Origin of the sequence: Paenarthrobacter sp. YIM B13468, from assembly GCF_042788025.1 — a bacterium.
In the GTDB taxonomy this organism is placed as follows: Bacteria; Actinomycetota; Actinomycetes; order Actinomycetales; family Micrococcaceae; genus Arthrobacter; species Arthrobacter aromaticivorans.
In genome coordinates this window covers 1-57,671 of record NZ_JBHZPI010000011.1, presented here as the reverse complement: position 1 = coordinate 57,671, position 57,671 = coordinate 1, and the positions used below count along the sequence as shown (strand labels likewise).

Sequence of the window (57,671 nt, the reverse complement as noted above, 5' to 3'; positions counted from 1 at the left end):
CTTCAGCGATGTGGAGACAATCCATGCGACGGGAGGCAGAACCACAGCGGCGGAGAGAAGGATGTATGCCCAAGCAGGGACTGCCCGCATGAAACTGCCCAAGCGTCGCTGGCGGCGGGGGGTTGTGATGCTCACAGGCTTTCCTTCCGTCGGAAGCGAATGGCGACGAGAGTCAGGACGATGTTTACAGCGAAAAGCAGGATTGCCGTTGCTGAAGCTCCGGATAGATCAAACTTGTCGAACATCTGGTTGTAGACGCGCATGGACAACGTTTCCGTAGACCCGATGGGGCCTCCTCGTGTGGTGACCAGGATGATGGTGACCATCTGCACATAGAGCATGAGGAGAACTACCACGACGGAGACGATGGTGTTGCGCAAGTAGGGGAGCGTGATGTTCACAAATCCGTGCCAGGCTCCGCCACCGTCGACTTTGAGGCTTTCGCGGAGCTCTTCAGGAATCGTTTGAAGGGCGCCCAGGAAGAGGAGCATGGCTTGCGGGTACGACCACCAGGCCGTCATCAGAGTTACTGCAACAAGCGCACTGGCAGGTGATGAGAAGACATCGGTGGGACCGAACCCGAGGGACTTGGTGATGGCGGAGGCTGGACCGTAGTTGGGGTTGAGGAACCAAAGCCAGATTGTTCCGGCTGTGGCCTGTGACATCAGCCATGGCAGCAGGAAGAGGCTCCGGACGGAGCGCTTGAAGCGGTGGAGGTTGTTCAGCACGATCGCCGACAGAAGCCCGGCCGGCAAGGCAATGGCCAAGGCACCGAGCGAAAATACCAGGGTCGTCCAAATGCGGCTCGGCAGGTCGGAGTCTGAGAACAGCCGGACGAAGGAATTCAGGCCGGAGAATTTGCCGATCTGGTAATAAGTCGTCTCGTGGAGGGCCGTCCATGCTGTGTAGATGAGTGGCCCCACAAAAACAAAGAGGAAGACGGCGCTGACCGGGACCACGTAAAGCCATACCATGCGGTCCCTACGGATGCGGCGAACAGTTGGGGTGCCTGAGGGGGAAGCCGCGGTCTTGCGTGGGCTGCGGGTGGGGCTTTCTGTTGACATTATCTGTTCCTTCCCAGGGGAGCCTGATTTCTCAGGCTCCCCTGATATCGGGCGGCTATTTCTTGTTGGCCGCATCCTGCGCGGAACGGATAAAGTCGTTGCCTGATGAGCCGTTGAGAGTCAGTTTCTGCCCGGCTTGGGAGAGGCCCGTGGCAAGGGCGGTCCACGTGTTGGAATATGTGCGTGGCTCACTGTTGGTCTTGACGTAGGCTGCGATGTCGTTGACGGTCTTTGCCTCAGGGGTGGAGAAGAACGGTTGCTGGTAGGTGGCTGCGCGGGTGGGTACCTCACCACCCGTTGCCATGAGGGCACCGGCTTCCGGCCCGGTCATGTACTCGATAAACTTCCAGGCGGCCTCGGTGTTCTTGCTGCCATTGCCTATGCCCAGGGTCCACCCGATGGTGGTGCCCGTCGTGTCTCCGGTGCTTGCTTTCGGCAAGGCCGTCCACTTGAGGTCCTTGTTCTGCGTGCCGAAGGAAACCGCTCGTTCCGTGCCCAAAACCGCCATGGCGACCGTGCCGCTCGCCATACCGTCAGCTACGGTGCCGTACGTGTCTGAGACGACGTTGCTACCCAGCGCCTTTGCGTCCCTGAGCTTGGCCAGGAAGTTGCCAAACTCGTTGCCTTTGGCCGTGGCGAAATCAGCTTGTCCATCTTTGTTCCAGATTTCCTGGTCAACCTGCGACATGAAGCAATTGAAGAAAGTGCTGATGATGGCTGAGTTGTCCGTGTCCGAGAAACCGGTCCCGAAGCCGGTGTATCCAGCGGCAGCAGCCTTTTGGGCAACCTGGACAACCTGGTCGTACGTGGTGGGAACGGTCGCACCGATCTGGTCAAGGATCTTTTGGTTGTAGTAGAGGGCGCAGGTTCGGTATTCGTACGGCACCGCAACAGTCTTGCCGTCCGGACCAGCGAGAGTGTCCGTTGGACGCAGCCAGTCGGTGACCTTTGAAGCAGCATCAGGCAGCGGGGAGTAGACGCCGGCGGAGGCCATCTGGGGAACGACTGGAGTGAACATCTTGAAGACGTCAGGAGCCTGACCGGCTGCCGCAGCTTGCGGGAGCCGGTTCAACATATCGCCCAGCGAAACAACGGAGAGGTTGATCTTGATGTCCGGATTGGCCGCCTCAAACTTGGCAATGTTTTCCTTGAGAGCCTTTGAGCGTGGGTTATTTTGGCTGGGATCAAGGAAGTCCCAATAGTTCAGCGTCACGGGCCCTTTGGGCTCCGATGCTGAGGGGGAGCAGCCACTGAGGGCAAGGCCGGCTACGACGGCTGTGACGAGTGCCAAGCCCCATCGCTTGTTGATCATGAATTTCTCCTGTGGACTGAGTTGCTAATGCGGGAGCGAGCCGTGCTCAAACGACGCCTACTGGACGCGGGCCACCGTCGGTAGGGAGGAACCGGTTGGTCATCGAGTCTCTCCTCTGAGATCGGTTGCATTTATGAAAATCTATAGTGAGATCGGTTGCTGAGATCGGTTGCAACAAACTTAGAGCCGAAGGAAGGCTCTGTCAAGGAAACAAGTGCTATGGATTTTAAACGTCCAAATGTCACGGAGAACCGGGCCGTGGCAGGTGGTCGGCTGAGGAGGGTCTGGATGTAATGCTCGACGGCGGCAGCATGCTCTGTTGGGCAGGTGACGGGGGAGGGCGATCAGGTTTGGTGGTGTCGCGTCGGTCCCGGCTGCTTAGGTGCCGTGGCGTTTGGGCCTTCGTTTCCTGGCAGGAGCGATGGATTCACGCCGTATGATCTGGGTGTCCAACGCGGCGGCTAATGGCGCTTTGGGTGGGTTCCGGGTTTGTCGGATGAGGCCCATCATGCTTCTGGCACCCACGGCTGCCTGATCCATACGAACCGTGGAAAGTGACGGGACGAGGAAGGAAGACTCTTCCATGTCATCCCAGCCGACAACGCTGATGTCCTCGGGGACTTTGAAACCACTGTCATGGAGTGCCCGGATCACGCCGATTGCCATCTGGTCATTGGCGGCGACAACGGCTGTGACCTGCTCAAGGGCGGCGATGCGTTTGCCGGCCGCGTAGCCGGAACCCAGGGTCCAGTCGCCGGACTCGATGCCATGGGAGGTTGCGCCAACTTCGATGATGGCCTCGGAGTAGGCGGCGGCGCGTCTACGGGCCGCGGTCCAATCGTATGGGCCAGCAACATGGAAGAAGTCGCTATGACCCAGCGAGGCAAGGTGCCGCACGATGGCTCCGATAGGTGAGCCATCGGCAAGGGTGCCTCGTGCGGGCAGTACGTCGTCATCGTCGCCGGCTACAACCAGTGGTGGTTGGCTAACTAACGGGTCGGAGACAGACCTTGGCGATGGCGCGAAGGAAAGGACTCCGGCGACGTCCCCACCGGAGAGCAACCGGCGGAATTGCGAGTCTGCAGCCTCAGGATGTCGGTCCAGGATGACAGTCTCCACGCGGTATCCATGGGCCTGCGCGGCAGCTTTTGCGCCGGAGATCATTTTGGGTGGGACATGAATCGAGTGTTCCGGAACAACGACAAATATCTTGTCGGGCTCTCCTGACCGGAGCGCACGGGCGGCGAGATTTGGAGTGTAGTGGAGCTCCGCCAATGCTTTTGCGACTCGCTCTGCAGTGGCCGGCCGGAGGGCGCTGCCGCCCTTGATGTATCGGGAAACCGTCTGGTGTGACACGCCTGCAACTGAGGCCACGTCGTATAGGGTCGGTCGCCGTTGCTTCGAATCGTGTAAGGAGGCCGGCATGGGTGACAAAATCCGTTCAGTGCTGAACCGAAATCGGCGTGGCTTGATCCACGAGTCCGGGCGCCGCGCTCGTTTTGCGGGGTACCAATTGGGGTGCAATCACGTAGTGCGCCGGTTGGGTCCTGCCTCCGATGCGCTCGAGGAGGAGCCTGGTGCTGTTGGCTCCCGTGAGCTGCCCGGATTGATCCACGGTAGTTAGCGAGATCCGACCGATGGCGGAAACGTAGATGTTGTCGTACCCGGCAACAGTGAGATCCTCCGGGACCCGAAGTCCCCGCTCTTCGGCGGCGCGCAGGACACCGAGCGCCGCGATGTCGGCTCCGGCGAAAATTGCGGTGGGGCGGTCATCTCCAGAGAACGCCTGGATCGCTGCCTCGTAGCCGCCGATTTCCGAGTAGGTGGTTTCCACGACCTTCGGGACAAGTCCGTGGCGCGTCATGGCTTGTTCGTAGCCATGCCTACGGGCAGTATGCGACAAAACGAAGGGCTCCAGCCCACCAGAAGGCATGCTCGTATGGACGATTCTTTCATGGCCGAGGGAGACTAAATGGTCAACCATCAGCCGGGCCCCCTGGTACTCGTCGTCAACGACGGTGTCAAAATTGGCGGCAGTGCCATGCCGTGCCACAACCACTGTCGGGATTTTGGCGCCCAGCTCCTCAAGCCAGTCTGCCTCCATCCAGGGGGCGACAATAATGAGACCGTCCACCTGCCGGTCCATCAGTGCTTCTATACTTCGCTTCTGCCGGGCGGGGGAGAGCCCGCCCGCGATGAGTACCTCTTGGTAGGGCGTACCCTCAAGGGCGTCGGTAATTCCCTGAACCACTTCAGGCTGGAACGGCGAACTCATTTCCACGATCATGACCCCGATCGTGTACGACTTTCCACGCATTGCCCTGGCGCCGGCGTGCGGCCGATAACCCAGCTTGTCGATGGCAGCCGTGACGCGCTCCCGCATTTGCGGACTAACCCCGGAGGCGCCCCGGATGACTTTTGACACCGCGGAGAACGACACGCCTGCTTCGCTGGCAACGTCTTGAAGAGTTGCCCGGCGTGGTTTTTCCGGGGATGTGGTTTGTTTGGGTGTCACCCTCGACCCCTCCTGTCTGAGTTCATAGCTAGGCCAGTGTATCGCGTCGGACAACGTTGCACTATAGGCAGACAAGCTTGGCAGTCGATGGTCGGTGCATCAGGAGGCAAAAAATCAAAAATCGGCGCCCCCAAAGGCTTCTGAAGGTATTGCTGTGAGTTGAACAATAAAAGTCTCTTGACGGTCTCAGGAGTCTGGCTTACTGTTCTTACGGACAACGTTGCACGCTTTGGGTTCCATGTCACCGACTAGAGAATTTGGCGGCCGTTGCTGGCAGCGTTCCTGCCCTCAACAACAAAGGAGTTATTCATGCGACGCACACGACGACGTGCCCTAGTCGCCCTTGCGGCACCCTTGGCCGTGGGGCTTGTAGCCTTGACAGGCTGCACGAGCGGTGGCCAGGCGGGCGGTACGAATGGAAGTTCGACCAGCAAAGACATCCTGACCCTCGGTATGACCGCTGACATTCAGGGCTGGGACCCGCATGTTCAGCCCAGCTATCAGGGGTGGAGCGCAGACGCCGTATGGGATTCCCTGCTGCGATGCGACAAGAACGGCAAGCCGGAGGCATCTCTGGCCGACAAATGGGAATTCAGCGCCGATCAGAAGACGGCTACGCTCCACGTCCGCGACGGTGTGAAATTCTCGGACGGAACCGCCGTTGATGCTGCCGCGGTGAAGGCTAACGCTGAGTACTATGCCACGGCCGGTGGAGCCTCTAGCCGCTGGGCCGGAATCACCGTCACGACCCCCGACACGCAGACTGTAGCCATCTCCTGGCCTGCCCCGAATCCGCTTCTGGCCCTGCGCATGTGCGAGTCCAAGATCGCTACCCCTGCATCCATCCAAAGCAAGAAGTTTGATGCGCCAGTCGGTTCCGGTCCCTACACCCTGGATGTTGCCAACACCACCCGCGGCTCCGTCTACACCTTCACCAAGAACGACTCGTTCTGGGACAGCAGCCGTTTCCCGTACAAGAAGCTTGTCCTGAAGGTCCTGGAAGATGAGACAGCGGCGGTCAACGCCCTGAAGACCGAGCAGATCGATGGCACTATCGTTTCCTCAGCAACGCTTGAGGAAGCAAAGGGTGCTGGTGAGAACATTCAGACGCTGAAGGGCAGCAGCACCACGCGCCTGCTGATCACCGACCACCTCGGCGAGAAGATCCCGGCACTGGGAAACCTGGATGTCCGCAAGGCCATGAACATGGTCTTCGACCGTGACGCGATCTCCCAGAAGCTTTACTTGGGGCATGCATCGCCGGCCTACCAGATCTTCCGTGAAGGAAGCGACGCGTACATCCCTGACATGAAGGACCCGTACCCTTTCAACGTTGACGAAGCCAAGAAGCTGATGGCCAAGGCCGGATACGCCGACGGGTTCACGTTGCAGATCCCAACCATGACCGGTCAGGGCCACGAGACCCTGATGCCGTACATCACCCAGCAGCTGGCACAGATCAACATCAAGGTCGAACAGGTTGCGCTGTCCGGACCGAACGCCATCTCGGAGCTTCTCAGCGGCAAGTTCCCAGTACCGCTGTGGCAGCTGGGCAACTATGGCGAATCCCTTCAGGACATCAGCGACTACATCCTTAAGGACGGCATCTGGAACGTTTCGCACCAGCCGGATGCCAAGGTTGACGCGCTTTGGAACACGGTCTTGACCGGCTCCGAAACCGAACGCAAGCAGGCTGAGCAGGACCTGAACAAGTACGTCACCGAGCAGGCCTGGTTCGTTCCTATGGCCTTCATGGACCGCTTCTACGCGTCCAATCCCAAGGTTGACGTCCAGGAGTCAAGCGACTTCTCCGGTCTGCACCCGCTCCTGCGCGACTTCAAGTAACCGAACATAAGAGACCCAGCGACCACGATGATGTTATCTCTACTCAAACGCCTTCTCCGCTCCGCGGCGATCCTCTTCCTTGTCAGCTTTGCAGCGTTCTGTCTCATGTTTGGCAACGGCACGGGCACTGCCAGGGCTATCCTGGGCTACCAGGCAACAGAGGCTGATGTTCAACGCAAAGTGGTCGATCTTGGCCTCGATCGCCCATTGCTTGTGCAGTTCGGCGACTGGCTGGTCCATGCGGTCACCGGCAACCTCGGCGAATCGTTCTTCACGGGACAAACTGTGACGTCCGCTCTTTCGACGAGGGTGCCGGTGACGCTAACCCTGATCATTCTTACCCTGATCTTCACCTTGATTCTTAGTGTCCTTTTGGGCGTGGCAGCAGCCGTCTACGGCGGCTGGCTGGATAAGGTATTACAGTTCATCTCTGTTCTGGGTGCGGCAGTGCCGCCGTTCATCATTGCCATTGCCCTGGTTTTCACGTTCGCAATATCCGTCCGCATGTTCCCGGCGACGGGTTATGTTTCCCCTGACCGTAGCTTCACCGGGTGGATACTCTCCATAACACTCCCGGTTGTAGCCCTGCTGATAGGGTCGGTAGCCAGCGCCGCCAGCCAGTTCCGTGGCGCTGTCCTGGATGCCCTCTCCAAGGACTTCGTCCGAACGCTGCGGGCACGGGGACTCAAAGAGTCGCACGTGGTTTTCAGGCACGTTCTTAGAAACGCCGGAGGGCCGGGCCTGACCGTCCTGAGCCTTCAAACACTGGGGCTCCTCGGCGGAGCAATCTTCGTCGAACAGGTCATGGCTCTTCCCGGTATGGGGCAGATGACTGTTCAGTCCGCTCAGCAAGCTGACGTGCCCATGGTGATGGGATCTGTCGTGGTGACCATCATCATCGTGTTGTGCGTGAACTTCCTCGGCGATCTCGCCAACTCCGTGTTGAACCCGAAAGCGAGGACGCGATGAGCGCCGACGCGACCATGATAGATACTGCCGCAGCGGTTCCAGCTAAGGGCCGCTCCGTCCTGCGAAGACTGCTGACCAACCCGCAGGGCATGATCTGCATCGTCTTTCTGCTGCTGGTCATCCTGTTCGGAGTACTCAGCCCCCTGCTGGCTCCTTACCAGCCTAACCAAGCAGACCTGAACGCCGTGAACGCCGCGCCCTTCTCGGAAGGACACCTGCTCGGTGCCGACCGCGCCGGCCGTGACATCCTCTCCCAGCTCATGTGGGGGACCAATGGGACACTGCTGGGATCGGTGCTGGTCTTGGTGATATCCGTTCTACTGGGCGTTACCACCGGCCTCCTTTCCGGCTTCTACCGGGGCAGGTTCGAAGCCGTCGCCGGCTTCATCACGGACCTCATCATGTCGCTGCCCAGCATCGTCCTGCTGATTGCCCTGTTTACGCTTACCGGGCCCAACGTCATGGTTGCCATGGCAGTCTTCGGTGTCCTGGTCGCCCCGACGTATTACCGCCTGGTCCGCTCGGTCGTTCTCGGCGTCCGGACGGAGCTATACATCGATGCGGCCAAAGTTGTCGGACTCTCTGATCAACGCATCATTGGGCGTCACGTGCTGTGGGCCGTCAGGGCCCCGGTCGTCATCCAGAGTTCCTTCGTCGCAGCGGCAGGCATCGCCATACAGGCCGGGTTGGAATTCCTCGGGCTCGGCGATCCGGAACAGCCGTCCTGGGGTGGCATTCTGGATAACGCGAACAGCAACATCTACAACAACAGGTTTGGTGTGCTGTGGCCGGCTCTGCTGATCAGCCTCACCATTCTTGCCCTCGTTCTTTTGGGGAATGTGCTGCGCGATGTCCTACAATCCTCGGCCCACAATAAAACCTTGAAGAGGTCCCGCCGACGTGCACTGCTAAACGGAGCCCAGACGGCGCGCACAACGTCCTCCCCGGCCAAATCTGAAGAAGCACTCCTATCCATCCGTGGGTTGAAGGTGGGCTACCCGGACGGCCCGGACCGCGTCCGCACAGTCGTACACGGGGTCGACCTGGACGTTCGCCGCGGTGAAATCCACGGACTCGTTGGCGAGTCAGGATCCGGGAAATCCCAGATGGCCTTCTCAACGCTCGGCATCCTCCCCAAGGAAGCCCTCGTCCTCGGCGGCAGCATCTATCTGGAGGGCGAAGACCTACTGGCGGATGACAAAGCACTCAAGAACGCGCGCGGCCGGCGCATCGGTTATATCCCGCAGGAGCCCATGTCCAATCTGGACCCCTCATTCACTATCGGCGCCCAGCTCGTCTACGGTCTCCGGGCCGTCAAGAAGATCAGCGACAAGCAAGCCAAAGCACAGCTGATCGCACTTTTGACACGCGTTGGCATCCGCAACCCCGAAAACGTCATGCGCCTCTACCCGCACGAAATATCCGGAGGGATGGCACAGCGAGTCCTGATCTGCGGTGCCGTTGCCGGGGACCCCGACCTGATCGTGGCCGATGAACCAACCACAGCCCTCGATGTCACCGTGCAGGCGGAGGTCCTTGAACTCCTCCGCGAGCTCAGCACCGAACGCGGCCTGGCCATGATCCTTGTCACCCACAACCTGGGTGTGGTCGCAGATCTTTGCGACACCGTAAGTGTCATGAAGAACGGGCGGATCGTAGAACGAAACGACGTCGAATCCTTGTTCAGCGACCCCAAACAGGATTACACAAAAGTGCTGCTGGAATCCTCGCGCAGCGTAGAACTGATGGAGGCGTAAAGCATGACTACTCCCATACTTCAGGTCGAAAATCTCGTGGTGACCTATACGGGGCGGGGCGGGCTTTCCAAGAAGGTCATCGATAATGTGAGCCTGGAACTGAACGCCGGCGAAACTTTGAGCCTGGTAGGTGAATCCGGATCAGGCAAGACAACCATTGGCCGCGCCATTCTCGGGCTCGCACCCGTCACTGAAGGTTCCATCAAGTTCCGTGGCGACACCATCAGCAACATCTCCCGCTCCCAGCGGCGGAAGGTGGCCCTCGGTATCCAAGTGGTCTTCCAAGACCCTTACTCGTCGTTGAACCCGTCCATGACGGTCGAGGACATCCTGGTGGAGCCCATGGCCGCCGCCGGTGCCGCCGGTGGCCGCCAGCGGGTGAGGGAGCTGCTCGATTCTGTTGGCTTGCCCAGCGACTCGGGCAGCCGTTACCCGAAAGAGTTCTCCGGTGGGCAGCGCCAGCGTATTGCCATCGCACGGGCACTGGCTCTGGATCCTTCTGTCATCATCTGCGACGAACCCACTAGCGCACTGGACGTTACCACTCAGGCCCGTGTTCTTACCCTGTTCAAGGAATTGCAGGAAAAGACCGGGGTTGCGTACTTGTTCATCAGCCACGACCTGGGAGTCGTGAACTCCATCAGCGACCGAATCGCCGTGCTGTATCAGGGATCGGTGGTTGAAATCGGCGAAGCTGATCAGGTTGCCCGTGCACCACGCCACGAGTACACCCGCAGCCTGCAAATGGCAGCGCCAGTGGCAGACCCGAAAAAGCAACGCGAACGCCGAGCCGCCCGCCTCCAGTTCCTTGCAGCTGAAAAAGCCGCGGAATTTCCCAGAGGCGCGCCTGCACAGCTCTGACCCTCTCGCTTAATCAGCTGACCCTTCGTCATAGGGACCAGCGCCCGATACAACACCGTCTGGAGACACTGATGGCATACGCTGCCGCTCCCCAAGGCCTTCGCTTTGAACAACGAACTGAAACCTCACCCGTTATTGGACTGGGTACAGGAACCCCGCGACTGTCTTGGTTTGTGCCTGTCGCCGATGCCGGATACACACAGTCCGCCTACGAAGTCGAGGTCACCCGCGGTGAAGGAGCAGAGGTCTACCGTGTCCAGAGCAACGACCAGGTGCTGGTCCCATGGCCTGCGCCGGAGCTGAGGTCCAGGGAGTCCGCAGTCGTTCGGGTACGCGTCAGCGATGGCGAGGATTGGAGTGACTGGAGCGAAGCCTCAACGGCCGAAACCGGTCTGCTCAATCCATCGGACTGGCGGGCTAACTTCGTCAGCCCCGTTGAAATAGGCGCGAACGGGATGCCCGCACCCATCCTCTCGGGCGTCGTGAACCTGCCTGCAGATATCACCAGGGCACGTCTGTACGCCACGGCCCACGGTATCTACATCCCCACCGTGAACGGTCAGCGTATCGACGACACTGTGCTGGCGCCGGGCTGGACCTCGTACGAGAACCGTCTTCGCTACCAGACTTATGACGTCACGTCGCTGCTGCGCAAAGGCTCGAACAACCTGGACATGCTGCTGGGCAACGGCTGGTACCGTGGGCGGCTGGGCTTCGAAAACAAGAGCGCCATCTATGGCGAGCGCCTCGCCGTCCTGGCACAACTGGAAGTCTCCACAGCGGACGGCGGCGTCCACGTCCTGCTGTCCGACGGTTCCTGGACTGCCCACAACAGCAATATCCTCGCCGACGATCTTTACGACGGCCAGAGCACCGACCTGCGCGACCAAGCAGTCACCGTCGTTCCCCGCAGCGCTGTAGAAGTCATTTCAGCGGATCATTCTCTGCTCGTTGCCCCCGAAGGCCCGGCGATCCGTCCAACCGAGGTGCTCCCGGCAGTGTCCGTCTTCACTTCGCGTTCCGGAAAGACGCTGGTCGACTTCGGGCAGAACCTCGTTGGATGGGTCCGGCTTCGGACCCACGGCCTGCCGGAGGGCAGCGAAGTGGTCATCCAGCACGCCGAAGTTCTTGAAAACGACGAGCTCTGCACCGAGCCGTTGCGTACGGCGAAAGCCACCGACACCTTCGTAGTGGCAGGGGCTGCGGAAGAAACGCTGGAACCCTCTTTGACCCTGCACGGCTTCCGCTACGCCCAAGTCAGCGGCGTCCCGGACCTGAAAGTCGATGATATTGAGGCCGTCGTCATCGGTTCGGACCTGAAACGCATCGGCTGGTTCTCGTCCTCGAACGAGCTGCTAAATAGGTTCCACGAGAACGTCAACTGGAGCATCCGCGGAAACTTTGTCGATGTGCCAACTGACTGTCCCCAACGTGACGAAAGGCTTGGATGGACTGGCGACATCCAAATCTTCGCTCCCACAGCGTCGTTCCTTTACGACGTTGGCGGGTTCCTTGGGTCCTGGCTCCGCGACCTTGCCGCGGAGCAGCTCCCGGACGGTTCCGTACCTCACGTTGTCCCGGACGTCATCCACTCGGATTTCACGAACACCCCAACGGCTGCCTGGGGAGATGCGGCTGTACTCATTCCGTGGACGTTGTACCAAAGGACAGGCAACCGCCTGATCCTCGAACAGCAGTATTCGAGTGCATGCAAATATGTCGATAAGGTTGCCTCACTGGCCGGTGATGACATGTTGTGGACAGGTGGTTTTCAATACGGAGATTGGCTCGATCCCAGCGCCCCTCCGGAAGACGCGGCGCGGGCCAAAACGGATCCGGATGTCGTTGCTACGGCGCACTTGGCGCGTTCTGCAGAGGTACTGGCTAACACCGCCGCCGTGCTCGGTCACGACGAGGACTCCGCCAGTTATCACAAGCTCGCCGAAGAGGTGCGCGCCGCTTTTGCCCGCTCCTACGTGACCCCTTCAGGCAGGATCCTTTCCGACACCCAAACGGCGTATGCAATGGCCCTCGAATGGGCCCTGCTGCCCAGTGAAGACCAGCGTCAAGAGGCGGGGCGCCGGCTCGCGGATCTGGTTCGTGTCAGTGGATTCCGGATCAGTACCGGTTTCGTTGGCACACCGCTCGTTTGTGATGCCCTGACGGACGCCGGTGAAGTGGACGTTGCCTACCGTTTGCTCCTCCAAACCGGGTGCCCGTCCTGGCTTTACCCCGTCACGATGGGTGCCACCACCGTCTGGGAACGGTGGGACAGCCTGCGACCTGATGGCAGCGTCAATCCTGGCGGTATGACCTCGTTCAACCATTACGCGCTGGGGGCGGTGGCGGACTGGCTTCACCGGACCGTCGCCGGACTGGCACCTGCCGCGCCGGGGTACCGACGGATCATTGTCCAACCACGCGCGACGGCGGCCCTCACCTCGGCAGCTGCAAGGCACCTCACTCCTTATGGTGAAGCATCGGTTCAGTGGCGGCGGGTAGGGGGAAAACTGATCCTCGACGTTGCCGTGCCGGTCGGTACTACCGCCGTCGTTCATGTCCCCGGCACCAAGGTACCCGAGGCGGTTCCGCATGGAACCCACACGTGGACCGTTGCCGATCCCACTCCGAACATCGATGAGGGCAACGCCCTCACCATCCGCGAACTCCTGGATCGTCAACCGCTCACCTGGTCGGCCGTGGTTGACGCCGCGGTCGAAACAGGCATTGCCCCCGAGGGTGAGGCCCAGACCGCTGACAAACTCGCCAGGTATCTGGACGAACCCGTCGGCAACCTGGGATATGCTCTGGCTCCCGAACCGTGGATCAGCCGTAGCGTTCCCCTGCGCGAAAAAGTAGAGCAAATCCTGAAAGGCTCTACGTCATGACAGCTACGTCAACGCTGACGGGCGCGGACGGCAAGCAGATGACGAATTCTGCCACTCAGCCGATTCTGAGCGGGTTCTACCCGGACCCGACCATCTGCAGGGTGGGGGATGACTACTACCTGTCGACGTCCAGCTTCGAGTACTTTCCCGGTGCGCCCATCTTCCACAGCACCGACTTGGTGAACTGGACCCAGCAAGGCCACATCCTTGACCGCCGTAGCCAGTTCCGTCTGGGGGACCCGCGTCCTTCGACCGGCATCTATGGGTCCACCCTTCGGGAGCACGACGGGATTTTTTGGTTCATCACCACCAATGTCAGCGATTACGGTGCCGGGCAGGTGTTGGTCCAGGCAACAGACCCGGCAGGGCCATGGAGCGACCCGGTGTTCATCGGCGAAGCGATCGGCATCGACCCGGACCTGTGCTGGGACGAGAACGGCGACTGTTACCTGAGCTGGAAGGCCATGAGCTTCACCGAGGGTGAAATCGGTATCCTGCAAGCACGTCTTGATGCGAGCACCGGAAAGCTCCGCGATGCGCCGTATCCGATATGGCAAGGTAGCGGAATGGGTGCCGTCGAGGCCCCCCACCTCTACCGAAACGGCAGTTACTGGTACCTCCTTCTGGCGGAGGGAGGCACCGAGCGGGGCCACTGCGTAACGGCTGCACGCAGCCTGCATCCTTCGGGGCCTTTTGAAGCTTGTCCGAATAACCCGATTTTCACGCACCGCAGCTCTATCGACCCCGTCCAGAACGTCGGTCACGCTGACCTTGTCCAGACGCCCGAAGGCGCTTGGGCTGCCGTGTACCTTGGCGTCCGGCCACGCGGATCCACGCCTGGATTTCATGTCCTGGGCCGCGAAACGTTCGTCGCAGGCATCGATTGGATGGGCGGGTGGCCGGTCTTCGACGAGGATCGCTTCTGTGTCCCCGCTGTTGACACAGCCTTCTCGGATGATTTCTCTGATGCGCGCCTCCACCAGCGCTGGGTGGTTCCCTCGGGCGAGCCCGAAAGCATTGTGTCCAAAGCGCCCGACGGCGGTATTGGGCTCTCGAGGTTGGCGGACGGATCTATGGGGCTTCTTTGCGCCAGGGTGCGCGACCTGAGATGGAGTGCCGAGACCGTAATCTCCGGCTCAGGAAGCTTTCTCCTACGTATCGACGACCGCAACTGCTATGGACTGACGGTCGAAGCCGGACGCGTCAGCGGCTGGGTTCACCTTGGTGGGATCCACCACGAACTGGGCTCAACTGAAGCTGGAGCGGAAACCACCCTGCGTATTGAGAGTGCGCCGCCATTATCACCGCCAGTCCCGTTGGGGCATGGAGGTCCCGACGAGATCGTGCTGTCTGTTGTTCAAGAGGGTCGTGAGCACCTGCTGGGCCGGTTCGACGGCCGCTATTTGTCCACGGAGGTTGCGTCCGGTTTCACCGGACGCATGCTGGCCATTCAAGGCTCTCAGGGCCAGGGGACCTTCCTGTCGATGCGTTACACCCCATACACTCCACAAACGTAGGAAACTTTTCCATGCCTTTCACGAAAGAAGCACCGCTCGTAGACATCCTGGCCGATCCCAACGCCGCCCGCGTGTTGGACAACCACCTGCCGGGTTTCGCTACGTGGAACGACTGGTCCCTCAGTCCCTTGGCAACACTGGACGAAGTGGCCCATTGGGCCCGTGGAGTGGGCGAGCAGACGCCTGACCTCACCGAGCTATGGGCGGATATGGCCGCCGTCGAATCGTCTCCCCGAAGGAGCGCCGCACTTCAGCGCCCCGCGCCTCGGACTTCAACCGGGGTGCAATCAAGCCGCCATGCGCAGCATCCTGTCACGAGCATTGCCATCCGATCCCAGCAATGGGGAGTCGCTGAGATTGTTCTGGACGGGCCCTCAACCGGAAATCCGTTCACGGACGTTGAACTGGAAGCTAGGTTCCGCTCCGGCAATGACGCAGTGCGAGTTGGAGGTTTCTACGACGGGGAAGGTCTGTATCGCATACGGTTCATGCCTCCAAGGCCTGGTCTCTGGGAATTCACTGTGCGGTCCAACGCCGATGAGCTCGACGGAGCCACGGGCACCGTCGAAGCCACGGGGCCGGAGGAAGGCAACCGGGGCCCTGTGCGGGTTCGTGACACGTTCCACTTTGCGTACGCAGACGGCACACCATATCTGCCTTTGGGAACCACCGCCTACGCCTGGACCAACCAAAGCGCGGAATTACAGGATCAAACTCTGCATACGCTTGCGGAAAGCCCTTTTACAAAAATCCGCATGTGCGTGTTCCCGAAGTCATACTCGTACAACGCGAATGAGCCCGAGAACTACGCCTTCGAGAAGAACCCTGATGGCAGCTGGGATTTCAGCCGGTTCAACCTCGCTTTCTTCCACAACCTCGAACATCGAATTAACGATCTTCAAGCGCTGGGGATAGAAGCAGACCTGATCCTCTTCCACCCTTATGACAGGTGGGGGTTCTCAGCCATGCCGTCATGGGCGGATGACCTCTACCTGCGATATGTCGTTCGGCGCCTGGGAGCAACCCGCAACGTCTGGTGGTCACTGGCAAACGAGTACGACTTCATGCAAACCAAGACTGAGCAGGATTGGGAACGGTTCGCCGCAATAGTGGGGGAAGAGGACCACACCGGACATCTTCTGTCCATTCACAACGGGACCAGGTTCTACGACTATTCAAGGCCTTGGATTACCCACTGCAGCATTCAGCGAACGGACAACTACCTTACGGCCGAGAACACGGACGTGTGGCGTGAAAAGTGGGGCAAACCTGTCGTTATCGACGAAGTCGGCTATGAAGGCGACGTCGCCGAAGGATGGGGAAATATCAGCCCCCAGGAACTGATCCGTCGCTGCTGGGAAGGAGCTGTAAGGGGTGGCTACGTCAACCACGGCGAAACATACCTCGACGAGGAAGACGTTATCTGGTGGGCCAAGGGCGGCATTCTCAAAGGCCAGTCACCGGAGCGGATAGGATTTCTGCGTCGCCTCATTGCCGAAGCGCCCACCGGACGGTGGGATCCGCTGCCTGGGGACTGGGATTCCCGCACTGGCGGCGACGATGACCATCGGATCATCTACCTGGGCATGGGCCGGCCCGGCTTCCGCTCCGTCTTGCTTCCCGCGGGATGGCAGTGGCACGTCGACGTCATCGATACCTGGAACATGGAAATCACCACGATGCCCGATGCGGCTGAAGGCCGGATAAAAGTGGAGCTGCCCGGGCGCGAGTACATGGCAATCCGGATACGTCGGGCCTCAGTTACAACCAACTGAATTACGGGCCCAACGGGCCACTGATCCGCATTCTTCGCGGCAGGAAACATCAATCTTGTGAGGAAACAGGATGACTTCTTCCGTGAAACCGGGCGTTACGGGCCGGCACTTACCAGCCAATTCCGGCGAACGACTACCAGTTGTTGGTCTGCTGACGCTTTCCGGGGCAATGTTCATTTCGATGGCCACGGAGTTCCTGCCCAGCGGACTCATCCCGCAGATCTCGGCAGACTTCGGCCGGTCGGCATCCGACGTTGGAAATATGGTGACCGTCTTCGCCCTGACTGTCATCCTCACCGCGGCGCCGCTGGCGATCCTTACCCGCCGGATGCCACGCAAGACCATGGTGCTGATCTCCTTCGCCCTCATCGGCGCGGGAAACGTCGTCTTGGTGCTTGCGCCCAGTTTCGAGTTCCTGCTGGGCGCACGAATTCTGGGAGCGGTTGGACATGGAGCGTTCTGGACCGTCGTCTCCGCTTACCCGGCCTACCTGGTCCGGCCAACCCAGCTTGCCAAGGCCATGGCCATCACAGCGGCAGGCGGGTCAGTTGCCGGCGTCATCGGCACCCCGCTCGGCAATGCCTTGGGTCAGATCTTCGGATGGCGGTCAGCCTTCGCAGTCCTTGCCGGGCTGGTCATCGTTTTAATGCTGCTGATGGTGTGGATGCTTCCTGCCGTCCACCCTCACGGCGCTGACACGAAGCCACCAAAGACCGGCCCGGTGGGGCGTGACAAGAGCATTCCCGCTATTTTGATCATTTCCGTGCTGATCCTCATGGTGGTGTCCGCACAGATCAGCTTTGGAACGTACACCGTCGTTTGGCTGCTGGACGTTGTGAATCTCGCACCCGCGGGCGTACCCGTGATTCTCTTCGTCTCAGGGATTGCCAGCGCGGTGGGTGTGGCCGTGACTGGTGCCTTCTACAGGAAGTTCCCCACCGGGATGTTCCTGGCATCGTTAGCCACCCAAGTCGGCATTCTGTGCGCCATCCCCGTGGCCGCAACCATGAACTCCCAAATTCCCGTCTGGATCCTGATCACCGTCATGGGAGCCGTCTTTGGGGGCATCCCGGTCATGCTCCAAACCCGCATGATGCAGTCAGCATCCGTCGGCGCTCGCAATGTGGCGGCAGCCCTGCAGACCACAGCCTTCAACGTGGGTATCGGCGGCGGGGCTTTCATGGGTGGAGCCGTGATCGACCACCTCTCGCTGACAGTTTTGCCTTTCTGGGCGGCCATCTGCATGTGTGTGGCTCTAATCGCCGCAGTCATCTGGGAAATTTACATCAAACGACGCCCGAAAAAACCGGGTAAGAAAGAGAAGGAAGCCATCGATGGCGTACATGAGTGAATTCACGCAAGCCCGACTGATCTTTGACTACGAAGCGGGGAGGGCAGCGTTGTCTGAAGCCTTGCCGGATTTCGCGAGCCACCCCGAAAACTACGGTGGGGCTATTGATCTGCCCATTGGGGCTTTGGCCACGGTCTTCCGAGTAAAGGAAGCGGCACAAGAGAAGTTGTGGCTAAAGCTCTCCACCATTGAGGTACCCGATCGCGTCGAACTGCCGCCGATCGAGCCCAACCCCGGATATGAAGGGCCGGAGGTTGCCATTGCATCGGCGCGGATCATTCTTCCCGCGAGTGGGCGAGTTAACGAGACCGTTGAAATGGTCCTGGAGGGACCCTCGCATGGTAACCCGTTTACCGACGTTGAACTCCAAGCGTACTTCTCCTTGAACGGCGAAGAATTCCGTGTAGGAGGCTTCTACGACGGCAACGGTCGGTACGTTGTCCGCTTCCTCCCGGATACAGCGGGGGCGTGGCAGTTCCGGACGGAATCCACGGCACGTTCTTTGGACGGGCACACAGGTACTTTCAGCGTCGAACCAAGCCACGCACGCGGAGCCGTGCGGGTGGCAGACACGTACCACTTCTCATACGCCAACGGCGAGGTTTTCCGGCCGGTGGGGACCACTCTGTATGCATGGACCCACCAAGGCCCTGAGCTGCAAAAGAAAACCCTGGCGACGCTGTCCACTAGTCCCTTCACCAAAGTCCGCATGTGCGTCTTCCCGAAGGCGTTTATCTTCAACGACAACGAGCCCGATCTTTACCCCTTTGAGGGTGAAAGCGGGAACTGGGACACCACCCGCTTTGACCCCGCGTTCTTTCAGCACTTCGAAAACCGCATCCGCGACCTTGGAAAGCTGGGCATCGAAGCAGACGTTATCCTTTTCCACCCCTACGATCGGTGGGGTTTCCAGGATCTGGGAGCCGCAGCGGACGACCGGTATCTTCGCTATGTAGTCCGACGGCTGGCAGCACTTCCGAATGTGTGGTGGTCCCTGGCTAACGAGTACGACTTCATGACCACAAAGATGCCGGAGAACTGGGAACGCTACGCGAAGATCGTCACCGAAGAGGACCACGCAAGGCACCTGATATCCATCCACAACGGCACCCGGATATACGACTATTCGGCTTCGTGGGCTACCCACTGCAGTCTGCAGAAGGTGGACTACTACAAGACGGCAGAATTGGTGGAAGACCTTCGGGAAAAGTGGGGCAAGCCGGTCATCCTGGACGAAATCGGCTATGAAGGCGACCTCGAATACGAATGGGGAAGCATTTCCGCTGAAGAAGTCGTTCGCCGGGTGTGGGAGACCACTCTGCGCGGCGGTTATCACACGCACGGGGAGACCTACTACCATCCCGAAGATCAACTCTGGTGGGCCAAGGGCGGCGAACTGGTAGGCAAGAGCGCAGACAGGATCGCCTTCCTCGACAAGTTGGTGGCTGAATCGCCGACCGGACGCTTGGAACCATTGCCGCTGACAAACCCCACGCCTTCCGGTGGCGTGGCAGGCGAATACGAAATTCACTACAACGGTTTTAGCCAGTACCGGTACATCACCTTGGGAATCCCTGAAGGCCGCAAGGCAGTCATTGACGTGATCGACACGTGGGCAATGACCATCGAGACGCTGCCAGGAAACTACTCAGGCCGGGCGCGGGTTGAGCTGCCGGTTCGTCCGTATATGGCTGTGCGCGTTCGCGTACAGCAGGAATCGCTGTGACAAACAATCGTGAACGGCTCTTTGCAGCCTCCGAAGTCCTTGAAGCAGGTGCCTGGCGGGCGGAATTACGCCACGATGAAATCGCTGACATCAGCTACGCCGGCGTTCCAGTGCTGCGGGGAATTCGTGCAGTAGTCCGGGACCGGGACTGGCAAACGCTGGTCCCGGTCCTCCGTGGCATTGAACGGATTCCGGCCAAGGAGGGCACTTCTTTGCTGCTGGATCTTGAATTCGACGGGTACGGCTACCGTTATTCCGGGACGTTGGGAATCGCCTTTTCGGCCGATTCCCTCGAGGTGGTCTTCGACGGGGTATCGCCCGCCGATTTCCAGAGCAACCGCATAGGGTTGGTTGTGCTTCACAGGCCCGATGACGCAGGAAGGGAAGTTCTCATCGGGGGGAGCTCCGGTGACCACACGCCGTCGATGTTCCCGGTGGATATCAGTCCGCACCAGCCGTTCCAGAACATTGCCACCATGCGGTGGCAGCGTGACGGAACTGACTTCAAGCTGGCATTTACCGGCGATATTTTCGAGACGGAAGACCAACGCAACTGGACCGACGCCTCCTTCAAAACGTACAGCCGGCCACTGGCTCTGCCATTCCCGATGGACGTCCCTGCGGGAAGCCGGCTGCACCAAAGCGTGAGGCTGACGGCACTGAGTGGTCAGTATCCCGCGCCGGAAAGCAGCGGGGCTGAGGACCTGGTCATCACCGCAGACATCGAGTCCGTTGTGCCGGCGTTGTCCTTGCCTGTCGCCTCCATATCTGAACCGCATGCAGAAACCGGGTTCCTTGAAGGTGTCGAGTCCTTGCTGGTTGAACTTGTTGCTGGAGCGCCAAGAGTGGCGCAGCTTGGCAGGTATGCCACAGATATGGCCGAGGCCCTTCAAGTGCCTTTGGATGTCCGGCTCAGCGCCGAAACACCCAATGAAGTACCGGATTTGCTGCAACTTGTTCCTACCCGGAACATTGCAAGACTCGGTGTTTTCCATTCAACCCGCCACATTACGGAACCGGACCTTTGGAAAGCTCTGAAATCCGCTGCGGACGATGCAGGTTTGACCGCCTCGCTCATCGCAGGTGCCCGGTCTCATTTCACCGAGCTCAATCGCAATGCCCATATCGTGCCGGCTGATGCCGAGGCGCTGGCTTACAGCATCACCCCGCAGATGCACGCGACAGAGGTTCACCATCTGGTGGAAAGTCTTCCGATGCAGCGGCTGACGGCGCAAAATGCCCTGCGAATCTCAGGAGGCCGTCCGCTTCACGTGGGCCCGGTCACGCTCAAACCCCGGTTCAACGCGGTGGCCACTTCCACAGGCGCGGAAAGAGGCTCCACAGAAGCGCCGATAGATCCGCTTCAATTGGACCCATTTGCGGCGGCCTGGGTTCTGGGCAGCATCGCGGCTCTTAGCATTCCCGGCGTCCAAAGCATCAGTTACTTTGAATCGGAAGGACCTCGGGGCATCAGTACACCAACCGGATTGACGGATGCAGGGAAGGTCCTCGCCGCCATCGCGGCACTTCGTGGCCACAACGTCCTCAAGGTCCTGGGAGTCCGTTCGGGGCTGGTCCTGTACCCGGTCCAGGCGGACGACGAAATCGTACTCTTCGCCGCAAACCTGACACAGAAACTCATGACCGGGAAGGTGCGGCTGCCCGGCGGCAGCACCGCCGAGATTGCCCTCGAACCATGGTCAGCCATCATCCAAGACATCAAGACAGAAGGAAGAACCACATGAACAGCAACCGACTCTTCGGGAAAAAAGCTCTTGTCACCGGGGCGGGTTCCGGAATTGGACTGGCGGTCGCCCAACGATTCGCAGCAGAAGGGGCCAAGGTGTACTTCGCCGACATAAACGTTGACGCGGCAGCGAAGGCGGCGGCAGAAGCGGGGACCAAACGTGCAGTCCCGGTACGGGTGGACGTCTCGGACGAAACCAGCGTCACTGAGGCGTTCAGCCTTGCAAGTAAGGACGAGCCCCTGGACATCGTCGTAGCCAACGCCGGGGTTCAACTGTTTGGGCAAGACGCAAAGGTCGGCGATCTGGACCTTGAAGTCTGGGAACGCACCATGGCCATCAACCAGCGCGGCGCCTTTCTGACACTTAAGCACGCTGTCCGCGCCATGGAGAATCGGGGAGGATCGATCATCGTCACCGGAAGCCCGACGGCGGTCGTAGCTTGCGGTCAGACATTCACGGCATACACCAGCTCCAAAGCCGGAGTTCACGGGCTGGCGCGTGTGGTCGCAGCGGATTACGCGGCCGAGGGAATCCGGGTCAACATTGTGGTCCCGGGGTACACAGAAACTCCGCTCGTCCAGACGATCGCTGATGACCCAGAGAGTAGGGCCGGATTGGTGAACGCCACCATGCTTGGCCGGGCCGGCACGGCGGCCGACGTCGAAGGCATTATGGTTTACCTGGCCAGCGACGATTCAGCATACGCAACCGGGGGCATCTTCACTGTCGATGGAGGCTTGACAGCCCTCTGATCGGTCCCTGCAGATTTCTGAGACGGTCCTCGCCAATCCTTTGGCGGGGACCTTCAGTTTTGTCGAGGCACTAAAAGCCGACAGTCCGGAGGAAAGCGGTGCTGACCGTGCACGACTATGACCGGGGTCCAGCCAGCAGCTGTACCCCGGTCATAGTCGGGCGTCTCCTTCGGGTCAGGACCTGGGTCTCTTAACCGCCCGGCGTCACGACGACCTGGACGCGGTCGAGGTTTTGGGCCAAGGCGAACGTGGCTGACGGGTCTCCGGTGCGCTCAGAAGAGACACGTAGCGCCACCAGGTAAGTGCCTGGCTTTGCGAATGTCGCGTCGGTCTGCAGCGTGACGACGTTCCCGATCTGGGTGAGTGGTGCATTGGTGTAAACGCCGTCGCCGTCCAGATCCCATTCGGCCTTCACAACCGCGCCGGCCCCTGGCGGAACCTGCGCCTTCGCGTTGAGTTTGATCGACTGGCCGGCCTTGATCGTGGTGGACTCATTTCCTTGGACCGTCAGGTCTACAGTGGGCTGAATTCCACGCCGGGCAGCTGCATTATCAGGCACAGAAACCTGGGCATCGTTGATCTTGTAGTCCGTGGATGCTGGTGGCTGCACCCCGTTTTCGGACCAAGCCGCTAGATCGCGGAGGGCTTGTTCTGCCATGCCGTACCAATTGACCAAATGCTTGGCCCGTTCCCCGGAGACAGGCGCGTTCTGGTGGTCAGCGTGATCGTTGTAGTAGATCCGATAGCTATCAGACGCGGCGTTGCCCAGGCTGGCCTCAACGCGCTTCCTGTACCAGTCTGCGTGCAGAGGCAGGGCGTCGGTGTCGTAGAGATTGTCCACCACGATGACTTTTCCATTGATGGAGCCGTCGAAGGCTGTGTTGCCCGAGACAAAGCCGTAGAAGCCTGGATCCTTCACGGGCCTCTGCGGATACAGAGGGGTGCCGTCAGCTTTGAGGAATTGCTGCAGTCCGACCCAGCCTTCGCTAGCGGGAGGTGTTTGGTAGCGGTAATAGAAGCGGTTTGCGATGTTCCAACGGTTGTCGACTGTGTCGCCCATCTTCGCCAGTTCAGCCCGGACCCGGACTCCCAACGGGGAGGTCTCAGTGCCCAGGTACCCCGGGGCGTTCCAGAAGTCGTTGGCGTAGCTCGGGTCGAATGACAAAGGAGCGCTGGAGTCCAGGCCATTGGGATACTGATCGGAGCGTCCGAGGAGGTAGTCGGGGAACTCCCAGCCCTTCCATGGGATCCCGAGTGCGTGGACTTCTTTCAGCATGGCCTGCTCGGCGGCATCAAGGCTGGCATAGGGGTTTCCGCTGCCACCTGGGAGAAGTGCGTTGCGGATCTGCTCGGACTTGTCGCCAAGAATCAGTTCAGCGGCTGACCGGCCCAGGAAGTTGTAGCTGGTGGGTTGGGGGACACCTTGGACCATCGGTACAAATCCCTGCCACACACCGGTGCTGTTCTCCGTCGCTCCGATGGTCTGGTAGGAGCCGCCACTGGGGCCGTAAAGATATCCCGAAATCTTCCGGTCGCTTCCGTAGTATTTCGCAGCCAGTGTTTCGGCGAACTTCGCGGCCGCGGCTGTGTGCCGGTAGCCCAGAGCCAGAGACTTGTTGCCCGCCTGAACTGCGTAACCGCCGCTGGAAAGTGCGAAGCCTACGGCACGGTCATCGGCTTGGGAGGTGTCCTCCTCGGGGGTGAATGCCGTTGGGTACGTGTACTGGAAGAAGCGCCCCTCCCATTTGCCAAGATCCTGTTTGGCGTGGAAGTAGACGTTGAATTGGATGTTGGTGCCCTCGAAATGCGCGCGAATCCTGTGGTGGGCGACAGGAGCTGTTTCATCTGTTTCGCTGTCGATGACGGGTTTGGTGTAGAGAGGGTCGATGCAGTCTGCGGTGATCTGCATGGCGCCGGCAACGGTGGCGCAGTCGGGTGCGGCTGCCTTTGCCGGGACTGCGCTTCCAAGGCCGGTTCCGAGCAGCAGCGTTGCTGCCAAGAGGCCGATCCTTCCGTGACGAGCAAGAACGGGATTGATAATCATGGTCCTCCTTCATTGGGGGTCCCCAGGGTGCACGCGGACTGTCATTGTCTGCAGCGGATAGTGGGGGAAACGCACGCGATGGAACGTTTCAGAGGAGATTACCCCGACATCCTAAGGCGGTCAACCGGTTGACAACAACGAAGGTTTTGCTTCTTAAGCAGAGGCTGGCATCCCCGCCCCTTCACCATGGGGCAAGCGAAAGTACCGGCAACCATCTTGCGGTTGCCGGGTACCTTCGGCTATCTCAGGTGCCCCTGTTATTTGTTGATTTTGGGGACTCCAGGCGTCCTGCCACTCGATGACCGGCCGGTGGTCTTGGAACTGGATTTCGAGCCATACATGACGGGCGGACGATGTGTCAGGAGCGCCGGCCTGAACGATCTCGTTAATCTCCGGATCGGGTGTTCCACCGGTGAACTGGGCTTCCGTGGCATCCCATGCCCGCTGGATCATGTCGTCAGGCATATCGGGAAGCCATCTGTCGGCAAGTGCGATGTGACGTCCATTTTCGAGCGTGAAGACCGAAGATATTTGGGAATGGAAGGAGGTGCCGGTTGCGTCGTTTCGGTGAGGATCCCCCAGAACGGTCCAGGGTCCGTGGTAGTCGTCGGCGACTGCGATTTCGGAACGATTGGGGAAATACCAGCTGGTTCCTGAGGTGATGAGGTAATGGCGGCCGTCATGGCGAAAATAGGCCGGCGCTTCACGGACGAAGGGAGGGTGGGGGTGCGGGAAATGGGAGCTGAAGGTCCCCGTAACGTCGGTGAGGTCGTCGGTCAGGTCCGCGCAGATGAGTTCGGAGTGGACCCGTTCAAAGAAGTAATAGCCGCGCCCGGTTTCAGGATCCACCACCAGGTCGAAGTCGCCGGCACTCATTCCTAAAGGTTCGAAGCCTGGTCGCACAAGGTTGTAGGGTCCCTGGAAGTGCTCAGCCTGGTACACCCAGGAGCGTTGCTTGCCGTCAGTGTGCATCACTTTCATCCAGCAGACGAAGTTTCCCGTCCTGGGGTGCCGCACGATGTGCGGCCGGTCCATCATGGCTTCCGGATGCAGTGGAGAGTCAGGTACGTCCGGCTCTGCCGGAATGATGGTCCCAACGTCGTGCCAGGTTGTTAGGTCGGAGGAGCGGTACCCCCGAACTCCGCTGTGCCATCGACCGGTCGTTGGCGTGGACTTGGATTTATCTTCGCCATACCAGTAGTACTGTCCGTCCACGGCGATGATGGAGCCTCCATGGATATGTATTCGGTTGCCTTTGGCGTCGAACATGATTTCGCCCGGGCGGATGGTCGCGGTCATAGGAGTCAGGCCTTGTCTGTGAGGGGTAGTTGACGGTGTTTGCATGCTTGCGCTAGCTGGCGTAGAAGGAACGGTTCCTGCCGTCGATTAGTGCATTCGAATCTATGCATATCGAGCTCTTTAATCGGATGTCTGCAGAAGAAGCGCCTACGAGGATGTCCACATCACCCGCTTCGACCTTCCACTGCATCTGAGCGTCGAGGAAGGCCAGCTGAGACGTCTCAACGTGAAAAACTACGTGAGTTTGCTGTCCCGGTTCCAGCGTCACCCGGCGGAAGCCGATGAGTTCCACTACAGGGCGGGAGACGGAAGCGAATCTGTCACTCGCGTACAACTGAACGACTTCGGTCCCGGCTCGCTCACCCGTGTTGGTGATGGCAAAGGAAACATCGAACCCGTCATCGGCCATGACCCGCTCCTTCGGCATCGAGAGTTCCGTGTAGTCGAAGGTCGTGTAGGACAATCCGTGTCCAAAGACGTACCGGGGCGTGTGCGGCGAGTCGACGTAGTCGGGAAATCCTATGCTTTCGCCTTGGTGCCAGGAGGAGCCATGGGGATGGTTGTAGTAAACCGGGACTTGGCCGGCGTTCCGCGCAATGCTGACTGGAAGTCGGCCACTGGGAGATTGTTCGCCAAGCAAGACATCAACGATGGCCTCCGCACCGCCTTCTGCGGGGCTCCATGCTTCCAAAAGCGCAGCCAGGTATTTGTCCGCTGCGTCGCTCGACACCGGGCGGCCGTCCAAGTGAATCCCGACCATCGGCTTGCCCAGCTGCGACAGCTTTACAATGAGCTGTTCCTGGCAGGGCGGAAGGTTGATATTCGTAGCGTCGATTCCTTCGCCCATCGAAGCGATGGATGCCGTGCCGTGCTTGCCTCCGAGCGTTAAGAGTATGACGTCGGCTTCTGAAGCCAGGGCAAGGGCTTCCTCATGCCCGGATTCATCAGCCCCGGCAATGGGATACCCGTAAGCCCACATCACATCTGTTTCGGGCATTCGCTCAACGAGCTCGTCGAGGACGCTGCGGATTCCCGGCTTTTGCTGCTGCAGCAGTTCCTCGAATGCTGGGCCGTCAGAAGCTTCGATCGTTGTACCCGGAACAGTATCGGTAATAGTCCTCAGGGCGTCGCCGCTGGTGGTCAGTCCTGCCATAGAAGCGTTGACGGCCAGCTTTCCTTCCGCCATCGAATAGTGGGTGTAACCGCCGAAGAAGAACCTTGCCGTGGTGGCATGGCAACCTATAACAGCCAGCCGTCTAACGTCCCGCCGCAGGGGAAGGGCGCCGTCATTCGTGAGCAACACCAGTGACTCACGTGCTGACTGGAGGGAGACGGCTGTATCGGAGGACACGCTGAATGCGGTGTCCCGTTCGGCGGGATCGGGGGCAAACGGATGCTCGAAGAGTCCCATGCGGAATTTGGCTTGGAGTACCTGATGGACGGCCCGGTCCAGCAGCGCAATGTCAGCGCGTCCCTCGGCAAACCACGCTCTAAGTTCCGGCCCGAAGCCTTGGGGTACGTGGAGCTCAACGTCCAGGCCAGCGCGCAGGGCGGCCAGCCCTGCCTCCGCCGGGGACTTTGCGACACGCTGTACGGAGAGAAGGTTCCCAACGGCGCCGTAGTCGGACACGACCAGTCCGTCGAAACCCATTTGCTCCCTCAACACCGTCTTAAGGAGCCGGACGGACGCTGTGACTGGTTCCCCGCCCACCGAGTTGTACGACGGCATCACGCCCCGCAATCCCGCTTCTGAAATAGCGGCCTGGAAAGGCTTGGCGTAGATCTCCATGAGTGTGCGGTCCGGTATATTGCAGTGCGCGCCGTGGATCCCGCCCTCGGTGTGATGCGAACCAACAAAGTGCTTTGCTACCGCCTCAGTACGCCGGCCAGCATGGTCTTGGCTCTGTATCCCTTGCGTGTAAGCGACGCCAAGTGCGGAGGCAAGGGCGGGATCTTCACCGTAGGTTTCGCCCTGCCGTCCCATTCGCGGGTCGCGGGAAATGTCCAGAACGGGCGCCAGAGTGTGGGTGATGCCCACCGCACGTTCCTGTTTGCCTACGATCTCTCCGATCCTGCGTTCCACATCAACGTTCCAGCCCGCCGCCCGTGCCAGACCGGAGGGAAAGCTCGTTGCGCCGGGCAGGTAGGCACCGCACAGGCCCTCCATATGGAAAATCGCAGGGATACCGTGCCGCGAATGCTTCATCGCCTCGGACTGTATCTGCCGCTGGAACGCGGTCACGTCGTTCAGTGAAAGTGCTGAACGGGCCTCAAGGCACGACACTTCACCAATACCAAAGGGAAATCGCCCGGCAACGTCGTCGGTGTTGGTGATGTCAGTCGGGAAGTAGCAGGAAACTTGAGCCAGCTTCTCGTCGAGGCTTAATTGCTGAAGTAGAAGGTCAGCACGCTGCGCGGGAGAAAGGGCGCTCTCCAGCCAGGGTTTCGCGATATGTGCACTCATGGAAGTCCTCAATCCACAGTCGTTCAACCGGTTGAGGGAAACTCGGGAGCCCAACCGGACGGTGGGGTTTCCCCGCCGCGCCGGACGACAGAGCGCCGGACTTCTACGTGAAACGCTGCGCTTGCGTGCAACGTTATACGCAAGGATATAGATTCATTCATCAGAACGCAATGGAAATGTGGGCTGCGGGCACTGACGCTATGGGAGAACGGGGGCTTGGGGATTCCTGCGACCGTGATGGCTGTAGTGTGACCGCCGTCGTTGCTTCCTTCAGGCTGAGAAGCTACGCTTTAGTGCAACGTTGCACGGCTTGAACGTCGTCACATACCTAGGAGACACAAATTAGCGCTCTTGATTACTCCCAAGGCTTCGGCCCTGACGTTTCCTACAATCAGGTCCTCATGCACCCCGTCGGTCGCACCATTCTGGAGCGCTGGAATGCACTTCCTCGTGACGAGGCCGAGCGATATGAACTCGCATCAGTTCCTGTGGAGTTGGCACTAAGGACTGCGCCCGCGCTAATTAACGATCCGGACGGGCAAGTCGCTGCCCTCTCTGAACTGGCGCAAGCAACACCGACAGACCCCTCGATGTACCGGCGGCCTGACGAGCATCCCTTAGCAGTTCCCGTGCACATCCCCGGGGTCCGTACCGCTGGCACGTTCCCGACTCGGGTTGAAACATTCGGTCGATTCGAACTGGAAGTAGAGGGGCCCCGCGACGACGTTCAACCATATTTGGAAGTTGTCTTCTCGGCTGTGATTACAGGCCCCTCCGGCCAGTCAAGCGTCGAAGGCTTCCATGACGGCAATGGCATCTACCGGCTCCGTTACATGCCCCTCGAGCCGGGAACATACAGCTTTGTTACCTTGAGCAATGCAGAGAGTCTCCGCGGCCACGAAGGGGAATTCTCCGTGACCGCCCCAGCCGCGGGCAGCCGCGGCCCAGTTAGAGCGGATGGCCGCCACTTCCGCTACGAGGATGGAACGGTATACCGCCCGGTGGGGACGACTGCCTATGCTTGGCTCCATCAAAGCCGGGAGCGGCGCGACCGCACCATGGCAACCATCCGCAACTCTGGCTTCAACAAGTTGCGTATGTGCCTCTTCCCCAAGTGGTTCGCATACAACGAAGCTGAACCAGAACGTTCCCCGTTCGAAAGAAGAAGCGACAGTACCTTCGATTTCGCCCGACCAGACATCACATTTTGGAGAGAAGTTGAGGCCCGTGTAGAAGAACTTGCCTCCCTCGGTATTGAGGCCGACCTGGTGCTATTCCACCCCTATGACCGGTGGGATTTTGAAAACATGGGGTCGGCCAACGACGACCGTTACGTGCGTTACGCAGTTGCCCGCTTGGCCTCATACGCCAACATCTGGTGGTCCCTCGCGAACGAACACGATGTGATGGTGTTCAAAACCGCCTCGGACTGGGAGCGCTTGGGCCAATTGGTTCAGACACATGATCCAGCTCAGCACCTGCGGTCGATCCACCACTGCTTGGAATTCTACGATCACGGCCGGGAATGGATCACCCACGCAAGCATTCAGAGTGCCGAGGTTGAACGCACGGCTGAATGGCACGAGCGGTGGGGGAAACCGGTGGTCATTGATGAGTGCGGGTATGAAGGCGACCTGCAATACACCTGGGGCGACATTACGGCCGAGGAGCTCACTCGCCGTCACTGGGCCGCTGCCATCAGAGGAGGCTACGCCGGGCATGGCGAAACATACGCCCATCCTGAGAATGAATTGTGGTGGTCCGCCGGAGGCGACCTCCGCGGCAAAAGTCCTGCCCGGATTTTCTTCCTAAAAGACATTATGGATGCTGGGCCTGACGCTGGTTGGGAACCGGCTGCTGGAGCCTGGGACTACCCAACCGCGGGCGTAGATAACACCGTGTTCATTTCGTACCTCGGCCTCACCCAAGCCAGACATCACCTTTTTCTGCTCGATCCGACACGCTCATACACTGTGGACGTCATCGACACCTGGGGCATGACATCGACGACCGTGGCCCAAGGGGCAAGGGGCCGCATTGACGTGCCTTTGCCCGGTAAACCCTACATAGCCGTCCGTTTCGTCGCTGAGCCGTGAGCAAGAACGCGTGATCGGAGTCTGGCTCTCAATGGCGGGGGCAACATGCTCTCACTCATCCAGTTTTAGAACGAGGATGCCGGCGTAGGATGCCCATATGGGACTCATCATTGCGCTCTTGGTCATTTGGCTCATTCTGTCCATCATCGGATTTGTCGTCAAAGGGCTGGTATGGCTAGCCATCATCGGGCTTATCTTGTTTGTTGCCACAGGCGTATGGGGATGGGTGAAGCGACGGGGACGGGCATAGCTCCTGCGTACATCGAAGCGACGGCGTTGCACGAAAGCAAGACTGGATCCCGGAAGAATCAGCGCGAGCTGTAAGGACTTTAAACCAAGGAGGTGCGGTGGTGTAGAAGCCACCGCACCTCCTACAAGAACTTAGTGCTTGACGGTGTCCAGCTTGAGCATTTTGGCGATGACGCCGTCCAGTTCGGAGTCGTCGAAGATCTTCTTCCAGTCTTCCTTGATGATGGTGTCCTTGCCGTACTGGATGGCGATTTCGCAGGCCTCGGAGAACGGGTTGGATCCGCGCAGGGCGTTGGTCAGTGCGATTTGTACGTGGCCGAACAGCATGGCCTTGGCAGCTTCCTCGGGGACGCCGGCGGTGTGCACGGTCTCGTGGAGTGCTTCTTTGAGCAGCGTGCCGATCATGCAGGCCACGGTCTCCACCAGGGTGGGTTCCAGGATGGCGAGTTGCTTGACGGTGACCCAGTGGACGTCGATAACCGGTGCGTAGATGGTGCGGATAACTGCTTCGGCTGTGTCGCGGGTGGCCGCGGGGGCGTCCTCATCGATCGCGGAAACAACGTTCTGCGGTGCGCCCTGTCCGCCAAAGGTATCGGCCCATTCTTCCTTAGTGGTGCGCTCCAGGAACACCGACGGGTGGCACGGGTGCGCAACGGCCTGGACCACGTCGTCACGCTTGGCCAGCAGGCCGGCGTAGGCAGCGGCCGGGTCAAGCGTGAGGAGGATCGCGCCGGACTTCATCTGCGGGACTACGCCCTCGGAGACGATGCCCAGGACGGTGTCCGGGACGGCGAGGATGACCACGTCGGCGGTCTTGACGGCGTCGTCAGTGCCGGTGATTTCGCGGCCTTCGGCGCGGACACGTTCCTGGCCTGCGGGGGAGTTCTCGCTGTAGAAGACGTTGTGGCTGGACTTCTGGAGGTTCGCGGAAACGCGCATCCCCATCTTGCCACCTGCTCCGACAACGGCGACCGTCAATTGTTCTGCTGACATTTCATTTGCTCCTTAGGAAATCGAGGCTTTGTTGGGTCCACTGGTTTTCGAGGCGGATCGTTTCCGCTTCGGAGTCCTGCCACGGCAGCCAGTGTTCGACGATCTGGTTGATGTTTCTTTCTTTGGGCCGGATCTTCCTGACCATGTAGTCGTAGTCCAGAAGACCCTCGCCCAGGGGTGCGCCCGAGTACGTGAACCCGACCCATCCCTGCTTCCGACTGAACGCAAAGTCTTTGATGTGCATGTTCAGGACGTAAGGCTCGACGGCGTCAATCACCTCGCGGGGCATCTCAAGCGCCGCGACGGTATTGGCGGGGTCGCTGCAAATGCCGATGTACGGGCTGTTGACGATTCTGATGACATCGAGAATCCGTTCGGTGGGGACCTGTTCGTAAGTCTCTATCGCGATCCGCACCCCGGCTGCCTCGAACCCGGGAAGGACTTCGGCGAAGATCCCTGCCGCTTCGTCAGTGTCCGGCGAGTGGCCGGGCACATTGAACATGGTCCGGAGCAGGTCTGAGCCCAGGATGCCTGCGATGTGCAGGAACTTCCGCAGGTGCTCCGGGCGGATCCCCTTGGTCCCGAGTTCCAGGGTGATCCCCAGCTCGTCCGCCGTTGCCCGGATGGCGGCGAGGTCGTCGTCGTTCATGTCTTCCAGCGGTGCGTAATCGCAGATCTGGAAGAGGTCCACGCCCAGATCTGCGGATTTCCGCAGCGTGTCATGGATGGTCAGGGGTTCGCTGACCTGGTCTGAGAGCTGCCAGAAGAACGCGTAGCTGCTTAAACCTATGCGACCGGTACCGTTGCTCATGCCGCCACCGCCTCGCTTGTGGCCAGGCGGGCCGCAGTTTCGTCCAGGATGGTCTTCAGCGCTTGTGGATCGTGGGCAAACCGGCCCAGGAACAAGCCCGCGACGGCGGGGTCCAGTTCGGTGATCAGGCCGGGTCCGGCGCTTCCGCCGTAGATGACCTGGCTGTCCGACTGGCCGGGCAAAGAGCGGAGGTGCTCGTCCAAGCCACGAACCACGGCGCTGATGTGTCCGGGTGTGGCTGGTTCCGGTGCGCCGATGGCCCATTGTGGCTCGTAGGCCACGATGGTTCGGCGGGTCGGACCCAGGCTTGCGGCCCTGTTGAGTGAGGCGTCGATGTCCGCGGTGCACTGTGCAATGGCTTCCTCGGGGGACCCCGCATTCAGTTCGCCAACACAGAGCACAGGGGTCAGGCCGTTGCGGTAGGCTGCGGCGGTTTTGGGGCCGATGATCCGATCGTCTTCGCCGAATAGCCGGCGACGTTCGGCATGGCCTACCTCAACGTAGCGGCCGCCGAGTTCTGCTACGGTCTTGCCGCCGACTTCGCCGGTATAGGCGCCTTCGTCTTCCCAGAAGATGTCCTGCGCGCCGGTACCTACGCCGGCCGCGCCCAGAAGCCGGGTTGCCTCCGGGAGGACCGGGAGGATCGGCAGGACGAACAGCTCGATGTCACCGCTGACCACGGCCGGGTGCTTAAAGCCGATCGTGGCGACGTCGCGGCAGTAGTCGATGGAGCGCTGATAGCCGAAGTACATCTTCAGGCTCACGCCGATTACTGCTTTGCGGTGCGATGACTTAGCAGGAAGTGACACCTTCGTAGTCCTTAATCAGCGTGACCTTTTCGGCCGAGGCGGAAGCTTCGTCAAAGGTGTAGGTGAGCCATTCCTTGGCCAGTCGGCGCGCGAGCTCCAGGCCCACAACGCGCTGGCCGAAGGTAAGGACCTGGGCGTTGTTGGAAAGGACTGAACGTTCCACGGAGAAGGAATCGTGGGCGGTGACAGCACGGATGCCCGGGACCTTATTGGCGGCGATGGCCACGCCTAGGCCCGTGCCGCAGACAAGGAGCGCGCGGTCGGCATTTCCGGCCGCGATCAGTTCAGCGGCAGCGATCGCCACGGACGGATAGGGAGTGTGGCTTGTAGCGTCCACTCCGACGTCGGTGACGGACTCCACCAGTTCGTTCGCCTCAAGGTCGGCTTTCAGGGCTTCCTTGTACTCGAATCCGGCGTCGTCCGATCCGATGACCAGGCGCAGTTTGGCGCTCATGCGTTCTCCTTAACAGTGTTCTTCTCGACGTCGTTTTCGACGTTGTTTTCGACGAGGGTGTTGTGGATGGCCCGGACAATCAGGGCCATCGAAACGGCTCCGGCGTCGGGTGTTCCCAGGCTCTTTTCAGCGTGTGGTCTGGCTCGACCCATCAGGGGGAGCAGGTTTGCCGTGGCCTCTGCGGATTGTTCGGCGGTTGCTGTGGCGGCGCCCCAAGCTTGATGCAGGGAGCTCCCGCCGTTCACGGCAGCGGTGAGCGCGTCACTGAACGGCGCCAACACATCCACCAGGGTCTTGTCGCCCACTTTGGCTTTGCCGAAGTCCATGATGGAGCGCTTCGCTTCGGCGACGCCCGCGGCCACTGTTTCTGCACTCGGACGGTCAACGTCCCCGATCGAACGCCCGACTGCGCGCAGGGCCATGCCCCACAGCGCGCCTGAGGTGCCGCCAGCCTTGTCGGCCCAGGCGTCCGCGGCCAGGTTCAAGACCGTTCCGGCGCCGGCCCCGCGTTCGACGGCGTCTGCCGCGGCAACGACAGCGGCGTGGAGTCCGCGTTCCATGCCGATGCCGTGGTCGCCGTCGCCGGCGATCGCGTCGATGCGGCCCAGTTCAGCGACGTTGGCGTCCACCACGGACTTGGCAGCTTCGAGTGCGGCGAGAACGGCGGGGGCGCTTTGGCGGGATTCGTCCGAGGCATCCGGGATCACGGACTGCACCTCCGCGGCCTGGGTGAGCTTTTCGGCGTCGAGCGCTTGGGCACTCACTGCACCACGCCGGAAGGCCGGGGCGTCAGCGGGAGCGAGCCAGAGTTCCTCCAGCTCGGCATCCAGCCAGAAGAGGGTCAGGGAGGTTCCGGCCATGTCGAAACTCGTAACGAGTTCGCCCACCTGCGGGTCGACTGCTTCGATGCCTGCTTCGGCGAGTAGTTGGGCTACGCGACGGTAGACCACGAAGAGTTCCTCGTATTTAACGCTGCCGAGTCCATTGAGGATCGGCACCACGCGTGCGCCCTGCACGATGAGGCCGTCGGGGACCTCGCTGAGGAGGTCCTTGACCAGCAGCTCGGCGAGCTGGTCCGCCGTCGGGATGTCCGCTTCGCCGATGCCTGGTTCGCCATGGATACCCATGCCCACCGCCATGCGTCCTGCCGGGACGGTGAAGAGCGGCTGCGGTGCCCCCGGCAGCGTGCACCCCGTGAAAGCGACGCCGAAGGAGCGTGTGCGCTCGTTGGCGCGCCGGACGGTCTCCATGACGCCGTCCATGTCGTAGCCAGCCTCGGCGGCGGCCGCGGCCACTTTGAAAACGGTGAGGTCGCCGGCGATGCCCCGGCGCTTGTGCCGTTCTGCCAGGGGCGCGGAAGAGATGTCATCGATGACGGCGATGCTGCGGCAGTCGATGCCTTCGGCGCGGAGCTTGTCCTGTGCCTGGGTGAAGTGGAGGACATCGCCGGCGTAGTTGCCGTATCCCAGGAGCACGCCGCCGCCGTTGTCCGCGGCCTTGGCCACGTTGTAGACCTGCTGGGCAGAGGGGGAAGCGAAAAGGTTTCCCAATGCGGCGCCGTGGGCCAGGCCTTGGCCAACCAGACCTGCGAACGCGGGGTAGTGGCCCGATCCGCCGCCGATGACCAACGCGACCGTGCCGGGAGTGCTGCGGGTGTTGCGGGCGACACCGCCGGAGACGCGCCGTACCCAACGGCCGTGCGAGGCGACGAATCCTTCGATCATCTCGTCAGCGAAAGCTGCGGGTTCATTGAACAAACGGGTCATGCGGGGGCTCCTGGAGCTATGGATGGAAAGTCGGTGCCTTCCGGCGGGTTTGTGTACAGCAGATGCCCTGACCAGACGTCGCCAGAGGGCAACTGCCGTACACAAACTCCAAGGGGATGGTTAGGGTTCTGCGTGGTGTCCAGCGCCCTGGGGATCCAGGGCCTCGGCGGGGATGCCTTCAGAAGCCTTGCGCTGACGGCTGAGGGTGACCATAAGGATCGAGGAGAGCAACATGAAGCCTCCGACGACGAACATGGGAACCGTGTAGCCCCCTGTCAGGTCCTTGAGCCAGCCCGTGATGTAGCCGGCGCTGAAGCCTGCAAGGTTGCCCACTGTGTTGATGAGTGCGATGCCTGCCGCAGCTGCTGCACCGGTGAGGAACTGTGTTGGCACTGTCCAGAAGTTGGGTAGCGCCGCGAAGATGGACATGGCGGTGATGGTGATGACGGCGATGGTTGCTGCCGGGGATCCAGCGAACAGCGCCAGCGGGATGCTGATGCCGCCAATGAGCGCTGGGAGTGCGATGTGCCAGGTCCGCACGCCGCGCTTGGTGGCGTCCTTGGACCAGAAGTACAGCGCGAAAGCAGCCGGCAGATATGGGATGGCCGTGATCAGGCCCTTTTGGAAGACATCGAACTTGGTGCCGTAGAGGCCTTCGAAGCCGGCGATGATCGTCGGCAGGAAGAAGCCCAGCGCGTAGAGGCCGTAGATGAAGCCAAAGTAGATCAGGGAGAGCATCCAGACCCGGCCGTTGCCGAACACGGTGCGCACGCTGACGTGCTTGTTGCTGGCTGCGGTTTCCTTCTTTTCCTTTTCAAGGGCGCCGGTCAGCCAGGTCTTTTCCTCGGACGTCAGCCACTTGGCCTTGGTGGGGGAGTCGGCCAGGTAGAACCAGGCGGCGATGCCGATGACAATCGCGGGGATGGCAACGCCGAAGAACATGAACCGCCAGCCCTCAAGGCCGAAGAACACGCCGTGCTGCTGGATCAGGGCGCCTGCAAGCGGGGCGCCAATGACGGTGGTGAGGGGCTGTGCCAAGTAGAAGAGGGCAAGGATCTTGCTGCGGTGCTTCGAGGGAACCCAGAGGCTCAGGAAGAGGATGGCGCCGGGGAAGAATCCGGCTTCTGCCACGCCCAGGATGAAGCGCAGGATGTAAAGCTGCTCCACATTTCCCACCCAGGTGAAGAGGAGGGAAACGATGCCCCAGCTGACCATGATGCGGGCAAGCCAGCGGCGGGCGCCGAACTTGTGCAGGGCCAGGTTGCTGGGGACTTCAAGAAGGATGTAGCCGATAAAGAAGACTCCGGAGGCGAAGCCGAATTGGGCCGCCGAGAGGGCCAGATCGTTGTTCATGCCGTTGGGGCCGGCGAACGAGATGGCTGTGCGGTCCAGGTAGTTGATGAAGAACATCAGGGCGACGAACGGCACCAGCCGGATAGCTACCTTCTTGATTGCGGATTTTTCGACCACCGATTGTGTGGTGTCCACATTGACTCCTAGATGTTGGTATCCCTGCGGCTCCTGCATTGGATCCGCTGGGCTGATTCGTGTCCTTGCCGGGTACGGGTCGGCGTTGGGGAAGCTTGTGATTTAAACCATAGGGCGGGATCGTAAATTGGTCAACCGGTTGACATATTTCTCTTCGCATCCGTAACCGAAGGATTGGTCATCCGGTTGCTACGCTGTGAAGGTGTCAGCGAACTCCGCCGCAGCAGCGGCCCATATGACGGCGGCTCTTGCCCCCATGGAGCAAGGCTCCGTTGTTTCTGAGGTAGCGGAGCGGCTGCTCGCCTACTTCACGAGCGGCGATATCGCGCCGGGTACGCGCCTACCCGCTGAGCGCCAACTCGCGACTTCCCTTGGCGTCGGCCGTTCAGCTGTGCGCGAGGCACTGGCCGCACTGGAGATACTCGGCATCGTCGTTGTACGACCCGGTTCGGGAACGTACCTGCGCGACGGCGTCTCCGAACTGTTGCCTCGAACGCTCAGCTGGGGACTCATGCTTGGCGAGCCCAGGACCCGCGAGCTGGTCGAACTGCGGAGCGGGCTGGAGGTTCAGGCTGTGGAACTAGCGGCGCTCCGAGTCACGGAAGAGGCATTGGGACGTATGCGAGCCAACCTCGACGCCATGGAAAAGAACCTGGACAACCTCACAGCTTTCGTTGAGGCCGACGCGTTGTTCCACCGCGAGATCGCCAAGGCCTCCGGGAACACGGTCCTCGAAGAGCTCCTGCAGAGCATCCGCTCGCTATTGCGGATCTGGGTTGACCGGGCACTGACGGATGAAGGCCATGCAGAAGCCGCGCTCAAGGAACACGCGGCCATCCTTAAGGCACTTGAAACACGTGACCCTGCGGCTGTCTCAAAGACGATGCGCGCCCACATGGAAACCGCATCTCGACGCCTGCTCGCGGGCTTCGACGCCGCCCAGTAAGACAGTGGCCGGCCTCTATGGCTTCCCACCGCTCTGATTACGGCATATCCAGGCGGGCTTTGTGGCCGGTGTCTCTGTTGGTGTTCCAGCCGGCGATAATGCCGGCTCCGAGCACGTGGTCGCTGAGTCTTGCGAAGCGGTAGTCGGGGTCGGTGTCGAGGGCGAGTTGGAGGCGGTCGATGCGGAGGGTGGCGCCGACCTTGTCATTGTCGAGGGTGACGCAGACGAGGCTTTCTTGTGGCCAGAACCGGAGGGTCTGCCCGATGAAGCTAAGCAGGTCCGCGGGGTCCTTGATGGTGAGAGCATTCATGGCCCTGGCTCCTCGTGCGTTCTTGACCGTTGTTGACGGGGCCCGTTCTGCTGGGCCTCCAGACATCCATGGACGCTTGACCTGCCCTCACCATGACCGGATTGCGCCGATTTTGGGGATCGAGCGTGCGAGACGATTGTTGTGCCAGCGTCGCGGACGCAGCGTAACCATTGAGCTGCGCCATTGTCGGTTTACATCCCTCGGCGTGGGGAAGTTAGTCCGGAGCGCAAGGGGTACCGTTTTGGTACCGTGGGTTCATGGCTATGAATCTGAGCGTCCCTGATGAGCTCGATCGTCGGCTGGAGAAGCTGGCCGCTGAAGAACACACGTCCAAGTCCGCGCTTCTCTTGCAGGGGGCCGAGTTGGTTTTGCAGCGCCATGCTCGTAGGCGCGAGATTACTGAGGGTCTGGATTTTGTCATGAGCCATGATGCTGAGTTGCTCACTCGCCTTGAGGACGCGTGACCGCCTACCTGGAAATTGAAGACGCGCTTCAAGTTGTAGATCGCTATGGCTTCCAGATCCGCGACGTCGGCTTGTTGGCGTCGGCATTGACCAGGCCGGCGACAACCGTAAGGGGCGCGGAAGCTTATCCGGAACTAGCGGTGAAGGCGGCTGCTTTGCTTGAGTCGGTCGCGCGGTTCCATCCACTGCTTGATGGGAACAAACGGACTGCGTGGACGATTATGGTGCTCCTGCTATGGATCAACGGCTACCGTCATAACTTCACAACTGACGAGGGCTTCAGACTAGTGGTGGGTGTCGCCGCCGGGTGCGGCCTGTTTAGTTTGGGTGGGGGTATGCCCACGGATCCGTTTAGATGGCGGCGTCGTTCAACCCAGAGGTCTGAATCCGATGGCTGCGGCTATCGATCGATGCGACTATGTACAAAGCCTTCTTCGAAGACATCAACCAAGGTGCCGACGGCGGCTTCTAGGTGGAGCTTGTCCGGGCGCAGGGGTCTGCCCAGCGGATGGGATCCTCCGGTGTGCGTGGCCTACTCACCGTCTTCTGGACGGACGAGTCGGATCCGCTTGGCGATCAGGTTACCGGGGCTGGATTCCGATGCCTTCGCTGCGCTGTGGTGCATTCGCTGTCGCCGCGGCGGCGCATCTCCACGAACGGTTCGAACAGGTCGTTTGGGGTGCAGTCCAGAATATCGCAGAGCGACGCGAAGGTCCTGGCCGGGATGCGCTCCGGCGCGGCAGTACCAGTCGGTAGACCAGGTCAGCTTCCCCGCTGAACACTAGATTTCGAAAAGTGTCAGGGTCGGCTGCAGTTGCAACCGGCCCTGACACCACTGTTCAGTTGATCTTGTTACTTGAGGTCGAAGCGGTCCAGCTCCATGACCTTGGCCCACGCGGCCACGAAGTCGTTGACGAACTTCTCTCTGGCGTCTTCGCTGGCGTAGACCTCGGAAAGGGCGCGCAGCTGGGAGTTGGACCCGAATGCCAGGTCCACCGGGGTGGCCGTCCACTTCAGCTCGCCGGTGGCGACGTCGGTGATCTCATAGACGTTCTCCTCCGACTCCGACGCCCTCCACTTGGTGCCCGGCAAGAGCAGGTTGACGAAGAAGTCGTTGCTCAGGACCTGTGGCTTGTCTGTCAGCATGCCGTGGCTGGAACCGCCCACGTTGGTGCCCAGCGCGCGCATGCCGCCTACCAGCGCCGTCATCTCCGGTGCGGTGAGGTCCAGCATGTAGGCCTTGTCCAGCAGGAGGCTCTCGGGCGGGAGCTTCGAGCCGGGCCGCAGGTAGTTGCGGAACCCGTCAGCTTTGGGCTGCAGGTACTGGAAAGATTCGACGTCGGTCTGCTCCTGGGCGGCATCCGTGCGTCCCGGCCGGAATGGCACCGTGATGGGGAATCCGGCGTCGGCAGCGGCCTTTTCCACCGCGGCGGCACCGCCGAGGACGATCAGGTCTGCAAGGGAGACCTTCTTGCCGCCAGCCTGCGCAGAGTTGAACTCCTCCTGCACACGTTCGAGCACCGGAAGAACGGTTGCCAGCTGCTCCGGTTCGGAGGCTTCCCAGCTGCGCTGCGGCTCCAAGCGGATCCTTGCACCGTTGGCGCCGCCGCGCCGGTCCGTTTTGCGGTAGGTGGCTGCCGAGGCCCAGGCCGTACCCGCGAGCTGGGGGATGGTCAGCCCGGAGCCCAACAGCTGGGCCTTCAGCGAAGCGATATCGTGCTCGTCGATCAGTTCATGGTCGACGGCGGGAACGGGATCCTGCCACAGCTGGGCTTCCGGAACCCACGGCCCCAGCATGTGGGGGCCAACGGGTCCCATGTCGCGGTGCAGCAGCTTGTACCAGGCCTTGGCGAACGCCAGGGCGAACTCGTCCGGGTTCTTGAGGAAGCGGCGACCGATTTCCTCGTAGACGGGGTCGAAGCGCAGTGACAGGTCCGTCGTCAGCATTGTGGGTCGGTTCTTTTTCTCCGGGTCGTGCGCGTCCGGGATGATCTTCGGAGCATCCTTGGCAACCCACTGGTGAGCACCGCCAGGGCTCTTGACCAGTTCCCACTCGTACTCGAACAGGATCTCCAGGAAGCGGTTGCTCCACTGAGTCGGCATGTCCGTCCAGGTCACCTCGAGGCCCGAGGTGATGGTGTCCGCGCCCTTGCCACTGCCGTAGGTGCTGAGCCAGCCCAGGCCCTGCGCCTCCAGGTTGGCGGCCTCCGGTTCGGGGCCCACATGCGCATCGGCGGGGCCGGCGCCATGGGTCTTGCCGAACGTGTGGCCGCCGGCGATCAGCGCGAAGGTCTCCTCGTCGTTCATCGCCATGCGCTTGAACGTCTCCCGGATGAAGGCGGCAGCAGCTACCGGGTCCGGGTTGCCCATGGGGCCTTCGGGGTTGACGTAGATCAGGCCCATTTCAGTGGAACCGACGTCCTCGGACATCTGGCCTTCACCAACGTAACGCTCATCACCGAGCCAGGCGTCTTCGGGGCCCCAGAAGATCTGCTCGGGCTCCCACACGTCCTCGCGGCCAAAGGCAAAGCCGAAGGTCTCGAAGCCCATCGATTCCAAGGCGACGTTGCCGGCCAGGACCAGCAGGTCGGCCCAGGAGAGCTTCTGGCCGTACTTCTGCTTGACCGGCCACAGCAGTCGCCGAGCCTTGTCCAGGTTGGCGTTGTCCGGCCAGCTGTTGAGCGGCGCGAACCGCTGGCTGCCGTCTCCCGCTCCACCGCGGCCGTCATGGACGCGGTAGGTGCCGGCCGCGTGCCAGCTCAGGCGGATCATCAGGCCACCGTAGTGGCCGAAGTCCGCCGGCCACCAATCCTGCGAGGTAGTCAGGACCTCGGTGATGTCACGCTTCAGAGCCTCGAGGTCGAGCTTCTGGAATTCCTCCCGGTAGCTGAACGACGGGTCCAGCGGATTGCTTGACTTGCCGTGCGTGTGCAGCACGGAAAGGTCCAGCTGGTTGGGCCACCAGTCCTGGTTGGTCCGCGGCCGGTGGCCTTTGGGCCGGGGGGAATCGATTGCCGGGTTTTCACTTTCGCTGCCCTGGTCCGTGGCACTGCCATGGGCCACCGGGCATCCGCCCTCCACCTTCGGGTTCAAGCCCTGCGCGCTCCCGGGAGTGGGGACTGGGGGATGCTCTTGGGGATCGGTCATTTTTTCTTCCTTTCATCTGGCCGAGGCCGCCGTCGGCTCGGGCCGGTTCAAAGTTTCCTATTGCACCGTAAACGTGCGTCGGGGAAGAGCCCATCGGGAGGGACCGTCCGGTGCCTGCCGCACCGAGAAGTCTTGTGTGACAACGACCCCCGCGTGCTGTTCCGCAATGATCATCAAGTCTCGCCTTAGGCAACAGCGTGGGGCTAGGGTTGGTTTGTTGTCAAACATATTCTTTGCTCGCTACGGGTCTCTCGTCGAAGCTTCTTCACGTTTCCGTCACATACATGACACTGTTGCATACCAACGTTGCAGTGTCTTCTGGGCGCACCCTGGGAACTCAGGGAGCTTGGCGAGGTGTTTCATCGTTCTGCGGGGCGGAGTGTGGCCGGATTCTGGGTTGTTCGACGGATTCGTGGGAGTCATGCCCCGGAGGCTGCGCCCTCATCGAATCAGGAGGGTCCCAGCGGGCTGAAAGCGTGAGATTGAGCCGGACGATCTGCAGATGTGGCGGCACCTATTTATTGGCGCCGGCCCGAGTGTGCGGAGAACGGTTGTCCGTTCCTCCGTGGGAGATCGAGCAAAAAAGTGGTGTGGACAATGTGAACATTTTCCACCTTGGACTGGCTCGTACACCATCGTATTGGCCCGGATTCCTCATGTTCCTGCCACTTCCCAGTGTTCACGCGGGCCGGAATCCCGTTCGAGTCCACCTCGGGCACGGCATAGCCCCTCGTCAGAGGGGTTTTTGCTTTTTACGTGTGTACAAAGCTTGACATTTGTCTCTGATTTGGAGGCCCGGTTGGTGCCTGGCCGCCGGGTGCGGCCAGTTCAGTTTGGGTGGGAGAGCGGGTTCCGGATTTCTTGCTCACACAGCTTCATTGGAGCGTGGAGACATGATGGAACTCATCGATCGCCAGTACCGTCAAAACGCTTTCGGTGGGTGCTTCTTGAGGGCAAACCGAGGCGTCGCATGCGTGCACACCAGGGTTGCATCCGGGCCATTCAGGAAGTCGATGGACGTCCGATGTTAACGAGGACGACGGCGGGAGTCACCTCCCGCCGTCGTGAGCCGTTCGGCTTGCCGCCTCGCATTGTTGGCGCGGGCGCTCAGCCTTCAAGCTTGGAATGCTCGCCCAGACGGTGCCATGAACGGTTGTGGTAGACCAGAGCGTCACCGGGTTCGCCCGCGTGGACGTCACGCATCACGCGAGACTCCAGGGCGTGAACGGCGATGATTGTGGAGGTCCCTACCTCCATACGATTGATGACGGCGCAGCGCACCCAGGCGCGGACATCGTTATACACGGCTTCGCCGGTTGCAAGGGCCGACCATCGGTGCGTCTGGTCAAAGCGGTCGACGCCGGGGGTCGCGCCAAACTTCGCCAAGTCGACGTCGTGTGCGTCCAGCAGGTGCACGACGACGGTTTCGGCGCGCGAGAGCACCACGGACGCGGAGGACAGTGCCGAGACCGAGAAAATCAGCAACGGAGGTTCCGCACTCACTGACACGACCGACGATACCGTCAGTGCCACCGGTCCTTCGCCGGCATCAGCCGTGATAACGGCGACACCTCCCGGGTGGCCACGGAACAGTGCTTTGAATTCGTCGGCCGAGAGGGAGGACGGGAAGCTTTGCTTCGGAGCCTCGAGCCAGGTGTCTGCGGGGTAGGCGTGAAACATCGTTAGGACACCCTGGGGGCGGAGCGGGCGAGTTCCTCGCGAATGATGTTCGTCCCTGCGCTGAGAGCACTCAGCTTGGCCAGTGCGACGTCCCGGGGGAACGGTGCCATGCCGCAGTTGGAGCTGGCGATGAGCTTGTCCGCATCGACGAACTGCAGGGCCTTGCGGAGGGTGTTGGCGACGTCCTCCGGGGTCTCGATGGTCTCGCTTGCGACGTCGATTGCCCCGAGCATGACTTTCTTGCCGCGGAGGAGCTCGATGAGGTCCATGGGCACGTGGGAGTTCTGGGATTCCAGCGAGATGATGTCGATGCTGGAGCTCTGAAGCAGCGGGAACGTTTCCTCGTACTGCCGCCACTGTGAGCCGAGCGTCGCCTTCCAGTCATTATTCGCCTTGATCCCGTAGCCGTAGCAGATATGCACGGCGGTCTCCGCGCGCAGTCCTTCGGCCGCTCTCTCAAGCGCGGCCACGCCCCAGTCCTTGACCTCATCGAGGAAGACATTGAACGCGGGCTCGTCGAACTGGATGATGTCCACCCCGGCTGCCTCTAGTTCTTTCGCCTCCTGGTTCAGGATCGCGGCGAACTCCCAGGCCAGCTTCTCGCGGCTCTTGTAGTGGTCATCGTAGAGTGTGTCCACCATCGTCATTGGACCGGGAAGAGTCCATTTGATCGGCCGGTCGGTGGTCGCGCGGAGGAACTTTGCGTCTTCGACGAAAACCGGCCGCTCGCGGCGCACCGGTCCGACGACGGTCGGCACGCTCGCGTCGTAGCGATCGCGGATGCGCACGGTCTTGCGCTGTTCAAAGTCGACCCCGCTGAGATGCTCAATGAAGGTCGTGACGAAGTGCTGGCGGGTTTGCTCGCCGTCGCTGACGATGTCGATGCCGCGTCGGCTCTGCTCGTGGATTGCGATGCGCAGCGCATCCTGCTTGCCCTCGAGCAGCGCATCTCCCTCCAGCTTCCACGGGGACCAAAGAGTCTCCGGCTGTGCGAGCCACGATGGTTTCGGCAGGCTTCCGACAACGGTGGTGGGCAAAAGTGTGTTCATGATTGACGATTCTCCGTGGGTCAGTTGACGAGAGCGGGGTATTTGGCGGTCCACTGGTCCAATAGATCCTTGTGGGGCGTGATGAAGTGTTCCTCCGTGTACTTCGCCTGCGTGACCGCGAGCTGACTGCGCTCGACGCGGTCGTAAGCGATCTGGGTCCGCGAGTAATCCTGCTCTCCCAGGCTCGGCTGGTAGACGTGGGCGGCGGCGGAGTTAGCGTTGTAGATCTCCGGGCGGTAGATCTTCTGGAACGTCTCCATGGTGCTGATCGTGCCGATGAGCTGCAGGTTGGAGTAGTCGTTGAGCAGGTCGCCGCGGAAATAGAAGGCGAGCGGCGCAACGCTGCCGCGTGGCATGAAGTAACGAACCTGGAGCCCCATCTTTGCGAAGTACGCGTCCGTCAGCGAGAACTCGTCCTGCTGGTACTCGACGCCCAGGACCGGGTGACGGTTCTCCGTTCGCCGGTACGTCTTGCTCGTGGAGACGCTGATGCACACCACAGGCGACTGCGGGAAGCGTTCCTGGCATGCCGGGGAATCGAGGAATTGCTGGAACAGTTTGCCGTGAAGATCGCCGAAGTTCTCGGGAACGGTGGGCTTGCCTGACTCCGCTGCTGCCGCTGGCAGTACGACGCTGAAGTCGAAGTCACGGACGTAGGAGGAGAAGTTGTTCCCCACGATCCCTTGGTGGCGGACCCCGTTCAGCTGGTCGACGATCTGGATGTCGAGAACCTCGAACAGGGGGAACTGCTGATCCGTACCTTCGGCAGTGAACTCTATCTGCACGGAAACGATCTCAAGCTCGAGGGTGTAGCGGTCCCGGTCCGGGTTGTCCCAGCTTGCGAGATCGTTGAAGCGGCGCCGAATCATGGTCAAGGCGTTGCGGAGGTTCTCCTGGCGGTGCTCGCCCCGTGCCAGGTTGGCGAAATTCGTCGTGATCCGCGAGCCTTCCGACGGGGAGTAGTCCTCGTCGAAGGGGGTCGTGGTGATGCTGAAGGTGAAGTCGTCTGCCATGTGCTGCCAATCCGTTGATGGGCCGGAGACGGCCTTTCCGAAGGGGATGTATCCATGGTGCAGCCTTCCGGTGGGTATCAAGTAACTAGTGGTTACTATGCATTCATATAGAATCTTCCTATGGCTCAGATTTCGAGTGGATTGACCCTGCAGCAGCTCCGTTACTTCATAGAAGTTGCGGCTGAGGGGTCGATCTCCGCGGCCGCCGATCTTCTCTTCGTAGCGCAGCCGACAATGTCCGCCTCGATGAAGGACCTTGAGGCCCGGGTTGGCCGTGCGCTCCTGGTTCGCTCCGCCCGCGGAGTCACCCTTACCGCCGACGGGGTAGAGTTCCTCGGCTACGCGAGGCAGGTCGTCGAGCAGTTCGCTCTCCTCGAGCAGCGCTACCTTGGTAGGCCACCGCGGCGACGTCTTCTCGGGGTGTCAACGCAGCACTACTCGTTCGCGGTGGACGCCTTCGTCCGGATGGTCAAGGCCACTGATGTGGCCGAATACGAGTTCTCGCTGCGTGAGTCCCGTACTTGGGACATCATCGAGGATGTTCGGACGCTCCGCAGCGAGATAGGCATCCTCTACCGGAACGATTTCAACCGGAAGGTCATCGACAAGCTGCTCCGGGAATCCGGGCTCGCGTTCACTCCGCTTTTCCTCGCCGATCCGCACATTTTCATTTCACGGAACCACCCGCTCGCCTCAAAAGAGCGTGCGACTCTCGCCGATCTCGCCGGTTTGCCGCGGTTAACCTTCGATCAAGGTGCGAACAACTCCTTTTACTTCGCCGAGGAGATTCTCTCCACCTTGTCCAGTAAGCAGGAGATCCGGGTCTCTGACCGGGCCACGATCTTCAACCTCATGATCGGGCTCCACGGCTACACGATCTCGACGGGCATCATCAGCGGGCAGCTCGACCCGGAGATCGTCGCCATCCCGCTCGACGTTGACGAACGCATCGAGATCGGCTGGATCGGCCACGCCGCGATTCCGCTCACCGACCAAGCGCAACGCTATCTCAGGGAATTGCGGGCCGTCGTCGCTGAGTTCGGCGTAGCGCTACTCAACTGACTGCAGTTGAGCGGGCGGGTCTTTACCCCTTCGGTGATTGGACGTGTTCGTTGTAGCCGAGCGGGTTGCTGGTGTCGTACATGGCTGGGGCGGACGCCGTCGTTGGTGCCCTGGCGCGGGAACGGGCCGCACCCGGGAAGCAGTTCGAACTGGCCATCCACCTATATTCTGTCTGTGGACCCGTGAAAGAAACCCAGGGCTCCAACCGGAACGAACGGAGCGCCCCCGGTGTTGTTTGACGCATTGGAGCGGCAGATCGTGGCCGCCCTTCAGATCGATCCGCGCTGCCCTTGGCGCAAGATGGCTGCCGTGTTGGGGGAGGCTGAGCGAACGGTGGCACGCCGGGGCTCCCAACTGTTGGAGTCCGGAGCCGTTGCGGTGGTTGGCGTACGGCCAAAGCCTGCGGCTGTGCTCTTCGAGATGCGGTGCATTCCCGGAACGCTGAGGACGGCAGCGAAAGCACTGGCCCAGCGGAAAGACATCACATTCGTTTACACCACAACGGGCACTGGCGATTGCGTGGCCGAGATCATGACCGACCCCAGGCACATGGCTGACGTGCTGTCAGACGAGCTCCCCTCCACCATTGGCCTCAGGGATTCAACGAGCTACCCGGTGCTGCGATACTTCCGCACCATCCGGGGGTGGCGGCCGGAGATCCTCAGCGCGGACCGTGCCGAGGCGCTCCGATCACCACTCACCCTGGATTCGGGCATCCTGGAGGCCCAGAAGGAACTGAGCAGGCAGGACACCGAAATCGTGGAAGCGCTGTGCGCCGATGGTCGGATGAGCTTCGAGGCGCTGGGCCGCCGGGTGGGGGTGTCGGAGGCCACAGCCCGACGACGCACGGAATGGCTCCTTGCCAACAACCAGGTCCATTTGCGCGTGGTGATCGAACCGGCGGCCTTTGGCCTCGCTGTCGAAGCGCTCCTGTGGATCAGGGCGTCGCCGCTGCACGTCGAACAACTGGGCAAGAGCCTCGCCGAACTTCCGATGGTCCGCTACGCTGCGGCGATTGCCGGGGACTACCAGGTCATCGCGGATGTCACCGTTGGAGACATGTCGTCCCTCTACCGCTTCATCACGGCCTCGGGTTGGGTCCAGTACGCATCCGGCGTGGATGTCTCCGTCCTCCTGGACGCGCATAAGCGCGGCGGACGGTTCATGCGGACGTCGTCGTAAGGATTGGCACCTCGTTGGGGATGACGGGCGCGACGGCGGCGTACCCCGTCTGCTGCTCGAACGCCCGGCCCCAGCGGAGCAGCTGCATGTCCGTGTAGTGGTTGCTCGCCAGCTGGAGCCCGATCGGCAGCCCGGCGGCGCTGAACCCAGCGGGCACGCTGAGCACGGGCAGGCCGGTGGCGGACAGCACGCAGGCTGAGCGCATCCAGTCCAAATAGGTCTCCGAAGGAACCCCGGCGACCGAGGCCGGGTAGCGCAGCGTCGCATCGAACGGCAGAACCTGCGCGCAGGGGCTCGCGAAGAGGTCGTAGCGGCCGAAGAACGACTGCACGCCCGCTTCAAGACGCGTGCGTGCAGCAGCGGTTTCGATCAGGTCCCGGGCAGTCAGGGCGAGTCCCTTGTTCACGTTCCAGTGCACTTCAGGTTTGATCACGTCCCCTGCCCTTTCCAGGAGGGGTCCCAGCCCTGCGGCGAAATCCATGGCCCGTGTGTTCCCGAAGACCAGGTCGGCTTCGCTGAAGTCCGGAGTGGCTTCCTCCACGATCGCCCCCAGCTCCTCGAAAACCCTGAGCTGCCGTTCCAGGTGCTCCAGGATTTCGGGTTCCACCGGCACGCCAATGCCAAAGTCGCGGGACCAGCCGATCCGCACGCCACGCATGTCCGTTTCCAGCGACGAGCGGAATACCTCCGGGTCAAGCCCCGCCGGATGGGGGACGCGAGGATCCGGACCGGCCGTGACGGACATGAACAACGCAATGTCCTCCACGGTGCGCGCCATCGGACCGGTCCGCCCCAGCCACGCGTAAGCGTTGACGTCGGACGGCATGGGGATGACCGCCGTCGACGGCCTGAAACCCACCACGTTGCAAAACGAAGCCGGGATGCGGAGCGAGCCGCCCATGTCGCTTCCGTCGCCGATGCTCTGGACGCGGGAAGCAACGACGGCGGCAACCCCGCCGCTGCTTCCGCCGGCGCTCAGCGCGGGCGCGTATGGATTGGTGGTGGTTCCGAAGAGGTCGTTGAAGGTGTGTGATCCTGCGCCGAACTCCGGGACGTTCGACTTGCCGCTGCTGACCACGCCGGCCGCCTTGAGCCGCGCAATGATGAGGTCGTCGGCGTCGGGCACAAAGTCGCGCAAGGCGACCGAGCCCTGGGTGGTGCGCATCCCGGCGGTGTTGTTGGTGTCCTTGTGCGTCATGGGTAGTCCGTGCAATGGCGGCAGTTCGGCCCCGGAGGCGGTCAGTTGGTCGGCCTGGTGCGCCAGTGACTGTGCGCCCTCGGGGTCAATGGTCACCACGACATTGATCGCGGGATTGACGTCCGCGATCCGGTCCAGATGATCGGCCAGGGCTTCGCGCGCCGAGATGTCCTTCTTGCGGATCGCGGTGGTGAGTTCGACGGCGGACAGCTCGCCAATGGTCTCGGGCATGGTGCTCCTTTGCTGGATGTTCGCTGCCTGAAAGTGTGCCGAGTCACATGCCCTTGGTGGAAGCCTCGAGGGTCGGCGCGGTGCTGTTTGACCGTTTCGGCCAATCCAATGGCTGATTCCGTCAGCCATTGCGTGTGATCCGGCTCATAGCGGATGGTGTTCGTAACCCACTGGCCGATCTGGTCGATGGGTGTGGATTCGCCCCCGGAGCAGGAAACAGCCGTAACAAAGTGGTTCGGTTGTGGAGTGCGCGGGGCTTACACCGGAGGTTTCCATGCACCAACCCCTGGCACTTCAACCCCTCGCGTCCAACAGCGCAACCGACATCCTGGCCATCGCCAACAACCCGGTCCTGTGGATCTGCGTGGCCGGCGTCTTCGGCGTCATCATCATCCAGTCCGCCATCTTCATGAAGGCGGCACGTCGGGCGGCTCCCTCGGTGGAGATGAGCTCCCAGGACATCAAAACGTCGTTCCGTTCCGGCGCCGTCTCGGCGATCGGACCCTCCTTGGCCGTTTCGCTCGTGGCCATTGCGCTGCTTGGCCTGTTCGGAGCCCCGGCGGTGTTGTCCCGGATCGGCCTGATCGGTTCGGCCGCCTACGATGTCTCCGCTGCCGGTATCGCCGCAGGTTCCATGGGCGCCAAGCTTGGTGACGCCAGCTATACACAGAGCGTCTTCGCCGTTGCCTTCTTCGCCATGAGCATCGGTGGGGCCATGTGGATGCTGGCCACCCTGATCCTGACGCCGCTCCTGCGCAAGGGGGACGCCAAGATCCGCTCCGTGAACCCCGCCGCGATGGCAATCGTCCCCGCTGCTGCGCTGATCGGGGCTTTCTCTTGCCTCGGCCTTACGGAGCTCCCCAAGTCCTGGATCCATGTCCTCTCGTTCCTCGTCTCCGCCGCGGTCATGGGCCTTTGCCTGCTGCCCGCCAACAAGCTCGGCAAGAGCTGGCTGAGGGAATGGGGCCTTGGCTTCTCCATCGTCATCGGCCTCGGCGCGGCCTTCTTCGCCGCCGGCGCCTGAGCCCGTTTCCCGCAAGCACTGCTCCCGTAAGCACTGAGCTCCCGAGCACTGAGCAAGAGACAAGGAATATCCCCATGACTTCCACAACTTCTGCCGCCATCACTCCTACCACCGGCACGGCCATGGCCGAGTTCAATCGGACCACCTCCCGCTGGGGCCAAATCACCATGATCGCGGGTTTGCTGATCTCCGTGGCCGGACCGCTGTACCTCGTATTCGCCGGCGGCCTGGACATTGGACCCGCCCAACTCTGGATCGCCTTCGCCGCAGTGGCCGCTACGTTCGGGATCATCTGGATCGTCGAACCGCTGACCTACTTCCCGATCCTCGGCCCTGCGGCCATGTACCAGGCGTTCATGATCGGCAACATCTCCAACAAGCTCCTCCCCGCCGCGCTCATCGCCCAAACGAACATCGGCGCAAAGCCGGGCAGCAAGCGCGCCGAACTTGCCGCCGTCGTGGCTATCTGTGGTGCGGCGGTGGTCCACCTGACGTCGCTCGCCGTCTTCGTGGGACTGCTGGGCAGTTGGCTGATCAGCGTCATTCCGCCGTCGGTGCTGACGGTCACGCGGCTGTACGTCCTGCCCACCGTCCTGGGTGCGGTACTGGTTCAGGCCATCGTGTCAATGAAGCAGCCCCGCACCACCGTCTTCGCGCTACTGGTGTCGGCCGTCGTCGTCTTTGTTGTCCTGCCGATGGTGCCGTCGCTGGCCATGGTGTCCACCGCCATCGCCGTCGTCGGCACCATCCTCCTGGCATGGTTCTTCCGCGGGAAGCAGGTGGCAGCGGCCAAACCCATCCACATCGAGTAAACCCGAGTCGCACGGCAAACCCCCAGAACGCACCAGAAAGAAGATCACCATGACCCAAACCGCCACCGCCCTGGAACTCGACAGCGAACAGACCACCAAGCTCCATGCCCTGTACCGCCGCCTGCACGCCCACCCGGAACTGTCCATGCAGGAGCACGCCACCGCACAACTCATCGAAGAACAACTGGACGGTTTGGGGGTGGAACATTTCCGCTGCGGTGGCACGGGTGTTGTGGGCATCCTGCGCAACGGCGAGGGCCCCGTGGTTGCGTTCCGCGCAGACACCGACGGGTTGCCCATCGAGGAAGCGACGGGTTTGGAGTACGCCAGTACGGACAAGGGCATGCTGGACGGCGCCGAAGTTCCGGTGATGCACGGTTGCGGCCACGACACCCATGTGGCGAGCCTGCTGGGAGCCACCGAAATCCTCGCGGGCAACCGGGACGCGTGGGCGGGGACCTTGGTACTGATCTTCCAGCCCGGCGAAGAGACCGCGGCAGGTGCTTTGGCCATGCTCGACGACGGTCTGTGGGACAAGGCTCCACGGCCGGAAGTAGTGTACGGGCAGCACGTCATGCCCCGCCCGGTGGGTACCGTGTCCATCTCCAGCGGGCCGGTCGCGGCCATGGCGGATTCGCTCAGGGTTACTGTCCACGGCCAGCAGTCCCACGGGTCGCAGCCGCAGGACTCGATCGATCCCATCGTCATGGCCGCGCACATGGTTACGCGGCTGCAGACTATCGTGTCCCGTGAGCTGGACCCGCGGAAGTCCGCCGTCGTGACCGTTGGAACATTCCACGCCGGACTCAAGGAAAACATCATCCCGGCCTCGGCCGAGTTCACGCTCAACATCCGTACCTTCGACGACGACGTTCGTGGCCAGGTCCTTGGCGCCGTTCGTCGCATCATCGAGGCCGAAGCCGCCGCCTCCGGTGCGCCTACCCCGCAGATTGAGGAGATGTACCGCTTCCCGCAGTGCTTCAACGACCCCGACGCCGTTCCTTACGTTCTCGAGGCACTGCGCGGTGCGCTGGGGGCGGAGTCCGTTGAGGTCACCCCGCCGATGATGGGGAGCGAAGATTTCGGTCACCTGGGTACCGCGATTGGCGTGCCGTCCGTGTTCTGGATGTTCGGCGGAACGCCCGCCTCCGCCTTCGACGGACCCGGCGCTGTCCCCGTCAACCACTCACCCTTCTTCGCCCCCGAGCTGGAAGGTTCCCTCGCCGGCGGAGTCTCGGCCGCCGTCGCCGTCCTCCTGTCCCGCTTGGGCAACTGATCTTGGAGGAATGGCCATGACTTCAGCATTGACCGAAACCCGCGCCACGGAAGCACCGCAGTCTGTTCCACAAGAAGCGGGCGGCCCCCTGTCCGGCCGCCTCGTGGTGGACCTGAGTCGGGCCCTCGCGGGACCGCACGCCGCCATGATGATGGGTGACCTCGGTGCCAGGGTGATCAAGATCGAGAACCCTGGCACCGGGGACGACACCCGTGGTTGGGGCCCGCCCTTCGTTGGACCCGAAGACGATCCGCAGGCCACCTATTTCCTGTCCTGCAACCGCAACAAGGAATCCCTGGCGTTGGACCTCAAGAGCGCCGATGGCCGGACCACCCTGCGGCAACTCCTCGAGCGCGCCGACGTGGTGGTGGAAAACTTCCGCCCCGGTGTCCTGGAACGGCTCGGGTTCAGCACCGATGCCATGCACTCGATCAACCCCCGGCTGGTGATCCTGTCCATCACGGGCTTCGGCCATGACGGACCCGAATCCCACCGCAGCGGTTATGACCAGATCCTCCAGGGCGAGGCCGGGCTCATGTCGCTCACCGGCTCCGGACCCGAGGACCCCCAACGCGTCGGCGTACCCATCGCCGATCTCCTGTCCGGCATGTACGGCGCATACGGGGTGGTGGCCGCGCTGCTCGAACGCGAACGGACCGGTCAGGGCCAAGTGGTTCGGACGTCCTTGCTGGCGTCCCTCGTCGGGGTGCACGCCTTCCAGGGAACCAAAGTCACCGTGGCCGGGGAATCGCCTGAGGCCCAGGGAAACCACCACCCCTCCATCGCGCCCTACGGACTCTTCCGTTGCCGCAACGGGAGCGTGCAGATCAGCGTCGGCAGCGAAAAGCTCTGGGCAGCCTTCATGTCCACGTTTGGCCTTGATCCGGCAGCTGAGGGTCTTGCAAGCAACGCGGACCGGGTGCGTAACCGCTCGCGCGTTATCGACGTCGTGGAAGCGGCGTTCGCGGAGTACGACGCTGAGCCGCTCCTCGCGAAGCTCGCCGACGCGGGCATCCCCGCGGGCAAAGTCCGGTCTTTAAAGGAAGTCTACGAGTGGCCACAGCTCGCCTCACAGGGACTCCTGCTCGACGTCGAGCACCCGCTCCTGGGCCCGGTCACCTTGCCCGGCCCGCCGCTGCGCTTCTTCGACAACGTTGCCGGAGCCGAGTCCACCCGCCGCCTACACACGGCACCGCCGCTGCTCAACGAGCACGACGCAAGCATTCGTGAGTGGTTGTCCACAGGGGAGGAGGACTGAATGACCGCCATGGCCATGCGTCGCCGCCTCGGCGCCCGGGAACTGCTTGAGCACATGCTCGACGCCGGCACCTTCGTTTCGTGGGACAGTCCGGTGCGTGGGGTGGTGGGCCTTTCTGCCGCACCGGGATACGCCGCAGACCTGGAAGCCGCAGCGGAGAAATCCGGCAGCGACGAGTCAGTCCTCACCGGCGAGGGCAGGATACGGAACCATCGCGTCGCCGTCGTGGTCTCCGATTTCGCTTTCCTGGCCGGCTCGATCGGGCGGGATGCGGCACGAAGGCTCGTTGCCGCCGTCGAACGCGCAACCCAACTCGGCCTGCCGCTCGTGGCCATGCCCGCTTCCGGCGGGACCCGCATGCAGGAAGGAACCAGCGCCTTCCTGGCCATGGTGGAAATCGTTGCTGCCGTCCAAGCGCACCGCAATGCCGGGCTTCCGTACCTGGTCTACTTGCGGCACCCGACCACCGGCGGAGTCATGGCATCCTGGGGCTCGCTGGGGCACGTGACCGCAGCGGAGCCGGGCGCCCTGCTGGGGTTCCTTGGCCCGCGCGTTTACGAGGCACTGCATGGCGAAGCTTTCCCGCCCGGTGTCCAGACCGCCGAAAATCTGTTCGATCACGGGCACGTGGATGCCGTGGTTCCTCCCGAGGGGCTCAGCGAATACTTTGCCCGCGTGCTGGATCTGTTGCTGGCGCCGAGCAGTGGTTCATCGAGTGCTGCTGTTGCCGGGCTTGGGCAAGCGGCCGCGCCCGAAACCCAACAAACCGGCGCGTGGGACGCAGTGCAGCGGTCGCGCGATCCCTTGAGGCCCTCAACCGAGGAACTGCTCCGTGATGGTGCCGGCGACGTGGTTCTCCTGCGGGGTGCCGGTGACGGTGCCAAGGAGAACGGGATGCTCGTGGCCCTGGCCCGTTTCGGTAACACGTCCTGCGTGGTGGTCGGTCATCAGCGTCACGGTGCTTCGGGGAAATCCATGGGACCGGCCTCCCTAAGGGACGCCCGACGCGGAATCCGTCTTGCCAAAGACCTCAGGCTTCCCCTGGTGACCGTCATCGATACCCCCGGAGCAGCCCTATCCAAGGAAGCCGAAGAAGGCGGGCTCGCTGCGGAGATCGCCCGGGCGCTCTACGACCTCCTTGGATTGGGAACACCCACTCTGTCCGTCTTACTCGGCCAGGGGACCGGCGGTGGAGCCTTGGCCCTGTTGCCCGCGGACCGTACCCTTGCCGCCCGGAACGCCTGGCTTGCTCCCTTGCCTCCCGAAGGCGCGTCCGTCATCGTCCACCGGACCACGTCGCACGCCCCGGCGCTCGCAGAAAGCCAAGGCATCACGGCCGCTGCGCTCGCGGGCAGGGGAGTGGTGGACGTGGTGTTGGAGGAACGCCCCGATGCCGCCCAGGAACCCGTGGACTTCTGCCGACGCATGGGTGAGGTGATCGGCGTCGAACTTCAAGCGCTGGCCGGTTCGGGAGCGCTGGCCGGTTCGGGATTCCCACGGCTGCAGGCCCGCCGCGCGCGGTACCGCGCCCTGGTCTCGTAGCCCCGTGCGTTGAGGGGCCCGCTCTGCGTTCTAACCCGTGGCTTTGGGACGCAGAGCGGGCCCCGCAACAGGAGGTTTGTCAGGCGCTTGCCACGTCCTGGACCTCACCAACGTGACCACGTTGCTTGAAAGGGCAAAGACAACGACGGCGACTACTGAACCAAGAAGCGTGTCGAAGATGCGTGCTTCCAGAATGCCGTCGGTGTTTCCCGAGGCCAAGGCCCCTCCGATGAGTGCAAGCGGCGTAATGCCAAAACGGGAAGCAAGACTTGCACCACTCAACGACCGTCGCTATGGCTTGTCCGATGAGGTTCTTCGCTGATAGCTATGGGCGCAAGTCGCGCCACAGCCGACCGCCGAGCAGCTTGGCGGCGGTTACCGGACTTTCGCCGGGACCGGGTCCGTCTGGTTGGGAGCATCCTGATCGGACGCGGGCGCGTTGTCGGCGCCGTGCCCGATCCCTTTGTAGATTTCAGGTGAGCTCCACCTCAGGTAAAGACCGTAGGCAATGCCGAGGAAGCCGGGAATGATTGCGATCGCTGTGAGGATCCCAGGTAGTGCGGGGAGGTTCGTTGTTCCGATGAGGACTTCGAAATTGGTGAAGACCAGGACAAATATTGTGGCTAATCCCAGCGAGCTGATCGTAGGTGCGATGGCTCGCGTCCACAAGCTGTGTCCGAAATGGTTTGGTCGGAAATAACCTATGACGGCGAACGAGACCAAAGTCATCAGAAGAACCAGGCCCAGAGCGGCGACGTTGGAAAGCCACGTGAAAAGAGTGAGTACCGGGTACAAGACTCCGAGGTCGGAGTTGGCTCCGGCAACGGCGAACCCGGCCACCACGACGAGTGCGATCACGGATTGTGCAATTGAACCTGCCACTGGGGCATGGGTGCGCGGATTGACATACGCCAACTTGCGCGGCACGACGTTCTCCCTCGCGAGTGAGAAGAAGTAGCGGGCCACGGCATTGTGGAAGGCCAGCAGGGCAGCAAAGAGGCTGGTGATGAACAACAGCTGGGCAACGTCAGCCATCAGGCTGCCCATGTTTCCCGCCAGGAAGGAAAAAAGGACACCCGGACCAAGCTCGCGAGATTGAGCGACGATTTGGCTAGGGCCGATTCCGGTCATCATGGCCCAAGCCGAGAAGGCGTAAAATGCGGCAATCAAGATGACCGAAATGTAGGTGGCCCGGGCAATGGAACGTTGTGGATCCTTCGCTTCCTCGCTGTAGATTGCGGCAGATTCGAATCCCATAAAGCTTGCGACGCTGAAAGCCAAAACGACGCCGACGCCGTCAGTGAACAGGTCCCCCGCAGCCAACCCCAGCGTCGATACACCTTCGGGCTGTACCACAAACGATGCGATGTCGAATATGAGGACAACCAGGAACTCCAATCCCACCATCACTGCGACGACGCGTATGGAGAAGTCCACTTTGTTGATGCCGAGCCATGCGACAACCAGGAATGCCACACCCGCTGTCGCCCACCACGGCACTGCGGAACCTAGCTTTTCATTGATGAAGGATGATGAGGCAAACCCGAAAAGGCCATAAACGGCCACTTGGACAGCGTTGTAGGCAGTAAGTGCCAGGAAGGATGCGCCTACGCCCGTAGTCCGTCCCAGACCTTGTGCGATGTAGGCGTAGAAGGCCCCCGCGTTACGGATTCGTGCACTCATCGCCGAGTAGCCAACGGTGAACAACAGGAGACACATGCCCAAGACCACGAAAGATAGCGGTACGCCCAACACGCCTGTGACGGCGAAGTTGCTCGGATATCCGCCCGCAACCACGGTGAGCGGGGCAGAGGCGGCAATGGTCATGAAAACAAGTGCGGGAACGCCCAGGGTGCGACGGCTAAGGCCGGCCGCCAATGGGACGGGAGACTGCTTGGACATGGAGGATCCTCCGGATATGAAAGTTTGAACCGACACTCGAGCCCGGCTTGGGGTCATCAGGGGCTCGTGGAGTTGCCAGGGCGTGGATGTTGGCCGGAGCGTATTCGGCCTCAGCGGGAGATGGGATACCGCCAGTCAGAAGTTGTTCGGTGAGAACACCTGTGTTCTGCCGTGACGTATCACACAGAGTATGCCCGGGGAGGACCGACTGTCACTCGTTTTTCCACATATGTCGAAAAAAAATTTCACACGCATCAGGCTCTTGTGAACCAGAACACTGACCCGTATTCTCTACAGGCATAGAATAAAAAGACCGTCCGCGGTCCGTACTGAAGGCTCGAAATGACTCTTGCACCAACCCAAACTGCGTCCGCGTTCCGCTTGACCGATGCCGCTGAGATTCATGAGATACGTTCAATCCTGCACGGGGCGGGCCATCTCCAATCGCAGCATCGCATTGCGTACTTGGGTCTGATCGAACCCCCTCGCGGCGTGAAGGAACACGAGGAGGACCGGCGGTTCCGGGTGTTTATCCATGACATCTCCGGTGGGGCTCCCACAGATGTGCTTGTTTCCGTCACGCGTGGTGAGGTCCTGTCGGCGGTGGAGCTTGATACCAAAGTCTCCGGCGAGCTGCCGGTCATCGAGGAAGAATTTGAGCTGGTCGAGCAGCTTTTGGCTACGGACGAGCGGTGGTTGGCTGCTCTTGCCGCCCGTCGGTTGGAGGTTGAAAAGGTCCGCGTTGCCCCGCTTTCTGCGGGGGTGTTCGAGTACGAGGAAGAACGCGGCCGTCGGATCCTGCGGGGCCTGGCTTTCGTGCAGGATTTCCCGGAGGACAGCGCTTGGGCGCACCCGGTGGATGGGCTAGTGGCGTATGTGGATGTGGTCAACAAGGAAGTCACCCAGGTGATTGATCTTGGCGTCATGCCGATTCCTGAAGAGCATGGAAACTACACCGACCCTGAACTCACAGGCCCGCTCCGGACCACCCAAAAGCCCATCAGCATTACCCAACCCGAAGG

46 protein-coding genes and 2 pseudogenes (1 of these 48 running past the window's edge) are annotated in these 57,671 nt (G+C 61.4%); 24 read left to right on the top strand and 24 right to left on the bottom strand.

The annotated features are described in order from the left end of the window. The 5 genes from ACFX4T_RS12140 to ACFX4T_RS12120 all read right to left on the bottom strand — a co-directional run. Window positions 1-135, bottom strand: partial view of a carbohydrate ABC transporter permease gene (locus ACFX4T_RS12140; RefSeq protein ID WP_216923463.1) — the 5' end (the start) only. The gene continues 726 nt to the left of window position 1, outside the view; only the first 135 of its 861 coding nucleotides appear in the window; it begins with the start codon at window positions 133-135; its stop codon lies beyond the left edge, outside the window. Next, window positions 132-1,064, bottom strand: coding sequence for a carbohydrate ABC transporter permease (locus ACFX4T_RS12135; RefSeq protein ID WP_254186094.1), 933 nt, complete (start codon window positions 1,062-1,064; stop codon window positions 132-134). The genes ACFX4T_RS12140 and ACFX4T_RS12135 overlap by 4 nt, the downstream gene beginning before the upstream one ends. Before the next feature lie 55 nt (window positions 1,065-1,119). After that, the gene (locus tag ACFX4T_RS12130) at window positions 1,120-2,376 is read right to left on the bottom strand and encodes an ABC transporter substrate-binding protein (protein WP_216923465.1); all 1,257 of its coding nucleotides are present in this window, start codon (window positions 2,374-2,376) and stop codon (window positions 1,120-1,122) included. Between the two features lie 378 nt (window positions 2,377-2,754). Further along, window positions 2,755-3,750, bottom strand: a complete 996-nt coding sequence (locus tag ACFX4T_RS12125; RefSeq protein ID WP_377652101.1) for a LacI family DNA-binding transcriptional regulator — start codon at window positions 3,748-3,750, stop codon at window positions 2,755-2,757. 67 nt (window positions 3,751-3,817) lie between these two features. Continuing rightward, window positions 3,818-4,891 (bottom strand): LacI family DNA-binding transcriptional regulator, encoded by a 1,074-nt coding sequence (locus ACFX4T_RS12120; RefSeq protein ID WP_377652100.1) that lies wholly within the window; start codon window positions 4,889-4,891, stop codon window positions 3,818-3,820. 309 nt (window positions 4,892-5,200) lie between these two features. Between ACFX4T_RS12120 and ACFX4T_RS12115 the strand changes: the two genes are divergently transcribed. The 11 genes from ACFX4T_RS12115 (at window position 5,201) to ACFX4T_RS12065 (ending at window position 22,080) form a co-directional block, all read left to right on the top strand. Beyond that, a complete protein-coding gene (locus tag ACFX4T_RS12115; protein ID WP_377652099.1) occupies window positions 5,201-6,736 on the top strand; it encodes an ABC transporter substrate-binding protein in 1,536 nt (511 codons plus the stop codon). A gap of 27 nt (window positions 6,737-6,763) precedes the next feature. Further along, window positions 6,764-7,705 (top strand): ABC transporter permease, encoded by a 942-nt coding sequence (locus ACFX4T_RS12110; RefSeq protein WP_377652098.1) that lies wholly within the window; start codon window positions 6,764-6,766, stop codon window positions 7,703-7,705. Next, window positions 7,702-9,462, top strand: coding sequence for a dipeptide/oligopeptide/nickel ABC transporter permease/ATP-binding protein (locus ACFX4T_RS12105; RefSeq protein ID WP_377652097.1), 1,761 nt, complete (start codon window positions 7,702-7,704; stop codon window positions 9,460-9,462). Before ACFX4T_RS12110 ends, ACFX4T_RS12105 begins: the two co-directional genes overlap by 4 nt. A gap of 3 nt (window positions 9,463-9,465) precedes the next feature. Further along, entirely contained in the window at window positions 9,466-10,323 is an 858-nt protein-coding gene (locus ACFX4T_RS12100; RefSeq protein ID WP_216923475.1) for an ATP-binding cassette domain-containing protein, read from the top strand. Between the two features lie 71 nt (window positions 10,324-10,394). Next, on the top strand, window positions 10,395-13,211 hold the full coding sequence (locus tag ACFX4T_RS12095; RefSeq protein ID WP_377652096.1) for a family 78 glycoside hydrolase catalytic domain: 2,817 nt from the start codon (window positions 10,395-10,397) through the stop codon (window positions 13,209-13,211). Next, window positions 13,208-14,728, top strand: coding sequence for a glycoside hydrolase family 43 protein (locus ACFX4T_RS12090; protein WP_377652095.1), 1,521 nt, complete (start codon window positions 13,208-13,210; stop codon window positions 14,726-14,728). Before ACFX4T_RS12095 ends, ACFX4T_RS12090 begins: the two co-directional genes overlap by 4 nt. A gap of 11 nt (window positions 14,729-14,739) precedes the next feature. Further along, on the top strand, window positions 14,740-16,503 hold the full coding sequence (locus tag ACFX4T_RS12085) for a DUF5605 domain-containing protein (protein WP_377652094.1): 1,764 nt from the start codon (window positions 14,740-14,742) through the stop codon (window positions 16,501-16,503). A gap of 70 nt (window positions 16,504-16,573) precedes the next feature. Further along, window positions 16,574-17,854: an MFS transporter gene (locus ACFX4T_RS12080; RefSeq protein ID WP_377652093.1), complete on the top strand. Its 1,281-nt coding sequence runs from the start codon at window positions 16,574-16,576 to the stop codon at window positions 17,852-17,854. Beyond that, window positions 17,838-19,580 carry a DUF5605 domain-containing protein gene (locus ACFX4T_RS12075; protein ID WP_377652092.1) on the top strand — a complete coding sequence of 581 codons (1,743 nt, stop codon included), beginning with the start codon at window positions 17,838-17,840 and terminating at the stop codon, window positions 19,578-19,580. Before ACFX4T_RS12080 ends, ACFX4T_RS12075 begins: the two co-directional genes overlap by 17 nt. Next, window positions 19,577-21,325: a hypothetical protein gene (locus tag ACFX4T_RS12070; protein ID WP_377652091.1), complete on the top strand. Its 1,749-nt coding sequence runs from the start codon at window positions 19,577-19,579 to the stop codon at window positions 21,323-21,325. Before ACFX4T_RS12075 ends, ACFX4T_RS12070 begins: the two co-directional genes overlap by 4 nt. Further along, window positions 21,322-22,080 carry an SDR family NAD(P)-dependent oxidoreductase gene (locus tag ACFX4T_RS12065; protein WP_377652090.1) on the top strand — a complete coding sequence of 253 codons (759 nt, stop codon included), beginning with the start codon at window positions 21,322-21,324 and terminating at the stop codon, window positions 22,078-22,080. The genes ACFX4T_RS12070 and ACFX4T_RS12065 overlap by 4 nt, the downstream gene beginning before the upstream one ends. A 190-nt stretch (window positions 22,081-22,270) precedes the next feature. Here the strand turns inward: ACFX4T_RS12065 and ACFX4T_RS12060 are convergent, their stop codons facing one another. The 3 genes from ACFX4T_RS12060 to ACFX4T_RS12050 all read right to left on the bottom strand — a co-directional run bounded on the left by ACFX4T_RS12060 (window position 22,271) and on the right by ACFX4T_RS12050 (window position 27,887). Beyond that, complete coding sequence (locus tag ACFX4T_RS12060; protein WP_377652089.1) at window positions 22,271-24,124, bottom strand: PKD domain-containing protein; 1,854 nt, start codon at window positions 24,122-24,124, stop codon at window positions 22,271-22,273. Between the two features lie 153 nt (window positions 24,125-24,277). Continuing rightward, a complete protein-coding gene (locus ACFX4T_RS12055; RefSeq protein ID WP_377652088.1) occupies window positions 24,278-25,423 on the bottom strand; it encodes a family 43 glycosylhydrolase in 1,146 nt (381 codons plus the stop codon). Window positions 25,424-25,475: 52 nt separating this feature from the next. Then, window positions 25,476-27,887, bottom strand: a complete 2,412-nt coding sequence (locus ACFX4T_RS12050) for a glycoside hydrolase family 3 N-terminal domain-containing protein (RefSeq protein ID WP_377652087.1) — start codon at window positions 27,885-27,887, stop codon at window positions 25,476-25,478. 401 nt (window positions 27,888-28,288) lie between these two features. On the opposite strand from ACFX4T_RS12050, the gene ACFX4T_RS12045 reads away from it, so the two are divergent. Together ACFX4T_RS12045 and ACFX4T_RS12040 are read left to right on the top strand one after the other, a co-directional pair. After that, window positions 28,289-29,983, top strand: a complete 1,695-nt coding sequence (locus tag ACFX4T_RS12045) for a DUF5605 domain-containing protein (RefSeq protein ID WP_377652086.1) — start codon at window positions 28,289-28,291, stop codon at window positions 29,981-29,983. A 97-nt stretch (window positions 29,984-30,080) separates the two neighbouring features. Next, window positions 30,081-30,233 carry a hypothetical protein gene (locus ACFX4T_RS12040; RefSeq protein WP_216923499.1) on the top strand — a complete coding sequence of 51 codons (153 nt, stop codon included), beginning with the start codon at window positions 30,081-30,083 and terminating at the stop codon, window positions 30,231-30,233. Between the two features lie 131 nt (window positions 30,234-30,364). Here the strand turns inward: ACFX4T_RS12040 and ACFX4T_RS12035 are convergent, their stop codons facing one another. From ACFX4T_RS12035 to ACFX4T_RS12010, 6 genes are all read right to left on the bottom strand, one after another. Next, window positions 30,365-31,225, bottom strand: a complete 861-nt coding sequence (locus ACFX4T_RS12035; protein ID WP_377652085.1) for a phosphogluconate dehydrogenase C-terminal domain-containing protein — start codon at window positions 31,223-31,225, stop codon at window positions 30,365-30,367. A gap of 1 nt (window position 31,226) precedes the next feature. Then, on the bottom strand, window positions 31,227-32,036 hold the full coding sequence (locus ACFX4T_RS12030; RefSeq protein ID WP_377652084.1) for a sugar phosphate isomerase/epimerase family protein: 810 nt from the start codon (window positions 32,034-32,036) through the stop codon (window positions 31,227-31,229). Continuing rightward, on the bottom strand, window positions 32,033-32,845 hold the full coding sequence (locus ACFX4T_RS12025; RefSeq protein ID WP_377652083.1) for a triose-phosphate isomerase family protein: 813 nt from the start codon (window positions 32,843-32,845) through the stop codon (window positions 32,033-32,035). Before ACFX4T_RS12025 ends, ACFX4T_RS12030 begins: the two co-directional genes overlap by 4 nt. Beyond that, window positions 32,829-33,299: a ribose-5-phosphate isomerase gene (locus tag ACFX4T_RS12020; RefSeq protein WP_216923515.1), complete on the bottom strand. Its 471-nt coding sequence runs from the start codon at window positions 33,297-33,299 to the stop codon at window positions 32,829-32,831. Before ACFX4T_RS12020 ends, ACFX4T_RS12025 begins: the two co-directional genes overlap by 17 nt. Beyond that, complete coding sequence (locus tag ACFX4T_RS12015; protein ID WP_377652082.1) at window positions 33,296-35,065, bottom strand: dihydroxyacetone kinase family protein; 1,770 nt, start codon at window positions 35,063-35,065, stop codon at window positions 33,296-33,298. The genes ACFX4T_RS12020 and ACFX4T_RS12015 overlap by 4 nt, the downstream gene beginning before the upstream one ends. 120 nt (window positions 35,066-35,185) lie before the next feature. After that, a complete protein-coding gene (locus ACFX4T_RS12010; RefSeq protein ID WP_377652081.1) occupies window positions 35,186-36,553 on the bottom strand; it encodes an MFS transporter in 1,368 nt (455 codons plus the stop codon). Window positions 36,554-36,755: 202 nt separating this feature from the next. Between ACFX4T_RS12010 and ACFX4T_RS12005 the strand changes: the two genes are divergently transcribed. Then, entirely contained in the window at window positions 36,756-37,499 is a 744-nt protein-coding gene (locus tag ACFX4T_RS12005) for a FadR/GntR family transcriptional regulator (protein WP_377652080.1), read from the top strand. 37 nt (window positions 37,500-37,536) lie between these two features. On the opposite strand, the gene ACFX4T_RS12000 is transcribed toward ACFX4T_RS12005, so the two are convergent. Next, on the bottom strand, window positions 37,537-37,809 hold the full coding sequence (locus tag ACFX4T_RS12000; RefSeq protein WP_377652078.1) for a hypothetical protein: 273 nt from the start codon (window positions 37,807-37,809) through the stop codon (window positions 37,537-37,539). 257 nt (window positions 37,810-38,066) lie between these two features. On the opposite strand from ACFX4T_RS12000, the gene ACFX4T_RS11995 reads away from it, so the two are divergent. Further along, on the top strand, window positions 38,067-38,273 hold the full coding sequence (locus tag ACFX4T_RS11995) for a ribbon-helix-helix protein, CopG family (RefSeq protein ID WP_223949093.1): 207 nt from the start codon (window positions 38,067-38,069) through the stop codon (window positions 38,271-38,273). Beyond that, window positions 38,270-38,497 (top strand): annotated as a pseudogene (locus ACFX4T_RS11990) (type II toxin-antitoxin system death-on-curing family toxin); the annotation flags it as partial. The gene ACFX4T_RS11995 and the pseudogene ACFX4T_RS11990, both read left to right, overlap by 4 nt. Window positions 38,498-38,849: 352 nt before the next feature. Here ACFX4T_RS11990 and ACFX4T_RS11985 read toward each other — a convergent pair. From ACFX4T_RS11985 to ACFX4T_RS11965, 5 genes are all read right to left on the bottom strand, one after another. Continuing rightward, the gene (locus ACFX4T_RS11985) at window positions 38,850-38,999 is read right to left on the bottom strand and encodes a hypothetical protein (protein WP_377652171.1); all 150 of its coding nucleotides are present in this window, start codon (window positions 38,997-38,999) and stop codon (window positions 38,850-38,852) included. Between the two features lie 126 nt (window positions 39,000-39,125). After that, entirely contained in the window at window positions 39,126-41,420 is a 2,295-nt protein-coding gene (gene katG / locus ACFX4T_RS11980; protein ID WP_377652076.1) for a catalase/peroxidase HPI, read from the bottom strand. Window positions 41,421-42,527: 1,107 nt separating this feature from the next. After that, complete coding sequence (locus tag ACFX4T_RS11975) at window positions 42,528-43,100, bottom strand: flavin reductase family protein (RefSeq protein ID WP_216923536.1); 573 nt, start codon at window positions 43,098-43,100, stop codon at window positions 42,528-42,530. A 2-nt stretch (window positions 43,101-43,102) separates the two neighbouring features. Next, a complete protein-coding gene (locus ACFX4T_RS11970; RefSeq protein WP_223949095.1) occupies window positions 43,103-44,149 on the bottom strand; it encodes a methionine synthase in 1,047 nt (348 codons plus the stop codon). Window positions 44,150-44,169: 20 nt separating this feature from the next. Further along, entirely contained in the window at window positions 44,170-45,162 is a 993-nt protein-coding gene (locus ACFX4T_RS11965; protein WP_216923540.1) for a DUF1852 domain-containing protein, read from the bottom strand. Window positions 45,163-45,282: 120 nt separating this feature from the next. Between ACFX4T_RS11965 and ACFX4T_RS11960 the strand changes: the two genes are divergently transcribed. Further along, entirely contained in the window at window positions 45,283-46,224 is a 942-nt protein-coding gene (locus tag ACFX4T_RS11960) for a LysR family transcriptional regulator (RefSeq protein ID WP_377652072.1), read from the top strand. A 22-nt stretch (window positions 46,225-46,246) separates the two neighbouring features. Here the strand turns inward: ACFX4T_RS11960 and ACFX4T_RS11955 are convergent, their stop codons facing one another. Continuing rightward, window positions 46,247-46,381, bottom strand: a complete 135-nt coding sequence (locus ACFX4T_RS11955; RefSeq protein WP_377652070.1) for a hypothetical protein — start codon at window positions 46,379-46,381, stop codon at window positions 46,247-46,249. A gap of 71 nt (window positions 46,382-46,452) precedes the next feature. Here ACFX4T_RS11955 and ACFX4T_RS11950 point away from each other — a divergent pair, with 71 nt between their 5' ends. Then, window positions 46,453-47,406: an Lrp/AsnC family transcriptional regulator gene (locus ACFX4T_RS11950; RefSeq protein ID WP_377652068.1), complete on the top strand. Its 954-nt coding sequence runs from the start codon at window positions 46,453-46,455 to the stop codon at window positions 47,404-47,406. Here ACFX4T_RS11950 and ACFX4T_RS11945 read toward each other — a convergent pair. Next, complete coding sequence (locus ACFX4T_RS11945) at window positions 47,387-48,835, bottom strand: amidase family protein (protein WP_377652066.1); 1,449 nt, start codon at window positions 48,833-48,835, stop codon at window positions 47,387-47,389. The two genes, ACFX4T_RS11950 and ACFX4T_RS11945, sit on opposite strands and share 20 nt — an antisense overlap. Before the next feature lie 274 nt (window positions 48,836-49,109). Between ACFX4T_RS11945 and ACFX4T_RS11940 the strand changes: the two genes are divergently transcribed. The 5 genes from ACFX4T_RS11940 (at window position 49,110) to ACFX4T_RS11920 (ending at window position 54,747) form a co-directional block, all read left to right on the top strand. After that, entirely contained in the window at window positions 49,110-49,859 is a 750-nt protein-coding gene (locus ACFX4T_RS11940; protein WP_377652064.1) for a DUF5058 family protein, read from the top strand. A 74-nt stretch (window positions 49,860-49,933) separates the two neighbouring features. Then, a complete protein-coding gene (locus ACFX4T_RS11935; RefSeq protein WP_377652062.1) occupies window positions 49,934-50,671 on the top strand; it encodes a hypothetical protein in 738 nt (245 codons plus the stop codon). A gap of 49 nt (window positions 50,672-50,720) precedes the next feature. Continuing rightward, complete coding sequence (locus ACFX4T_RS11930; RefSeq protein WP_216923556.1) at window positions 50,721-51,947, top strand: amidohydrolase; 1,227 nt, start codon at window positions 50,721-50,723, stop codon at window positions 51,945-51,947. 16 nt (window positions 51,948-51,963) lie between these two features. Further along, window positions 51,964-53,205 (top strand): CaiB/BaiF CoA-transferase family protein, encoded by a 1,242-nt coding sequence (locus ACFX4T_RS11925; protein WP_254186098.1) that lies wholly within the window; start codon window positions 51,964-51,966, stop codon window positions 53,203-53,205. Beyond that, window positions 53,206-54,747: a carboxyl transferase domain-containing protein gene (locus ACFX4T_RS11920; protein ID WP_377652059.1), complete on the top strand. Its 1,542-nt coding sequence runs from the start codon at window positions 53,206-53,208 to the stop codon at window positions 54,745-54,747. It begins immediately after the preceding gene. A gap of 30 nt (window positions 54,748-54,777) precedes the next feature. Here the strand turns inward: ACFX4T_RS11920 and ACFX4T_RS11915 are convergent, their stop codons facing one another. Further along, window positions 54,778-55,029, bottom strand: a complete 252-nt coding sequence (locus tag ACFX4T_RS11915; RefSeq protein WP_377652057.1) for a hypothetical protein — start codon at window positions 55,027-55,029, stop codon at window positions 54,778-54,780. 93 nt (window positions 55,030-55,122) lie between these two features. Continuing rightward, window positions 55,123-56,649, bottom strand: coding sequence for an APC family permease (locus ACFX4T_RS11910; RefSeq protein ID WP_377652055.1), 1,527 nt, complete (start codon window positions 56,647-56,649; stop codon window positions 55,123-55,125). A gap of 342 nt (window positions 56,650-56,991) precedes the next feature. Between ACFX4T_RS11910 and ACFX4T_RS11905 the strand changes: the two are divergent. Continuing rightward, window positions 56,992-57,671, top strand: a pseudogene (locus tag ACFX4T_RS11905) (histamine oxidase); the annotation flags it as partial.

Excerpts from the sequence above, each read along its gene's own strand:
- ACFX4T_RS12135 (WP_254186094.1), bottom strand. The coding sequence starts at position 1,064 with ATGTCAACAGAAAGCCCCACCCGCAGCCCACGCAAGACCGCGGCTTCC.
- ACFX4T_RS12130 (WP_216923465.1), bottom strand. The coding sequence starts at position 2,376 with ATGATCAACAAGCGATGGGGCTTGGCACTCGTCACAGCCGTCGTAGCC.
- ACFX4T_RS12115 (WP_377652099.1), top strand. The coding sequence starts at position 5,201 with ATGCGACGCACACGACGACGTGCCCTAGTCGCCCTTGCGGCACCCTTG.
- ACFX4T_RS12110 (WP_377652098.1), top strand. The coding sequence starts at position 6,764 with ATGATGTTATCTCTACTCAAACGCCTTCTCCGCTCCGCGGCGATCCTC.
- ACFX4T_RS12105 (WP_377652097.1), top strand. The coding sequence starts at position 7,702 with ATGAGCGCCGACGCGACCATGATAGATACTGCCGCAGCGGTTCCAGCT.
- ACFX4T_RS12100 (WP_216923475.1), top strand. The coding sequence starts at position 9,466 with ATGACTACTCCCATACTTCAGGTCGAAAATCTCGTGGTGACCTATACG.
- ACFX4T_RS12095 (WP_377652096.1), top strand. The coding sequence starts at position 10,395 with ATGGCATACGCTGCCGCTCCCCAAGGCCTTCGCTTTGAACAACGAACT.
- ACFX4T_RS12090 (WP_377652095.1), top strand. The coding sequence starts at position 13,208 with ATGACAGCTACGTCAACGCTGACGGGCGCGGACGGCAAGCAGATGACG.
- ACFX4T_RS12085 (WP_377652094.1), top strand. The coding sequence starts at position 14,740 with ATGCCTTTCACGAAAGAAGCACCGCTCGTAGACATCCTGGCCGATCCC.
- ACFX4T_RS12080 (WP_377652093.1), top strand. The coding sequence starts at position 16,574 with ATGACTTCTTCCGTGAAACCGGGCGTTACGGGCCGGCACTTACCAGCC.
- ACFX4T_RS12075 (WP_377652092.1), top strand. The coding sequence starts at position 17,838 with ATGGCGTACATGAGTGAATTCACGCAAGCCCGACTGATCTTTGACTAC.
- ACFX4T_RS12065 (WP_377652090.1), top strand. The coding sequence starts at position 21,322 with ATGAACAGCAACCGACTCTTCGGGAAAAAAGCTCTTGTCACCGGGGCG.
- ACFX4T_RS12060 (WP_377652089.1), bottom strand. The coding sequence starts at position 24,124 with ATGATTATCAATCCCGTTCTTGCTCGTCACGGAAGGATCGGCCTCTTG.
- ACFX4T_RS12055 (WP_377652088.1), bottom strand. The coding sequence starts at position 25,423 with ATGACCGCGACCATCCGCCCGGGCGAAATCATGTTCGACGCCAAAGGC.
- ACFX4T_RS12050 (WP_377652087.1), bottom strand. The coding sequence starts at position 27,887 with ATGAGTGCACATATCGCGAAACCCTGGCTGGAGAGCGCCCTTTCTCCC.
- ACFX4T_RS12045 (WP_377652086.1), top strand. The coding sequence starts at position 28,289 with ATGCACCCCGTCGGTCGCACCATTCTGGAGCGCTGGAATGCACTTCCT.
- ACFX4T_RS12040 (WP_216923499.1), top strand. The coding sequence starts at position 30,081 with ATGGGACTCATCATTGCGCTCTTGGTCATTTGGCTCATTCTGTCCATC.
- ACFX4T_RS12035 (WP_377652085.1), bottom strand. The coding sequence starts at position 31,225 with ATGTCAGCAGAACAATTGACGGTCGCCGTTGTCGGAGCAGGTGGCAAG.
- ACFX4T_RS12030 (WP_377652084.1), bottom strand. The coding sequence starts at position 32,036 with ATGAGCAACGGTACCGGTCGCATAGGTTTAAGCAGCTACGCGTTCTTC.
- ACFX4T_RS12020 (WP_216923515.1), bottom strand. The coding sequence starts at position 33,299 with ATGAGCGCCAAACTGCGCCTGGTCATCGGATCGGACGACGCCGGATTC.
- ACFX4T_RS12015 (WP_377652082.1), bottom strand. The coding sequence starts at position 35,065 with ATGACCCGTTTGTTCAATGAACCCGCAGCTTTCGCTGACGAGATGATC.
- ACFX4T_RS12000 (WP_377652078.1), bottom strand. The coding sequence starts at position 37,809 with ATGAATGCTCTCACCATCAAGGACCCCGCGGACCTGCTTAGCTTCATC.
- ACFX4T_RS11995 (WP_223949093.1), top strand. The coding sequence starts at position 38,067 with ATGGCTATGAATCTGAGCGTCCCTGATGAGCTCGATCGTCGGCTGGAG.
- katG (WP_377652076.1), bottom strand. The coding sequence starts at position 41,420 with ATGACCGATCCCCAAGAGCATCCCCCAGTCCCCACTCCCGGGAGCGCG.
- ACFX4T_RS11975 (WP_216923536.1), bottom strand. The coding sequence starts at position 43,100 with ATGTTTCACGCCTACCCCGCAGACACCTGGCTCGAGGCTCCGAAGCAA.
- ACFX4T_RS11970 (WP_223949095.1), bottom strand. The coding sequence starts at position 44,149 with ATGAACACACTTTTGCCCACCACCGTTGTCGGAAGCCTGCCGAAACCA.
- ACFX4T_RS11965 (WP_216923540.1), bottom strand. The coding sequence starts at position 45,162 with ATGGCAGACGACTTCACCTTCAGCATCACCACGACCCCCTTCGACGAG.
- ACFX4T_RS11960 (WP_377652072.1), top strand. The coding sequence starts at position 45,283 with ATGGCTCAGATTTCGAGTGGATTGACCCTGCAGCAGCTCCGTTACTTC.
- ACFX4T_RS11955 (WP_377652070.1), bottom strand. The coding sequence starts at position 46,381 with ATGGCCAGTTCGAACTGCTTCCCGGGTGCGGCCCGTTCCCGCGCCAGG.
- ACFX4T_RS11945 (WP_377652066.1), bottom strand. The coding sequence starts at position 48,835 with ATGCCCGAGACCATTGGCGAGCTGTCCGCCGTCGAACTCACCACCGCG.
- ACFX4T_RS11940 (WP_377652064.1), top strand. The coding sequence starts at position 49,110 with ATGCACCAACCCCTGGCACTTCAACCCCTCGCGTCCAACAGCGCAACC.
- ACFX4T_RS11935 (WP_377652062.1), top strand. The coding sequence starts at position 49,934 with ATGACTTCCACAACTTCTGCCGCCATCACTCCTACCACCGGCACGGCC.
- ACFX4T_RS11930 (WP_216923556.1), top strand. The coding sequence starts at position 50,721 with ATGACCCAAACCGCCACCGCCCTGGAACTCGACAGCGAACAGACCACC.
- ACFX4T_RS11925 (WP_254186098.1), top strand. The coding sequence starts at position 51,964 with ATGACTTCAGCATTGACCGAAACCCGCGCCACGGAAGCACCGCAGTCT.
- ACFX4T_RS11920 (WP_377652059.1), top strand. The coding sequence starts at position 53,206 with ATGACCGCCATGGCCATGCGTCGCCGCCTCGGCGCCCGGGAACTGCTT.
- ACFX4T_RS11910 (WP_377652055.1), bottom strand. The coding sequence starts at position 56,649 with ATGTCCAAGCAGTCTCCCGTCCCATTGGCGGCCGGCCTTAGCCGTCGC.